This is a genomic window from Colwellia echini, assembly GCF_002843355.2.
Classification (GTDB): domain Bacteria; phylum Pseudomonadota; class Gammaproteobacteria; order Enterobacterales; family Alteromonadaceae; genus Colwellia; species Colwellia echini.
In genome coordinates this window covers 181,873-230,662 of sequence record NZ_PJAI02000005.1, presented here as the reverse complement: position 1 = coordinate 230,662, position 48,790 = coordinate 181,873, and the positions used below count along the sequence as shown (strand labels likewise).

The 48,790-nt window shown below is 37.1% G+C and carries 31 protein-coding genes (1 of these 31 cut by a window edge); 25 read left to right on the top strand and 6 right to left on the bottom strand.

The window, feature by feature from the left end; all coding sequences use genetic code 11:
• Together CWS31_RS17740 and CWS31_RS06865 are read right to left on the bottom strand one after the other, a co-directional pair.
• Window positions 1-1,297 (bottom strand): hypothetical protein (locus CWS31_RS17740; protein WP_211355805.1); only part of this gene is annotated, 1,297 nt, incomplete at its 3' end.
• A gap of 544 nt (window positions 1,298-1,841) precedes the next feature.
• Window positions 1,842-4,214 carry a VCBS domain-containing protein gene (locus CWS31_RS06865; RefSeq protein ID WP_148747734.1) on the bottom strand — a complete coding sequence of 791 codons (2,373 nt, stop codon included), beginning with the start codon at window positions 4,212-4,214 and terminating at the stop codon, window positions 1,842-1,844.
• A gap of 848 nt (window positions 4,215-5,062) precedes the next feature.
• Here CWS31_RS06865 and CWS31_RS06860 point away from each other — a divergent pair.
• From CWS31_RS06860 to CWS31_RS17560, 7 genes are all read left to right on the top strand, one after another.
• Window positions 5,063-5,722 (top strand): ANTAR domain-containing response regulator, encoded by a 660-nt coding sequence (locus tag CWS31_RS06860; RefSeq protein ID WP_101344380.1) that lies wholly within the window; start codon window positions 5,063-5,065, stop codon window positions 5,720-5,722.
• A gap of 534 nt (window positions 5,723-6,256) precedes the next feature.
• Window positions 6,257-7,642: a CmpA/NrtA family ABC transporter substrate-binding protein gene (locus tag CWS31_RS06855; RefSeq protein WP_101344379.1), complete on the top strand. Its 1,386-nt coding sequence runs from the start codon at window positions 6,257-6,259 to the stop codon at window positions 7,640-7,642.
• A gap of 196 nt (window positions 7,643-7,838) precedes the next feature.
• Complete coding sequence (locus CWS31_RS06850; protein ID WP_246143407.1) at window positions 7,839-8,744, top strand: ABC transporter permease; 906 nt, start codon at window positions 7,839-7,841, stop codon at window positions 8,742-8,744.
• A gap of 76 nt (window positions 8,745-8,820) precedes the next feature.
• On the top strand, window positions 8,821-9,633 hold the full coding sequence (locus CWS31_RS06845; protein WP_425457515.1) for an ABC transporter ATP-binding protein: 813 nt from the start codon (window positions 8,821-8,823) through the stop codon (window positions 9,631-9,633).
• Between the two features lie 283 nt (window positions 9,634-9,916).
• Window positions 9,917-11,215 (top strand): alginate export family protein, encoded by a 1,299-nt coding sequence (locus CWS31_RS06840; protein WP_101344376.1) that lies wholly within the window; start codon window positions 9,917-9,919, stop codon window positions 11,213-11,215.
• A gap of 386 nt (window positions 11,216-11,601) precedes the next feature.
• Entirely contained in the window at window positions 11,602-12,534 is a 933-nt protein-coding gene (locus CWS31_RS06835) for a universal stress protein (protein WP_101344375.1), read from the top strand.
• 377 nt (window positions 12,535-12,911) lie between these two features.
• Entirely contained in the window at window positions 12,912-13,079 is a 168-nt protein-coding gene (locus CWS31_RS17560; RefSeq protein ID WP_170252801.1) for a hypothetical protein, read from the top strand.
• Window positions 13,080-13,329: 250 nt separating this feature from the next.
• On the opposite strand, the gene CWS31_RS17555 is transcribed toward CWS31_RS17560, so the two are convergent.
• Both CWS31_RS17555 and CWS31_RS06830 read right to left on the bottom strand, forming a co-directional pair.
• Entirely contained in the window at window positions 13,330-13,506 is a 177-nt protein-coding gene (locus tag CWS31_RS17555) for a hypothetical protein (RefSeq protein ID WP_170252799.1), read from the bottom strand.
• A gap of 85 nt (window positions 13,507-13,591) precedes the next feature.
• On the bottom strand, window positions 13,592-14,134 hold the full coding sequence (locus CWS31_RS06830; RefSeq protein WP_101344374.1) for a M48 family metallopeptidase: 543 nt from the start codon (window positions 14,132-14,134) through the stop codon (window positions 13,592-13,594).
• A gap of 187 nt (window positions 14,135-14,321) precedes the next feature.
• Between CWS31_RS06830 and CWS31_RS06825 the strand changes: the two genes are divergently transcribed.
• The 3 genes from CWS31_RS06825 to CWS31_RS06815 all read left to right on the top strand — a co-directional run bounded on the left by CWS31_RS06825 (window position 14,322) and on the right by CWS31_RS06815 (window position 16,120).
• Window positions 14,322-14,582, top strand: a complete 261-nt coding sequence (locus tag CWS31_RS06825) for a DUF2999 family protein (RefSeq protein WP_101344373.1) — start codon at window positions 14,322-14,324, stop codon at window positions 14,580-14,582.
• Window positions 14,582-14,950: a HopJ type III effector protein gene (locus CWS31_RS06820; RefSeq protein WP_101344372.1), complete on the top strand. Its 369-nt coding sequence runs from the start codon at window positions 14,582-14,584 to the stop codon at window positions 14,948-14,950. The genes CWS31_RS06825 and CWS31_RS06820 overlap by 1 nt, the downstream gene beginning before the upstream one ends.
• A 180-nt stretch (window positions 14,951-15,130) precedes the next feature.
• Window positions 15,131-16,120 (top strand): zinc-binding dehydrogenase, encoded by a 990-nt coding sequence (locus CWS31_RS06815; RefSeq protein WP_170252797.1) that lies wholly within the window; start codon window positions 15,131-15,133, stop codon window positions 16,118-16,120.
• Window positions 16,121-16,156: 36 nt separating this feature from the next.
• On the opposite strand, the gene CWS31_RS06810 is transcribed toward CWS31_RS06815, so the two are convergent.
• Window positions 16,157-17,134, bottom strand: a complete 978-nt coding sequence (locus tag CWS31_RS06810) for a DUF808 domain-containing protein (RefSeq protein WP_101344370.1) — start codon at window positions 17,132-17,134, stop codon at window positions 16,157-16,159.
• A gap of 256 nt (window positions 17,135-17,390) precedes the next feature.
• Between CWS31_RS06810 and tal the strand changes: the two genes are divergently transcribed.
• A complete protein-coding gene (gene tal / locus CWS31_RS06805) occupies window positions 17,391-18,344 on the top strand; it encodes a transaldolase (protein ID WP_101344369.1) in 954 nt (317 codons plus the stop codon).
• 249 nt (window positions 18,345-18,593) lie between these two features.
• Here tal and CWS31_RS06800 read toward each other — a convergent pair whose 3' ends face one another.
• Entirely contained in the window at window positions 18,594-20,321 is a 1,728-nt protein-coding gene (locus CWS31_RS06800) for an alpha-amylase family glycosyl hydrolase (RefSeq protein ID WP_101344368.1), read from the bottom strand.
• Between the two features lie 222 nt (window positions 20,322-20,543).
• Here CWS31_RS06800 and CWS31_RS06795 point away from each other — a divergent pair, with 222 nt between their 5' ends.
• The 14 genes from CWS31_RS06795 to CWS31_RS06730 form a co-directional block, all read left to right on the top strand.
• Window positions 20,544-23,237 carry an alpha-amylase family glycosyl hydrolase gene (locus CWS31_RS06795; protein WP_101344367.1) on the top strand — a complete coding sequence of 898 codons (2,694 nt, stop codon included), beginning with the start codon at window positions 20,544-20,546 and terminating at the stop codon, window positions 23,235-23,237.
• Between the two features lie 422 nt (window positions 23,238-23,659).
• On the top strand, window positions 23,660-26,044 hold the full coding sequence (locus tag CWS31_RS06790) for a cyclic nucleotide-binding domain-containing protein (RefSeq protein ID WP_101344366.1): 2,385 nt from the start codon (window positions 23,660-23,662) through the stop codon (window positions 26,042-26,044).
• A gap of 1 nt (window position 26,045) precedes the next feature.
• Window positions 26,046-26,909, top strand: a complete 864-nt coding sequence (locus CWS31_RS06785) for a hypothetical protein (protein ID WP_101344365.1) — start codon at window positions 26,046-26,048, stop codon at window positions 26,907-26,909.
• Window positions 26,910-26,921: 12 nt separating this feature from the next.
• Complete coding sequence (locus CWS31_RS06780; RefSeq protein ID WP_101344364.1) at window positions 26,922-28,859, top strand: cytochrome c3 family protein; 1,938 nt, start codon at window positions 26,922-26,924, stop codon at window positions 28,857-28,859.
• Complete coding sequence (locus CWS31_RS06775; RefSeq protein ID WP_101344363.1) at window positions 28,849-31,059, top strand: heme-binding protein; 2,211 nt, start codon at window positions 28,849-28,851, stop codon at window positions 31,057-31,059. The genes CWS31_RS06780 and CWS31_RS06775 overlap by 11 nt, the downstream gene beginning before the upstream one ends.
• Window positions 31,049-33,016, top strand: coding sequence for a hypothetical protein (locus CWS31_RS06770; protein WP_101344362.1), 1,968 nt, complete (start codon window positions 31,049-31,051; stop codon window positions 33,014-33,016). The genes CWS31_RS06775 and CWS31_RS06770 overlap by 11 nt, the downstream gene beginning before the upstream one ends.
• A 56-nt stretch (window positions 33,017-33,072) precedes the next feature.
• Window positions 33,073-36,999, top strand: coding sequence for an LVIVD repeat-containing protein (locus CWS31_RS06765; RefSeq protein ID WP_211355804.1), 3,927 nt, complete (start codon window positions 33,073-33,075; stop codon window positions 36,997-36,999).
• A 4-nt stretch (window positions 37,000-37,003) separates the two neighbouring features.
• Window positions 37,004-38,500 carry a multiheme c-type cytochrome gene (locus CWS31_RS06760; protein WP_170252795.1) on the top strand — a complete coding sequence of 499 codons (1,497 nt, stop codon included), beginning with the start codon at window positions 37,004-37,006 and terminating at the stop codon, window positions 38,498-38,500.
• 132 nt (window positions 38,501-38,632) lie between these two features.
• Window positions 38,633-39,961 (top strand): tetratricopeptide repeat protein, encoded by a 1,329-nt coding sequence (locus CWS31_RS06755; RefSeq protein WP_101344360.1) that lies wholly within the window; start codon window positions 38,633-38,635, stop codon window positions 39,959-39,961.
• Complete coding sequence (locus tag CWS31_RS06750) at window positions 39,961-41,190, top strand: FecR family protein (RefSeq protein ID WP_170252793.1); 1,230 nt, start codon at window positions 39,961-39,963, stop codon at window positions 41,188-41,190. The genes CWS31_RS06755 and CWS31_RS06750 overlap by 1 nt, the downstream gene beginning before the upstream one ends.
• 14 nt (window positions 41,191-41,204) lie before the next feature.
• The gene (locus CWS31_RS06745) at window positions 41,205-45,248 is read left to right on the top strand and encodes an Ig-like domain-containing protein (protein WP_170252791.1); all 4,044 of its coding nucleotides are present in this window, start codon (window positions 41,205-41,207) and stop codon (window positions 45,246-45,248) included.
• Between the two features lie 117 nt (window positions 45,249-45,365).
• Window positions 45,366-46,190 carry an MBL fold metallo-hydrolase gene (locus tag CWS31_RS06740; RefSeq protein WP_101344357.1) on the top strand — a complete coding sequence of 275 codons (825 nt, stop codon included), beginning with the start codon at window positions 45,366-45,368 and terminating at the stop codon, window positions 46,188-46,190.
• An 85-nt stretch (window positions 46,191-46,275) separates the two neighbouring features.
• Window positions 46,276-48,495, top strand: a complete 2,220-nt coding sequence (locus tag CWS31_RS06735; RefSeq protein WP_101344356.1) for a CHASE2 domain-containing protein — start codon at window positions 46,276-46,278, stop codon at window positions 48,493-48,495.
• A gap of 115 nt (window positions 48,496-48,610) precedes the next feature.
• On the top strand, window positions 48,611-48,790 hold the beginning of the coding sequence (locus tag CWS31_RS06730; RefSeq protein ID WP_101344355.1) for a mechanosensitive ion channel family protein. Its footprint extends 1,347 nt past the window's final position; the window shows 180 of its 1,527 coding nt (coding positions 1-180); it begins with the start codon at window positions 48,611-48,613; its stop codon lies off the right edge, out of view.

Here is a 48,790-nt window from a genome sequence, read left to right as displayed (position 1 = left end):
CAGTATCACCACCGCCAGTATCACCACCGCCAGTATCACCACCGCCAGTATCACCACCGCCAGTATCACCACCGCCAGTATCACCACCGCCAGTATCACCACCGCCAGTATCACCACCGCCAGTATCACCGCCGCCAGTATCACCGCCGCCAGTATCACCACCGCCAGTATCACCGCCGCCAGTATCACCGCCGCCAGTATCACCACCGCCAGTATCACCGCCGCCAGTATCACCGCCGCCAGTATCACCACCGCCAGTATCACCGCCGCCAGTATCACCGCCGCCAGTATCACCACCGCCAGTATCACCGCCGCCAGTATCACCGCCGCCAGTATCACCACCGCCAACTACTGTACCTTCTAATTCGTCTTTAGCAGATTGACTCGCTGAGTCTATTTGTTCTTGAGTTACTGTTTCGGTCGATTTGATCAGATTACTATAAGCATTTGCAATAGTTTCTGAAATGCTACTTAGGTCCGTAGCTAGGTTATCGACATTGCCTTCAGCGATTGATTCGCTATTTTCTTCAACAAAGGCTTTAACTGCTGTTATTATATCTGCGGTCATAGATTCAATAACGCTGCGGTTAGTGTTTCCTGCCTCTTGAGCTTCTTTTACTGCTTTATTAATCTTCTCAGTTACTACACTCGCAACAAGTAGGTCTTCAGAGCTAATTTGTCCTGTAACTGTTTTAGGAAGTACACTATTACTCACTAATAAACTAGCCACTTCTGCTAGCGCCTGATTATCAGTTGCTAGATAATCAGCAGTAATTTGTTCTATTGTAAGTCCTAATGATGTAGCAACTTTTAGTTTTGCTGCTTCTATGTCTTGTGCTGTAACACTACCTGTAGCATTTGCGGCAGCAGTCATGGAAATAAGTGTTGTAAGTGGTGTTGCAATATTTTCACCGGGTAATGAAACTAACTGAAAAGCTGTTTCAAATGGAACTCCATCAGGATTCTCTTCTGTTATTGTATCTTCATCGACAGCACCTGCTGGAATATCTACAACAATTACCGCATTTGCAGGGTCTATATTTAAGTCAGTGGTAACAATAATACCTCGACCACCTTCGCTGGTAATAACAGACGGCTCCCCATCGTCTTTTAAACCGTTTAGATTGATATCAACAAATGCGGTAGCTCCACGAATATAACCATCAATAACGGTAACGTCGATTGAGCTTGCTGTATCTTTAGGTGTGTTGTCTTTGGGAGCTGGTGTTGATGTTGTGCCATCACCACATGCACTGAGCGATAATGCTAGTGCAATAGTAATTAGATTCTTATTCATTATTATAATCCTAATCGTTGTAATTTATTATTATATTTGTATTACCAATTTTGGGGTTGGTAATCTGGCGTTGATTACGTGTTTCATATCGAACACTTTTTAACACCTTACCTTTTATAGAACAACTTGAGTGGTATTACAACAACTTTGAAAATATCTATTGATTTTGTAATTAATTGGTAACATATGTTTACGATATTGGTTTACCATTGTTTGTTGGGGTTCTGATTTGATATTTGTGTTCATAATTAGAAAGAGTCTAAAGTGTCGACTAAGTTAAATGTTATAAAGAGTTAACCGCAATGCAGGGAGTAGATTTATTATTCTGCTATTTTTGACAATAGAGTACTTTTTAGTGATGTACTCTGATCATAGACAAACACAACGTGATACTAAGAGGTATTACAATCAGCTACTTACCTTTATCATTTAATTGGTTATGAGTTAAGGTGATTGTAAATAAGCGGATTTAGAGTTTATAGATATAAAAAAAGGAACCCTAAGGTTCCTTTTTAGATTTTACTAAATAAATAATATTTTTAGTTTAATCGACATCCACAGGTCTAGTCGCAGCAACTACTTCATTACTGTTACTATTGTATGTATCAGCCGCACTAGTGTCTTCTACGTCATTAGTATCATCATCAGCTGCATTGCCAAATGGATCTAGAGACTGACCTGCTGTATAAGTTTCAAAATTATCAGTAAATACTTCTGAAGTTCCAGCTGCATCATCATAAATTTTAATGTCATCAATGAAGAAATTAGCTGTTTCAGTATTACTGGTATCACCTAACTTAAATACAAAGTTTTCGATAGGGTAAGTACCCGCCGTATTTGTCGGAGCATATGTTTCAACTGGATTATCACCTATTTTTACAGTGATTTCAGTCGTTGTCCATGATAACTCTACAGGTATCCATACATCTGCACTATAATCAACAGCAGTCATTACACTATCACGACTTTTTATATTAGACGAACCTATATTCAAGTCAACAACAGCATTACCTGTTGATGTACTCTCACCGTATATACCTATATAAGCTGATTTATTTTTACCCGCTTCAATCAATATTGATGCTGTTAATTTACCTTCTGATAATGCGGTTCCGTGTTTATATCTTAATTCACCTGCATCAAATGTTTGAGTATCTGATATTTTTGCAGCTTGTAAGTTTTCAGATACTGAATCACCACCACCATCAGAGCCACCCTCGATAGTTGGGTCGTCAATGACTACCACTTCATTACTGTTACTATTGTATGTATCAGCTGCACTAGTGTCTTCTACATCATTAGTATCATCATCAGCTGTATTGCCAAATGGATCTAGAGACTGCCCTGATGTATAAGTTTCAAAATTATCAGAAAATACTTCTGAGGTACCAGCTGCATCATCATAAATTTTAATGTCATCAACTAAGAAATTAGCTGTTTCAGTATTACTGGTATCACCTAATTTAAATACAAAGTTTTCGATAGGGTAAGTACCCGCCGTATTTGTCGGAGCATATGTTTCAACTGGATTATCACCTATTTTTACAGTGATTTCAGTCGTTGTCCATGATAACTCTACAGGTATCCATACATCTGCACTATAATCAACAGCAGTCATTACACTATCACGACTTTTTATATTAGACGAACCTATATTCAAGTCAACAACAGCATTACCTGTTGATGTACTCTCACCGTATATACCTATATAAGCTGATTTATTTTTACCCGCTTCAATCAATATTGATGCTGTTAATTTACCTTCTGATAATGCGGTTCCGTGTTTATATCTTAATTCACCTGCATCAAATGTTTGAGTATCTGAGATTTGTAATACTTTATTTCCACCAGTATCACCACCACCAGTATCGCCACCGCCAGTATCGCCACCGCCAGTATCGCCACCGCCAGTATCGCCACCACCAGTATCGCCACCACCAGTATCGCCACCACCAGTATCGCCACCACCAGTATTATCCGCAACTTCTGCACCAGTAATAGTAATGGTAAGTGTAGTTTCTTCACCGTCTGTAGATTCAACAGTTAAAGTATCTGTACGTGTTTCACCTTCTGGTATATCTGTAACAGCTGAAATGTCAGCTAAAGTATATATCCAGATACCCGCTGCATCGATGCTGAATGTACCAAAACCACCTGTACCTGTAGCATCAGTTTGAGCTACAAAAGTATCGCCATCAAGATCTGATATAAGTAGTGAGCCGCCAATTGATTCATCATCACTGTCTATTGCGCCAGTGTCAGAGCCAAAAAACGTTGCAGCTATGTTTGTTGCAATACTTACTTCTTCGCTTGTACAACCTTTAACGATTGCTTCATCTAAACTATTCCAGCCGCTAAGAGCGCTGTTTCCGTAACCTGTAACTCGTATATATTGGGCTACAGATTCTTCTAATTCAATAAGTTCAAACTTACCATTTTCATTACCATCTTCACTCGTTGTTTCAGCTAATACTTCAGTCCAAGTATTATTATCAAGAGAGGTTGAAACAGAGTATGAAGTAGTACGTTCGTCAGACTTATTCCATGATAAAAGTAATTCACTAACTAATGAAACTTCAGTTAACTTAATAGTAAGAGATTCACCGTTGCGGCTTTCGCTACCCGCTAAAAAGTTACCATCTTCATCTGCAACAGCCGTTTCCAGAGGAAGAGACTCTGCAGACCAACGAGTTGCTATATCACCATCAATAGCGTTGCTTGAGTTGTTAGCGTCTTGCTGTGCAGTTGCTATAGCACCAGAGAATACTAATTCCGACTTAACCGGACATAATACAACAGTACCGTGGTCCTCAATTATTTGTGCAGCTTTGTCTTGAATGCTTGTTTTATCTGTGTCGCTATCACATGCAGTTAAGCTTAATGCTATAGCAATCGAAATTAGGCTTTTGTTTATCATTTTAATATTCCTAGTCTTGTAATAATCGTTATGTTTTAACTATATGTCTTTATTGTGGAGGGATTCAATTGATCCCTACCTGTTTTTTGTCTCTATTTTGTAACACGCAACTTAGTTTATTTTAATGTTTATTTTAATATTTAGTAGAGTGTAAATTGCGATTGGTATTACCGTTTTAGTTTTTTTGGTAACATCAATAGGTACAGTTATAACAGAAGTAATTTAATTTATAAACCCATTTCTTAGGTGTTTTACATAAGCATTACAAATTTTTAGTGGCTTGATAGTACTGTAAGAGGTAGTACAAATGTCTTATTTTATTTATATTACATAACCTTACTTACCTGTTTTTTGTTATTGGTAATATAGCCTGTTTTTTAGAGCGAACTTTATTACATCTATATGTAAAAGAGTATGTGACTTCTAATTTCATTAAAAAAGTTAAAGCGTAATAACTTCCTTATACAACCAATGCTTTTAAATTTATTTTTATAAGTTTGCAAAAGGGGTCAAGTATTTCCTGTTTTATATCTCTTTTTTTAAATGTTTGTAACGTATAAAAAACTATCTTTTATCTACATGATTAATAGTGCTGTGCAGATCGTGGTATATGCGTGCGCTTGAATTTGAATACGTTCTATTAAGGTGCAACAAGTATTAACTTATTTTGGTTAATAACCACTTTTTGTTTTTGTTATTTTGTGAGTTGTTTCTTAAGGTTCTGAAATAAAAGGTAAAAAATTAAATGTTTTGATTCGGTAATATGGTTTTTTGTTTTTGGCGTAAATTTTGTATTACCTATGCCAACAAGTTGATTTTCAATATATAACACTTAGGTTGAAACCATAATGAGCCTTAATATTACTGCAGTAAAACAAACCATTGAAACAGCCAATAAACATATTACTGTGCTGTTAATTGAAGAACGACCACGCTCTAGCTCTATGCTGAAAAAGGCATTGCTAGACTTTGGCTACCAGGTGACTAAACATGCTTCTTTTGACGATAACATTATTGAGCAAATTGATTTATATAATCCGAGTGTACTTGTATTAGCAACTGATTTACCGAGTGCTGCTATGTTGAAAGAGTTAGCGGAGATAAGTCAATTACAGCCTTTACCTATTGTTATTTTTGCTGAATATGATTCGCCTAATGTTATTCAAAATGCAATCAAGTCGGGTGTTAGTGCTTATGTTGTGAATGAAATATTGCCGCAACGGTTGCAGAGTATTATTTCTGTTGCAAATGAGCGCTTTAAAGCCGTCCAGTCTTTACGGAATGAGCTTAAGGAAGCTAAAACTCAACTTGAAAGTAGGAAGTATATTGAGCGAGCTAAAGGGCTGATTATGGAACAAAAACGAATTAGTGAAAATGATGCGTATAAAAAATTGCGAAAAATGGCGATGGATCAAGGCTGCTCTTTGGCTATGGTCGCAAAAAATATCATCGATGTATGCCAGTTATTAAAACCCACTAATACTAATAAATTAGAGCAAGTTATATAGCGTATTAATCTTATTGATTGTGTTGTGCACTTGTGGTGCATTTCATTATTACTGTGCAATAGGCTTCTTTCGTTTTAAGTTTATATTCATTTAAAGTCATTAAAAACAATGAATTAAAAGTTGGCATTAAGTTTGCCTTACCCTTTATGTGTAATAAATAAGTTATTTTAAGGTTGTCTTTCTGTGTGCTATTTGTTATTCGGCGTACAGATTTAATAACATAATATTAACTATTACGGTTATTTAAAACGAAACAGTACAAAAACAATATTTTATCAACGGCGATAAATATATTGATCAAACCCTGGCAGCAAAGAAGCTGCAGGATATTTAAAAGGCTTAAGTCTTTTACATTAATTGAGCAACGGCGCTCACTAATTTTCAACTTTCTTTACAGATAAGAAGGATGAGGGTTGGTGGGCGTTTTTTTTGATTAACGTTTAACAAACGTTAAACCATTTTAATAATTATAAATATTTTAAAACAACAAATATAAAACAACATAAACATTATAAAACAAACAAGGAATTCATTATGAATTGGAAAAAACCACTAACATCTACTTTAAAAAGCTTATCACTAAGTGTCGCTCTTAGTTGTGCAGGTACTTACATCGCACACGCTGAAACGTTGGGTGAGCCAGAAAAAGAAGAGTTAAAGTTTGGTTTTATTAAGTTAACCGATATGGCGCCGATTGCCATTGCTTATGAAAACGGTTATTTCGAAGATGAAGGTTTATATGTAACGATTGAAGCACAAGCTAACTGGAAAGTATTATTAAACGGCGTTATTGATGGAACGCTTGATGGCGCACATATGCTAGCAGGGCAACCACTTGCAGCAACTATGGGGTACGGTACTAAAGCGCATATTATTACCCCATTCTCAATGGATCTTAATGGTAATGCTATTACTGTTTCTAATGATGTTTGGGCAAAAATGAAACCAAACATCCCTAAAATGGCTGACGGTAGACCCGTACACCCTATTAAAGCTGATTCATTAAAGCCTGTTATAAAATCATTCGCTGATGAAGGCAAGCCTTTTAAAATGGGTATGGTGTTTCCTGTTTCAACACATAATTATGAATTACGTTATTGGTTAGCTGCTGGTGGTATTCACCCCGGTTTTTATGCGCCGCACAAAGGTGATAATTCAGGACAAATTGACGCACAAGCGTTACTTTCTGTAACACCTCCACCGCAAATGCCTTCTACTATGGAAGCTGGTACCATCAATGGATATTGTGTAGGTGAACCATGGAACCAACAAGCTGTATTTAAAGGTATTGGTGTACCCGTTGTTACCGATTATGAAATATGGAAAAACAACCCTGAAAAAGTGTTTGGCATTAGTGCTGAATTTGCAGAAAAATATCCTAACACGACTATTCGATTAACCCGCGCTTTAATTCGTGCTGCTAAATGGTTAGATGAAAAGAGCAATGCAAATCGTCCTGCGGCAGTAAAAATATTATCGCAATCAAATTATGTAGGTGCCGATTACGATGTTATTGCTAACTCAATGACAGGTACTTTTGAATATGAAAAAGGTGATAAACGTGCAGTACCTGATTTCAATGTGTTCTTTAGATACAACGCAACCTATCCATACTACTCTGATGCTATCTGGTATTTAACGCAAATGCGTCGTTGGGGGCAAATCTCAGATGCAAAAAGTGATCAATGGTACAAAGATTTAGCCGCTAGTGTATATCGCCCTGATATCTATCAAAAAGCAGCGGAATCATTAATTGCTGATAAGTTAATTGCTGCTAACGAATTCCCTGATTTTAAAACAGAAACAGGATTTAAAGCGCCTCAACAACACTTTATCGACGATATCGTTTATGACGGAAATATGCCTAATGCTTACTTAGAAAAGTTTTCTTTAGGCCTTAAAAAAGATGACAAACTTTAACCCCTTAATGCCTAAAGTAAATTTAGTGAAAAAGTAGAAAACACCAATCCGTATAAGGTTGTTATGGATTATACGGATTGGTATCACAGATACGGAGCAGAACATGAGTTTAGCAACAGCAAGTTTGCGCAGATTAACTAACACAGAGCAGGGGAATAACATTTTTAAAAATACGTTAAGTAAAGTCACTAGTGCGATGTTACTACCCATTATTGGCATTTCAATTTTTTTATTTTTTTGGTCGCTAGCCGCATCAAGCATTGATACCTCTTTAGGTACTTTTCCTGGTCCTAAAGCTGTTGTAACACAATTTTCAGCGCTATATAGCGAACATGTTGCAGAGCGAGAAAAAGCAGATGCTTTTTATGATAGGCAAGTAAAACGTAATGAAGCCAAATTGGCTAAAAACCCTGATTATGACGCAAAGATTAGAGCCTATACAGGTAAAGAAACTTTCTTTGATCAAATTATTACTAGTTTAATTACGGTAACTTGTGGCTTTTTATTAGCGGCGGTTATTGCTATTCCTTTAGGTATTTGGATGGGGTTAAGTAAACGATTAAATTCGGCATTAAATCCTATGATCCAAATATTTAAACCCGTGTCACCTTTAGCTTGGTTACCATTAGTTACCATGGTTGTTAGTGCACTTTATATTTCTGACGACCCATTAGTTTCAAAATCGTTTTTAACGTCATTAATTACGGTAAGTTTATGTAGTTTGTGGCCAATGGTTATTAATACTGCAATTGGTGTTTCTTCAATAGATAGTGACTTGCTCAATGTAAGTAAAGTACTACGTTTACCTACTTTTACTCATATTAAAAAAATTGTATTACCCGCTTCAATTCCTATGATTTTTACTGGTATGCGTTTGTCGTTTGGTGTTGCTTGGATGGTACTTATCGCCGCTGAAATGCTCGCACAAAACCCTGGATTAGGTAAGTTTGTTTGGGATGAATTTCAAAATGGTAGTTCAGACTCGTTAGCTCGAATTATGTCAGCGGTTATCGTGATTGGTTTCATCGGTTTTTTATTAGACCAAATTATGTTGCAACTACAACGCAAAGTCTCTTGGGACAAATCAAGCGCAAATGTTTAAGGAACCAATTATGAATTCTTCAATTATTGAAAACAGTACACCAGAGCAATCATTTTTAAATATTAGCAAAATAGATATGGTTTTTCCTACGCCAACAGGTGGGTTTACTGCGCTAAAAGACGTAGATCTACAAATTGAAAAAGGTGAGTTTATCTCACTTATTGGTCACTCAGGTTGTGGTAAATCAACGGTTCTAAATATTGTTGCGGGTCTATATCAAGCAACTAAAGGCGGTATTTTATTACAAAACAAAGAGGTTAATGAACCAGGGCCAGAGCGTGCAGTAGTGTTTCAAAATCATTCATTATTACCTTGGTTAACCTCTTATCAAAATGTTGAGTTGGCGGTTAAGCAAGTTTTTAATAAAACTATGTCAAAAGGGGAAATGAAAGAGTGGATTGAATACAACTTAAAGCTTGTTCACATGGATCATGCTATGCATAAACGTCCTGATGAAATATCTGGCGGTATGAAGCAAAGAGTGGGTATTGCACGTGCTTTAGCTATGCAACCTGAAGTTTTATTAATGGATGAGCCATTTGGTGCACTTGATGCATTAACCCGAGCGCATATGCAAGACTCGTTAATGGAAATTCAAAATGAGTTGAATAATACCGTGATTATGATCACTCATGATGTAGATGAAGCTGTTTTATTGTCTGATCGAATTGTCATGATGACGAATGGCCCAGAGGCGACTATTGGTGAAATTCTTGATGTGAAATTAGAGCGTCCTCGTAGCCGATTATCGTTGGCGAAAGATGTGGAATATAACCGTCTTCGCTCTGAAGTGTTAACTTTTCTTTATGAGAAACAAAGAAAAGTTGAAAACATTAAAAGCACTATAACAGCACCGGCTTCAACACCTAAAAAGCGTGCTAACGCATAACTAACTAAAGGGAGGCGAATTTACAGGTTTTGAGAAACATTGTTGATACATTTTAAAATGAGAATTTAATGATAAAACAGTGATTTGAAACAACCTTTATTGCAAAAAATAGATTTAAAATTATCAAAACATAAAATACTAAAAATAAAATTTATTAAAAACTTAAAAACTTAAAAACTTAAAAACTTAAAAACTTAAAAACTTAAAAACTTAAAAACTTAAAAACTTAAAAACTTAAAAACTTAAACAACTTAAAACATAAATATAAAGGGAACATAACTCCATGACATTAAACAAAATAGCATTATGTCTAGCAATCGCTTTTACTGGTACAAATTCAACGATGGCTTTTGCTGAAGATGTTCAGGCAGCTACTGTGGTAATGGCTGAAGAAACTTCGTCTGACACGGTTATTATTGCTGAAGAAGTTCAGTTAGTTAAAACAAATAATACCATCGCTGAAGCCGTTTTAGCGGGTAAAGCTTCTATTGATTTAAACTTGCGTTATGAAGGTGTAGAACAAGAAAATGATTTGAAAAATGCGAATGCATTAACACTACGTACTCGTTTAAGTTATCAAACTGGCGTTATTGCAGGTTTTTCAAGTTTTGTCGAATTTGAAGACTCTCGTGTTGTTTTTGGCGTAGATGAATACAATAACACTTTAGGTAAGAATACTGATTATTCAACGGTAGCCGATCCTGAAACCACAGAATTTGATCAGTTTTTACTGCAATATAAATACAAAGATATCACCATTAAAACAGGTCGTATGGTTATGGTGTTTGATGATCAACGTTTTGTTGGTCATGTTGGCTGGCGTCAAGATAGACAAACGTTTGATGGTAGTACGTTTGAATACCAACCTATTGATGCATTAACATTAAACTACAACCATATTAATAAACGTAACCGTATTTTTGCTGAAGCACGAGATATTGAATCAGATGATAACCTTTTCCATGTAGCGTATAAAACATCAGTAGGTACAATTAAAGCTTATGCTTATTTACTCGAGGTTGATAATGATACTGAAAACGGTTTAGACACCTACGGTATTCGTTTTAGCGGTGGTACTACTGCGGGTGATCAAAAAATCACATATCAATTAGAATACGCGCAACAAGAGTCAAATAACTTAGGAGTTAAATATGATGCAGATTATATTTTAGCTGAAGTAGGAACTTCGTTCTCGGCCGTTGGTGTTAAGTTAGGTTTTGAACAACTTGGCTCAGATGGCGGAAATTATGGTTTCTCTACTCCATTAGCGACGTTACATAAATTTAACGGTTGGTCTGATCAATTCTTAAATACCCCTAATCAAGGTATCCAAGATTTATACGCAGGGATTAATGGTAAACTTTTCGAAGGTAAATGGGCGCTTATCTATCATAACTTCGGTGTTGATGTTGAATCAAATGGCGTTGACGACTTAGGCTCTGAAATTGATGCTGTATACACTAAGAATTTTGCTAAAAATTATACTGCGGGTATCAAGTTAGCAGCATACTCTGCTGGTGATCTTGCTTCAGGAAAAGTAGATACTAATAAAGTATGGATTTGGTTAAACGCTAAATTCTAAAAATACTGTTTTTTTCTTTATCGAGCCTGTAAGTTTAGATGATTAGCCGTTAAATTAATACTGAACAAGTTAACGACTATTCAACCGAGCAAATTAAAGAAAAGATTAATAGAAAGACTGATATGTAATGTATCAGTCTTTTTTTATGCACTAAAATAAGATATGTTTTCTGTAATCTACTGTTTAGTTTTGCTAAATAAAAATAAAAATAATTAAAAATGAATAGTAATTGTATTTATTAGGGTTAAATTTGATCCATTTGGTGATTTTTTAAGGTATGGTGAAACAAAAAAAGATTTGTTTAAGTTAATAGTGTTTTTATAGGAGTAATCATACTATTAGCTCGATGCATTCTAATACTAAGTGTTGATTCTTGGGAGAGAATTATGAAGTCAATTGAAAGTATTTTGGTGGTGATGGACTCGAATAGTGAGCACCACGCTGCCTTAGTGCAAGGGATTAAAATAGCAAAAAAAACCTCAGCAAGATTAGATCTATTTCTAGTTGTGTATAACCGTCAATTTGTAAGTCATTGGAATTTTAACCAAAGTCAATTAGATAGCTTAAAGAAAGAGTATTTAGTTTCGAAAGTTAATTGGTTAAAAGCTTTTGTTCCCGACATTGAAGCAATGGGGATTAATGTAACTATTGATGTTGTTTGGCATTCGGATATAAGTACTGCCATTTTAGCTGAAGTAGCAAGTAATGATACATCCATGGTTATTAAGTCAACCAAGAAAGATTCACTCATTAATAAAGTTTTTTTCACTCCAAACGATTGGCAGTTATTAGAGCATTGTTCGGTACCTTTATTACTCACTAAAAATATTAGTGATTATTCATATCAAAAAATCGTAGCTATGGTTAATCCTGACATAAATAATGAACCAAGCGATAGTTTAGATACTGATATTATTGACGCCGCATTAGCAATGGCTGATTTTTATGACGGCAAAGCTAATGTAGGGCATTGTTATGAGCCAATAGATAAAGAATTATGGCAAGGGCTTAGTTCTGTTAGTGTAGAGCAGGGCTTAGCAGTCGGCAATTTTAATGAATACAGTAAAGCAACAAAATTGCACCATAAAAAAGTTTTTGAAAAACTGCTAAGTCAATATAACTTTGAAACCGACAACATTCATTTAATACCTGGAAATCCAGAAGATGAAATACCTGTATTTTCCAAAGAAGCTAAGGTAGATTTATTTGTGATGGGTATGAATGACAACGGTAAGTTTATTGGTAATACTATTGAAGAAGTACTAGGTCATATTGATTGTGATGTGTTATCTATTAGATGTCGCGATAGAGAAGTTTAATGAATGTTAATACTTTAACAAATGTTTTAACTAATGCTAGATAGGCAATAGTTAAATACTTGAACTGGTTTTACGGGGATATTTAAAATATTTGAGCTGTTATTTAAAATAAATGTTTACTTTTTGAACTAAGCCCAGTATATTGCTGACACCAATTAGCCATCCTCATCTAATTGGTGTTAATCCCCAGTAATTTTTTCGTGTTTTGTCTTTCCCTTTCACAGTCAGTCATCACCTAATAAAAGCTATTAAGTTAAAGCTTTTTGCTGCATAAGTTCCCGAGTCATTTTCGGTTAGTTCTTTATAATATTTTCAATGATATATGTGCAGTCCGAGCTTTTGAATATTGCGTTTTACGCAGTTAAAGGAGTTATATTATGTCTTATACTTATCAAGGTAAGATTTACGCTATTGCAGCACCAGTAAAGTCAATTTCAATCAACAAGTTAAATGTTGTAGTTAAAGACCAATCGGGCTCACAATTGTTTAAATTTAATCAAGTAAATGAGTCTAAAGATTTTCTAGCTATGTTATACCAAGCTTAAAGAGCACTTGTAACAAGTAGAAAACTTAACGGTACTTACCGTAACGGTTAAACTAAAAAACCAGAATTTCTTACCTACATTAGGATAAGAAACTCTGGTTTTTTTGTTATTGGCGTTTTAAAAAAGTATCTTGTTATTGGAATTTTAAAAAGCCAACGCTACTTTTGCTAACATCACCAATTTATTAACATCACCAATTTATTAACATCACCAAGATAATTGCTTGGCGATTAATCAACACTAGATCAGGTTAATCAATTTTGTTAATGCTTACTTCAATAGTTTTACTATTACCCGCAAACCATTTTTGCACGTAAATAGAGCCTACAATAGGTGGCATGCCTTCTTTAGGGATTTCTTTATAACGAACACTATTTTTGTTCTCTTTTTCTAGTTCAAACTTAATTTTAGTTGTGGTATCAGACATCTTATTGATTTGTGTTTGGGGTTATAGCGGCTAATTTATATAAAATAACACTTACACACAAGTAGAGCTTTTGTGTATCCGTAAACTAGGCGTTATATATGTCACCAATCAGTTCAAGTTGAGTAAGATAAATACGTAAATCAAGTTCCAGTTGGTGATAATCAGGCAACATGCTTTGGCAAAGCTTGTAAAAGGCTTTGTTGTGCTCTTTTTCTTTTAAATGCGCTAATTCGTGCACTACTATCATGGCTAAAAAAGCTTCAGGGGCTTTTTTAAATTGGCTGCCAATACGTATTTCATGTTTACTCTTTAACTTATTACCTTGCACACGAGACACATAAGTATGTAAACCTAATGCGTTATTTATAATATGAATTTTATCGTCATACTTTATTTGACTTAATGGATCAGATTTTTTCAAATATTTATTTTTTAATAACATGACATAAGTTCTAAGGGCTTTGTCATTGTTAACGTCATGGGTAGTTGGGTACTTATTCAATAAGTATTTATCGAGAGTTTTATTATCAATCATTTGCTGAACTTGGCTTTTTATTTGTTCAGAATAAGCGGACAAGTATTTTAATTTTTGATTGCTTTGATCGGGCTTTTTAAAAGTAGAGGGCATAAGTACTTTTTTGGCTAAGTTAATGTTGTGATGAGCACAGACAAATGGAACAGGGAAGTGCGCATCTGCGCATCAATATAACTTCATTATACTTTTTCTGGTATAATTTGGTATTATAATCAGCGTTACTAGGAGCGATTGCCCCTAATACTAACTTTTTGTTTAAATAAATTAAATTGGAAAATTAATGAACCCTATTCTACAAATTTTAAAAGAATTAAATATCAGTGACGAAAAAATCAATGAGCTTTTCCAAGCATTAACTGAAAACCCTATGATGGCAATGGCATTTATCAGTCAGTTAAATATTCCAGCAGACAAGTTACAAGAGATTATGAGTATTGTTATGGCAGATCATGGCCTTATTGAAGAAGCAGTTAACGAATTAGGTTTAGACTATTCTAAAGTTGAAGAAGCTAAAGCAAAATTAACGTCGGGTAATGCGTAATGAGTTCGGTAACATCTACAACTAGCTTAACAGATTTTATCAATCTACTTGATTCAGATCCTGAGAGTGTTAGCTTTGAACAAGTTATGCAAGTGATTGTTGAGAATTATAAATACACCCCTGCAACTTTTACTAACGGTGATGCTGTTAATGAAGCAGGTACTAATGAAGGCTCTTGTAAAATATTTTATTTTGCTAAATTGAATGAATTAACCGAGCAGCAAACCTTAGCGTGTTTTGCTCAATATTATCGTGAAGATGTGCTTAACCACCCAGAAGGTAATGATCACGGTAATATCCGTAACTTCATGCAAACGGGTTGGGACAAAGTTGAGTTTAACTCTGTTGCGTTAACGCCACTATCGTAGGTAAGTTACTTCAATTATGTCAACTTAAGTATTACGTCAACTTAAGTGCATGAGTTTAAGGAATTAGTTTAAGTGCATTAATTTATGCACTTAAATATTCTCCTATATCGAGAAATAATTAAAAGCTTTTAGCCTCTCCTCACTTTAAAAATAACCGGCCACAAATATGGTGATACTTCTTTGAAATATATTCAAGTTGATAATCAACAAGCACTAATTTTTAGTCAAACAGACATACCTGAAATAGCGTCCGATGAATGCTTAATTAAAGTTAAAGCTATAGGAGTTAACCGTGCAGATTTATTACAACGTGCCGGTAAATATCCAGCGCCAGTAGGTGAGTCGACAATTCTTGGTTTAGAAGTTTCAGGTGAAATTAGTCAATGTGGTAAAGACGTTAGCAAAAATCATTTGGGTAAAAATTGGCAGCTTGGCGATAAAGTTTTTGGTTTAGTGGCTGGTGGTGGCTATGCTGAATATGTAAAAGTAAAAGCCGCTCAACTTTTTAGTTTACCTGCTAATTTTACCTTTGAGCAGGGCGCGGCCTGCGCCGAAGTATTTCTTACGGCTTATCAAAGTTTATTCAGCATTGCCAAATTAAAAAATAACAGTAATGTACTCATTCATGCTGGCGCAAGTGGTGTTGGCTGTGCGGCTATTCAACTTGCTAAAGCTAAAAATTGTCAAGTAACTGTGACTGTTGGTTCAGCGTTAAAAGCACAAACCTGTATAGAGTTAGGCGCAGAATCAGCGATTAATTACCATGAGACAGATTTTGTTAGTTGGTCTAAGGAAAATGTTGCCGAAGGTTTTGATGTTATTATTGATGTGATAAGTGGTGATTATGTCGCTAAAAATATCAATGTTGCTGCTCTTGATGGGCATGTTGTGATGTTAGCTATTTTAGGAGGCAGGTTTTGCGATAAACTTGATGTGGCTAAAATGCTAGCGAAACGTTTAACGTTATCCGCATCAACACTTCGTAATCGAAGCGATAGTTATAAAGCTGAACTCGTTGCCAGTTTTATTGCTTATTTTTATCAATATCTTGTTGAAGGTAAAATCAAACCTATTATTGATTCGATTTACCCTTGGCGAGATGTTGAGCAAGCGCACACTAAAATGGCAAACAATGAAAACATTGGTAAGCTCGTTTTAGTTGTGAGTTAAAAGTATTGAGTTAATAGTGATAGTTAAGCCGTAACTTTATTTAGGCGAATTTTTACTATTACCCTTAGTTGAATTGTTTGCGAGTACTTTAGTTACTCCCAAAGAAATAAAGACTAAAAGTGCACCTAAAATAAATCCAATAACAAGATCAATAAACATTGGTGTAATAGCAAGCCAAAAGCTGTTAAAAAATGGAATATTACCAGCCATTTGTGTTGCTGATTCAATCACATGGTGTAAAGAAGGTACGCCATGGGTAATTAAAGAGCCACCAACAAGCCACATAGCAATTGTGCCTGCAATAGCCAAAAACTTCATTAGCTTAGGTGCAAAAGCTATCATCGCATAACCTAAGGCTCGCTTTGCTTTTCCTAATATATTGACTGATTTATCTTTAATGAGTAAAAGACCGCCATCATCAATTTTTACAATACCGGCAACTAAACCATAAACACCTACTGTCATTAAAATTGCGATAAACACCAATACAGATATTTGAGTTGTTATAGGTTGCTCTGAAACCGTACCTAAAGCAATAATGATTATTTCTGCAGAGAGAATAAAGTCAGTGCGGATTGCACCTTTAATTTTATCTTTTTCATAAACGGCAATATCTACATTTTCATCTTGCAGTGCTTCAACATGTTTTTCATGCTCTAGTTTTTTCTCAGCTTTATGGGCAAAGGCATGCCAAACTTTTTCAAAACCTTCGTAACATAAATAAGCACCCCCAATCATTAACAGTGGCATGATCATAATTGGCAGAAAGTAACTCAACAAAAGGGCTATAGGTACTAATATTGCTTTGTTAAGCATAGAGCCTTTAAAAACAGCCCAAACAACAGGGAGCTCTCTATCTGCTTTTAAACTACCTGATAACTGCTCGGCGTTTACGGCTAAATCATCACCTAATACGCCAGCGGTTTTTTTAGCGGCAACTTTTGATAAAACAGCAATATCATCAAGTAACATTGCAATATCATCTAATAACGTAAGTAAGCTTGCACCAGCCATGAAAATCCTTTTTATTTTTGAGGTAACATTAAGTAAGTTTTAAACAGTTTTAATTTACAGGGATCTTAATCCGTTAACTAGAAAAATATAATAACATGTGATTTTCTTTAAATCCTTGTTTCAATTGTTCGTGTAAGTTGATACTTTTAGCACATCGTTTTATGTATACCAATTGAAACATGAAGTGCTCGCTTCGTGAGTTGAAATGGTACTATATATGTTAAACCTTTATTAAATAAATCATCAGAGAAATAACATGACAACACAGCTTCAAAAATTAAGTAAGTTAACTACAGTCGTAGCAGATACTGGTAATATCGCAGAAATTGAGAAGTTTTCACCGCAAGATGCTACAACAAATCCAAGTTTATTACTTAAAGCCGCCTCCATTCCTGAATATCAACCGTTAATTGACGAAGCCATTGCTTGGGCTAAAACACAGTCTAATGATATTGATCAGCAAGTTATTGATGCTGGCGACAAATTATCAGTGAATATTGGTTTAGAAATTTTAAAATCTGTACCCGGCCGTATTTCAACAGAAGTTGATGCACGTTTATCTTACGATCAAGAATCATCTTTAGTAAAAGCACGTAAATTAATTAAACTTTATAATGAAGCTGGTATCAGTAATGATCGCGTATTAATTAAATTAGCTTCTACATGGGAAGGTATTAGAGCTGCAGCTACTTTAGAAAAAGAAGGCATTAACTGTAACTTAACACTACTTTTTAGTTTTGCTCAAGCACGTGCTTGTGCTGAAGCTGGTGTTTACTTAATCTCACCGTTTGTTGGCCGTATTCTTGATTGGTACAAAAAAGCCGAAGGTAAAGACAGCTACTTACCATCTGAAGATCCAGGTGTTATTTCGGTTACTGAAATTTACAATTACTACAAGCAACATGGCTACAATACTGTTGTTATGGGCGCTAGTTTCCGTAACGTAGAAGAGATTCTTGAACTTGCGGGCTGTGACCGTTTAACAATTGGACCTGGCTTATTAGAGCAATTAGAAGCTTCAACCGCTGATGTACCAGTTAAACTAGCTTTTAGTGGTGATATTAAAGCACAGCCAGAATCGTTAACTGAAGCGCAGTTCCGCTGGGATCATAACCAAGATGCGATGGCAGTTGAAAAGCTTGCTGAAGGTATTCGTAATTTTGCAATCGATCAAGATAAGTTAGAAGTGACTTTACGTTCTAAACTGTAGTTTTAATATTTAGAATAAAAGGCGTTTAATCAATTAGGTTCAATCAATTAGGTCTAATGATTCAGGTTTATTTAATAAAAAGTTGATGATGTTGTTAGTTCAATATCATCAACTTTTTTGCTTTATAACTGGTACTAAAGAACACAGTAAAGATCACACTAAAACACTTGCTGTAGTGTGATCTTTAATCTTAGCTTGCCTTATCCTAAATAGCTTATTTATGTTCAGCAGTATGAGTGTTATAGCACTTTACTTCGTTGTATGTACTTTACTTTGTTGAAGTGCAAGCTGTTGTTGTAATTCAATATTATTAATAGGGCTATTAAGTAGTAGTACTTTAACGCCATGTGCTTTTACTGTTATATTTAACACTGAATTATTGTTATCAACAAGATATTCCTTGCCAGTTATAGCGTCTGTCCATAAGCCGGAGCTCAGCATTTTATCAACATTGAACTTAGCTTCTGTATTGCCTTTATTAAGTAGTACTAATGCGGTTTGGTTATCGTCATCATTTTGATAAACACGATAGAAGCTGGCTAAGTTTTTATTAAAGTCGAGATTGACCTGTAATCCTCGTTGTAGTGCCACAGAATTTTTACGAATATTTGCAATATTTGTTAACTCACGATGAATAATGTGGTTTTTAGCTTGTTCAATTTTTTGCTGACCTAAATAGTTTCGATTACCTTTATGCTCAGGCTCACCAGTCATAAAGTTGATCTCAGAGCCATAATAAACAACAGGTATACCGCGAGAGGTAAACAACCAATTATTAGCATCAATGAAACCTTCATCTGTCGCATTCATGCGCTCCATATCGTGATTATCGTAAAATGTCATTAATTCATAAGGGTTTTGATACATACCGTCGTCTAAATGCAAGTAAGACAATATATTACTGAAATTACTCTCTGGATTTTCAAATACTTCTGTAATTGCTTTTCTACCAGGAAAATCTAAAACACTAACGCCACCATTTTCAGGGCGAGTATGCTCAGCTATAAACTCGGCTTCATAGGAGTAACTTTCACCAAAAATAAAAATTTCAGGGTGGTGCACACGAATTCGGTCGAAAAGTTTTTTCCAGAACTGGTGTGGCATCTCTTTTATAGTATCAACTCTTAGAGAGTGTGCTCCTTGTGATATCCATTTAAGGTAAGCACCTTCAAAATAATCTAACACAGCTTCATTGTTTTCATTTATATCAGATAGTTGAGCAAGACCTGTATGAGTATTGTAAAAGGCATGCAGTGGTTTATTTGGGGCAAGTTTTTCAGGATGAATATTTTGATGATCAGCAATCAGCTTACCGTCTTGATTATAGATTTCGCCAAATTTGGGTTGATCTTCAATCATGGTATAAGAAGGGGAGCCATGATTTGCTACAATATCTAACACGAAGTTTAAATCATGTTGTTGTTTTAATTGCTTGGTTAAATCGGCAAAAGTTAATCCTTTTGATGGTAGATGCTCATCAACTTCGTAAAAATTACTCGCCCAATAACCGTGATATCCTGTTTTGCCACCGTCTTTATAATATTCACCAAAAGCAACTTTATCACCGCCATTAAAGGCTTGATCCGGATTATCATAAATTGGTGTTAACCAAACTGAAGTGAATCCCATATTTTTAATGTAATCAGCGTTATTTAATACGCCTTTAAAATCACCACCTAAATAGCCAACATTAGCTTGTTGTCCATCAGGACCATTAAGCGGAATATCAAAGGTAGGGTATTTACCGCCTTGTTTTTCTTGATTGTTAGTTTTATCACCGTCAACGAATCTGTCGGTTAAGATGAAATATACTGATTCAGCAGCATAAGGGTTAAGTGTTCCATAAAAATCCGTGTTCTGATTGCTAGGTGATTTTTCTAGTATTTGTGATTGATTTAAGGAAGATGTATATCCCAATGTAGAAAAAGTTAACACAGCACTAACCGATGTTAATGCGATTGTTCGATAAATATTCATGGGTACATGATCCTGTTAAATAGCAATGCCGTAAGTGGTTTAGCCATGTTGAATGTTTAACTTCTCATAAAGGAATTTATTTTTCTCTTTATAAGTGTTTAATAATAAAGGCCTATCCTAAAGACTTAATGATAACTAAGACAAGCATGTGCATACGTATTCACCTGATCTTGTCTATCAAATCATATAACGATATGTAAATAATAAGTCACTTACTTAGAGATGAATATTTACACTATGTTACTTAATAAAACTCGTTTGATAGCACTGGCGCTAATAACAACAGCTCCTTTATTGGGTTGTGAACAGCAAAATACTGAAGTAGAAATTACCACACTAATCCAAAAAAATAATGACAGCTTAAGCAGTCAAAATACGGCAGTTAATAACTTAGAAGAAGGGGAGTTACATGTACCTTCACCACAATGGCAAGATCAAATAATCTACCTTTTGATGATTGATCGCTTCAATGATGGCAATAAAGAAAACAGTGACCAAGGCGCAGGCGTGTATGAGCTTGGGGCAAAAGACAAATATAACGGCGGTGATTTACAAGGAGTAATTGATAAGCTTGACTATATTCAGCAATTGGGTGCAACGGCGGTGTGGACTACGCCACAAGTAGCCAATCAATGGTGGGATCCAATCGCTGAGTTTTGGGGATATCATGGTTATTGGGCGAGAGATTTTACAAGAGTAGATGAACATTATGGAGACCTTGAAGATTATCAGCGTTTAGCGAGAAAGCTGCATTCTAAAAATATGTACCTGATCCAAGATGTTGTCGTAAATCATACGGGAAACTTTTTCTATTATGACGGTGATTATGATGAGAATAATGTCACCAAAAACTTTAAAGAAAATATCGGGTCACTGCCTTCAATCAAAGCAAGTCAATTCCCTTTAAATTTGAGTGATGTTAATAACCCCGAACATAAGTTGAGTAATGTTTTTAATTGGACACCAACGATACAGGATGTAACGAGTGAGATACAAGAAACGACCTATCAAACGTCGGGTCTTGATGATATGAATACTCGAAACCCTTTAGTTAGAGAATTATTAAAAGACTCATTTGGTAATTGGATTAAAAATGCAGGCGTTGATGCGTTTAGAGTTGATACCGCAAAGTATGTTGAAAAAGAATTTTACGAAGACTTTTTACACAGTGAAAATGGTATTTTAAATACCGCGAAATCGACAGGAAGAGATAATTTTTTAACTTTTGGTGAAGTGTTTGAAACGTCGCTGCCTAATTCTGACAGTGCTGAGCAGAAAATTGCTAAGTATTTAGGTACAGCAGAAAATCCACGTTTAGCTGCGCCGATTGGCTTTCCCATTTATAGTGATATGAAACAGGTTTTTGCAGGCGGCCGTCCAACTTCCTATTTAGCCTATCGCGTTGCCGCGGCTATGAAATGGTATAAAGATCCCTACACAGCCGTTAATTTTATCGATAATCATGATGTTGAGCGTTTTCTCGCTAATGGCACCATGTCCGGTTTAAAACAAGCTTATGCTTTTATGATGTCTATCCCTGGTATACCGACAATATACCAAGGTGACGAGCAAGCACATAAATCAAGCCGTCAAGCAATGTTTGCCGGTGGTTATGGCTCAGAGCAAGATCAATTTAATCAACAGTCTGAGATGTATCGCTTTATACAAAAACTGACAAAGCTTAGATCACAAGATAAAGTTTTTAGTCGCGGTAGTATTGAGTTTTTTCAAGTCAATGAATCTACGCCTGGTATACTCGCTTACAAAAGAGAATATCGAGGTAAGGAAGCATACGTTATTTTTAATACGGCAGACGAAACTGCGTTACTAAGCCGATTGCCAACAAGCTTCTCGAGAAGTAATGAGCCAAGTATTTTACTTGCTGAGAATGTTGCAGATACATTATTTATCGCCTCAGATGGAAATCTGACGATGTTAATGCCAGCACGCTCGATACTCATTTTTTCAGGTCAAAGCCACACAGCAAGTCAGGAAAAAGACCAAACTCACTTAATTTCACAATCAATAAAAGTAAATCCAATACCTAACGAGTTTACCGATGTAAAATCGGCCGATATTAGTGGCACAGTGACTCAAGCTAATGCTGATCTATTAAGAATTATTGATGGCAATATTGAACATGCAACTAAATTTTTTGCTGACAGTAAAGGAAATTGGACTACTGAACTACCACTTGACGGACTCGGTCGGCATCAACACTCGATAGAAATATATTGGCCAGAACAACAATATGTATCAGAGAAATTTACTTATTGGATGACTTCGACTTTAGTTTCTGCATCAGCATATAGTAAAGATGACCTTGGTGATGATAAAGGCATTAGCGGCACTTATACAAAACCTGAATATCAAATCGATAACTGTTATTTAGATATTGAATCAGCCCAAGTTAAAGCTGGTGGTAGCATTTTAGAGTTAAGGTTAACAATGTGCGATACCTCAAATACTTGGGCGCCACCGAATCAATTCGATCATTTAGCGCTAACCATTTATTTTGATAACGCAAAAAAATCTGGCAATAGCGCATTACCATTAGTAAATACAAATATGCCAAATAATGCAGAGTGGGATTTAGTGCATTCGACCTTTGGCTGGGGAAATTATGTTTTTGGTACTGAGCAAGCTACAGCGGCGCAAGAAGGGATTATGTTAAATTACACGCCCAAAATAGAAGTGAACCACGAAGCGGATGAAATTAAAATAACATATGAAGGTAAACGACTCGGTATAACTGATTGGAGTAATAGCGCTATCTACATCACCACATGGGATAAAGATGAAGGTGGTGATTATCGTGAGCTTAAGAGTGCGCCATCGAAATGGCATTTTAGCAATGAAAATACAGACTCGCCGCGTATTGCAGATGATGTTTTTATCATCCTAAAAGCGTTATAAAGCAGTAGGTGGTATTTACAATAAATACCACCTACTGTTATTTTTAAAAGTCCCAATCCCAATCCCTTAATTTCCTAATATTTTATATTACGGGTATCAGTAATGATGTACTTCGTTAATCCCTAGTGTTGTAGGGAATAAAACCTTACAAGCCTGAAGTGTTTTCAATCAAAACGCCGTTTGATATCGTTTTGCCTTATAAAATTTACAGTGTAAAAACCCTTGTTAACTTAATAAATCGGTTATTAGGCATATGTCCAATTTTAATAGTTTAATTTTACGTCTATTTTTAAAATATTTTAATGAATGTATGTGACTAAGTTACATTATTTACATATACTTACATTTGTTCGTATTTTTAAATATATTCGTTATTAACGATAAATTCAGTATTTCTCCAAGCAACTTCAAGGCGCTTCAAATTGACTCAACAATATAAGATTGTCGTAATTGGTGCAGGGCCTGGCGGAATTAGCGCCGCAGCTCATGCCGCCGAGCTAGATATTTCACATGTATTATTGGAAGCTAGCCCTAAAATAGCGAATACCATCCAAAAATATCAAAAAGGTAAACATGTTATGGCTGAGCCTAGCATTTTACCTTTGCGTAGCCCCGTTGCATTTGATGCCGGTAAAAGAGAAGCCATTCTTGAAGAATGGGAAAAAGGCTTAGCAGCAAAAGGCGCCAATATTCAATACAATGCCGCGGTATCGGGAATTGAAGGTCAAGAGGGCGATTTTAGCATTACTTTAGTTAATGGTGATGTGATAAAAGCTGAGTTTATTATCTTAGGCATAGGCGTTCAGGGAAATCCAAGAAAATTAGGTGTTGAAGGTGATGATGCCGAGTTTGTTCAATATACCCTCGACAACCCTGATGACCATAAAAATGAGTCAATTGTAGTTGTTGGTGCAGGTGATGCGGCTATTGAAAATGCCGTAGTATTAGCGCAAAACAATACCGTTTACATTGTTAACCGACGCGACGAATTTGCTCGTGCCAAAGAAGGTAATTTAAACTTAATTACCGCTGCTATAGATAAAGAAGAGGTTGAGTGTTTTTACAATACTAACCCACATCGTGTTGACCTTACTCCAGGTCAAGATAAACCCGGCACCTTTACCTTAAAAACCGCTTCTGGCGAAGTTACTATTCCTGTTGACCGTATTATTGCGCGATTAGGTGCTATTCCGCCACGCGCTCTGGTTGAGTCCTTCGGTATTGAATTTCCAAATAGTGATGCTAACTCTATTCCTGTGTTGTCGAGTCAGTATGAATCGAATGTAAAAGGCATGTATGTTATCGGCGCTTTAGGTGGTTATCCGCTAATTAAACAAGCGATGAACCAAGGTTATGAAGTCGTTGAATACATTCTGGGTAATGATATCAACCCTGCCGATCACCCGTTATTAGAAGCTAAACTTGCCGCATTGCCATTTGATATGGAAGTTGATGAAATTCTTAGCATGATGCAACAACAAATACCTGTTTTTGCGCCATTGTCAGCGTTAGTTTTTCGAGAATTAATGCTCGACAGTACAGTACATGTTTTTGAGCCTAAAGCTGAAATATTTCAAAAAAATGATTATACCAATTCTTTCTACACCATCTTGCAAGGCAACGTGTCGATTGAAATTGGCCCTAAACCCATTATTAGTGGGCAGGGCAACTTCTTTGGCGAAATGAGTTTAATCTCAGGTCGTCGGCGCTCAGCAACAATACTGGCAGGTGATGACTGTATTGTGATTGAAACGCCGCGTCGAACCATGATCAAGTTGATTAACTCCGTTGAAGCGGTAAAACGTGTATTAGATGAAACCTTTATTATGCGTACTATTCAAGGTAAGTTTGCGCCAAACCTGCCGATTGAAATATTACAACCTATTGTTTCAAAAGCACAACTACATCAATACTCGCCCAATGAAGTGTTATTTAAAGAAGGCGATGAAGCGGATTGTTTACATGTGATCCGAAGTGGCTCTGTTACTGTGTCAAAACGGGTCGGTGACAAAGACATTCCGATGACCTACGTTGCCGCCAATAACGTTGTTGGTGAAATGGGCATATTAGGTAATACCACTCGCTCAGCAACTATTACTGCTACGGTTAAAACTGAAACTATTTCAATAGACAGTGATTCATTTAATGATTTATTAGCGCAGTCGCCTACCTTGCGCGAAACCATGGAATTAGAGGTTCAAAAGCGCCATTTACAAAATACCCAACTTGAAAATGATAAAGATACCGGTGATATATTATCGTTTTTAATGCAGCAAGGTTTAGGTGAAGCAACCGATGTTTTACTGATTAACGAAGATGCTTGTGTTGGTTGTGATAATTGTGAAACCGCGTGTGCTGCAACGCATGAAGGGACTTCTCGATTAAATCGCAAAGCAGGGCCTACTTTTGCACATGTACATGTGCCAACCTCGTGTCGACATTGTGAAGACCCAAGTTGTATGACTGATTGCCCACCTGATGCCATTAAACGTGGCGGTTTAGGCGGTGAAGTTTATATTAACGATAGCTGTATTGGCTGTGGTAACTGTGAACGAAATTGTCCTTATGGCGTTATTCAAATGGCATATCCAAAAGAGAAAAACAGTAACTTTTGGAGCAAAATGTTTTTTAACGTGGGTGAAAAGCCAGGAGATAACCAGGTAAAAGCTGGCGATAACATAAAAAAAGCAGTGAAGTGCGATATGTGTAAAGACGTTGAAGGTGGCGCCGCTTGTGTAAGAGCGTGTCCTACGGGGGCTGCTAATCGTATCAGCCCTGAAAATTTCATTGAAGTGGTTAATTTATAATATGGATAATTTTATTTCTTATCTTAATTATCGTTATTTAAAAATAGCGCTTTGGACAACGGTTATTTTCTCAATTATTTATGTTTTTCATGATCCTGCTCAGCCTAAAAATGGCGGTACTTGGTTTGGTTATACCATAGGTACAGTGTCGGCGTTATTAATAGTATTTTTAATGTACTTTGGCCGACGCAAGCGAGATTACGCTTCAAACTTTGGCACAGTGAAAGGTTGGTTATCAGCCCATGTTTATTTAGGTAGTGCTTTACTGGTGTTAGCAACATTACATACCGGTTTTCAGTTTGGCATGAATGTACATACTTTCGCATACATACTAATGTGTTTTGCTATTTTTAGTGGATTTTACGGTGCGTGGGCTTATGTTTATTTACCGGTTAAAAAAAGAGAAAACTTAAACTCTATTTCAACAGAAGAGTATTTTCAATCCATTGAAGATTTTGATCGTCAAATTACTTCACTCGCTAAAGGTTTGCCTGAAAAATTAAGCTTAATGATCAATAGTGCACTCGAGCGTACTGAGCTTGGCGGTACTTTATTTAATCAACTTAGCATTAAAGATAAATCAAACTTGGTTGTTGATGACAAAATTTTAGCCAATGAAAATCAATCGACTTGCATTGAGTTACTGGTGATTGAATTAGCTAAAGTGACCGAGCAAGCAAGGTCAAAACAACTTAAAAAAATTATCGACTTGTTTGGTAGCAGACAACGGGCGTTAAAAGTATTGCGCCAAGACATTAAACATAATTCAAAATTACAGTTTTGGTTATACATCCATGTCCCTGTTTCATTTGCCTTACTGGCAGCGTTAATCACACATATTGTCTCAGTATTTATCTATTGGTAATAAGGAATTAACATGAAATTACTCATTAGATATATAAATAAGCAGGGACAAGGAGAAGTTTCTGAGCAAGTAGTACATAACAATAATGTGTTAAGTATTGGTCGTGGTACCAATCAAAATATCTTGTTGTCCGATCCTAAAGTAGCGTTAAATCATGCCAAAATAACTATCCAAGACAATGCCGGAAAAGTCAGCGCTTCCTTGGGTAAATATGTTATTAAAAATAATGAAGTGGTAAAAAAATGCACTTTAATTGTTGGCGAAGAAATTGAAATATCAGGCCATAAAATTGCCTTACTACCGACAGAATCTAATTACGATTTAGTGGTTTTGGTCAGTGTTAATGTTATTGAACAAGCTGCGTTACAAAAACGCTATCAGTTAAATTTCAATGATATCAACATGAGTAAGCGCAGCTGGAGTTGGACACTGTTTTTGTCGATAACTCTATTATGCTTAGTATTACCAGTTATCGGACTTATCAGTCCGTCATGGATGGATACTTTGCGACAAAGCCCATTGCCAAGTGATAGTCAGTGGTCAGCCGGAGATTTAATTAAACCGCACAAGTTTATGGGGGATGATTGCGCCCAATGTCATACCGAATTATTTGTACCAACAAGTAATGAAACCTGCCAATCATGTCATAGCACAGTTGGTCGACACGTTAGTGATATCGCATTATCGGCATCGGTGAATGAAGAAACTCAATGTGCCAGTTGTCATAAAGAGCATAATCCACAACAAACGTTGGCTGATTACTCGCAGCAAATGTGTGTTGATTGTCATGTCGACTCAATAGAAATTTTGATGGTTAATGGTGATCAAAATACCCAGTCTGCGCATGCGAAACTTGATCGAGCGACTGACTTTGAACATGATCACCCAGCTTTTAATGTCAGCGTGTTAACCGCAGTAACTGATAATGAAAAGAGCATCAAAAACATTATTGATTGGCAACCGAAACGTATTGCATTAACAGATAATAAAAGTAGCGAAGAGTCTAATCTTAAATTTTCACATCAATTACATATGGACCCAGCGGGGATTAAATCAGCCACGGGTGATGTAACTCTTGTTTGTGCTGATTGTCATGTTGCTGAAAGTAATGGCCGTGAAATGCAGCCAATTACGATGGAGAAAAATTGCCAAAGTTGTCATGCTTTAACATTTGACGTTGATGATCCTATGCGTGTAGTACCGCATGGCTCGCCTGATGAAGTACTGTTAATGATGCGAGAATATTATGCATTTCGTTATATTTACAAGAATTTAAATAAAGATGCTACGCAAGCGGATATTGTTAAAGCGGGAGATTTATTTACGGTAAGAGACGCGAGAAGACCGGGTAGAGATAAAGGTTTACGTAAAGATTTTGAACATTCATTGAATGAAAATACTATAGCCTCTATTGAAAAATTGACTAAAGACACTATCAGAACTGATGCCTTAGTTTGGGCTGAAAGCCGAGCTTACGTGGCGGCAACTGATATTTTTGAACGCCAAGCCTGTGATGTTTGTCATGTGGTAACTAAAGATAGTAATGCTGAACTACCTTGGCAGGTTCAACCCGTTAAATTAACAAGACAGTGGTTACCTGCAGCTAAATTCCCCCATGATGCGCACCAAACTAATGAATGTGAAACGTGTCATGCAGCGTCATCATCAGAGCTGAGTAATGATATTTTAATGCCGGATATCGAAAATTGTCAGCAATGTCATGGTAGTGAAAACAGTAAAAATTTAATCCCTAATACATGTATTGATTGTCATAATTTTCATGACACCCAAACTCATACTCTAGGTAGTGCTAGCAAAGTAGGTGCGAGTAATGGCGTAGGTCACTTTTTACAACATAACTCGTTAAACCACTCAAAAAGTCCTTTTACTTATCAGCCAGTAGCAACAAGTACAGAAGGTAAAGTGGAGGCTATCAAAGATGAAGAGTAATATTTTTTCTCCAGTATTGTCTAAGGTCTTGCCTAAGTCGACTTTATTCTTTTTTGTCGCTTTTTTAACGTTAATAATAAGTGGTTGCGGTGAGGGCACTGATAACACAGCTGAAGTTTCAGCAGTGGATAACACACCAATTGCAAACAGTAATGGCGATAGTACTGCAAATGGTTGTATCGGCTTTTGCGCATCCTCAACTTCATTGTTAACGCAAGCCGATGTTGAACAAGTTATTAGCCAAGCCGTTGCCGAGGCACAAGCGCTGCAAGCGAAAGCGACAATAGCCGTAACTGATCGCATGGGTAATGTACTTGGCGTATACAGAATGACGGGCTCTGAACAGTTTATTACCATAAGCTCTACAGCTAATACTTCATTTCCAACTGTTGTTGGTGGTTTAGAGGGCGTAAATATTATTCCCGATACCATGGCGGCTATCTCTAAAGCGATTACTGGTAGTTATATCTCTTCAGAAGGTAATGCTTTTACAACTCGCACGGCTAGTCAAATTATCCAAGAAAACTTTAATCCAGGCGAAAATAATGCGCCATCAGGTCCTTTATTTGGCGTGCAATTTAGTCAACTGGCTTGTAATGATTTTAATTTACGCTTTAACTCATTAGATACCCCAAGCGCAGGCCCATTAAGAGCACCGTTAGGCTTGGCTGCAGACCCAGGTGGATTTCCTTTATATAAAGCAGGTACACCTGTTGGCGCTATCGGAGTTATTTCAGACGGTATTTACGGTTTAGATAAAGTGATCAGTAATTTTGATCTTGATAGCGACGAGCTAATTGCTTTAGCGGGTACATTTGGTTTTGCCGCACCACTTGAAAGGCGTGCCGATGTGATCACTATTGTTGGCAAAACCGCTCGCTTTAGTGATGCTTTGATAAACGATTTACAAACCACAGATTTAACTTCTGTTCCTACTTTTACTGATATTAATAATGTGGTCGGTAGCCTTGTTGCTGTTCCTGGTTATTATGACGGTGGTGAAGCTGATATGACTAGTGCAGGTGATATTAATCGCACGGTATTAGCCGGTGTTGCTTTTGGTCAACCGGGCTCGGGCATTATTCCTGCTGATTCCAACTTATTTAAAGACAGTAACGGTAATAGTATTGATGCGTTTATTTTTGCTGATAGTAATGATAATAATCGTTTTCCTGCAACGGCGGCAAGTGATCAACCTGGCGGTTTAGCAAGTAATCAATTAAGCCAAGTTGAAGTACAAGAATTACTTAATCAAGCGATTAGCCTTGCTAATAAAACTCGCGCACAAATACGTCAGCCAAATGGCTCACAAGCTCGAGTTTCAGTATCAGTTGTTGACACCAACGGCGTTATATTAGGCATGGCAAGAACTCGAGACGCACCCATTTTTGGCTCAGATGTCTCGTTGCAAAAAGCAAGAACCGCAGCTTTTTTCTCAGGTACAGGTAAGTTAACTAATGCCCCTGCCGATTTATTACGTGCTTTGCCACCACCATTATATTTAGCAGCACTGCCAGAGCCTATTGATTTATCTGGAGGGATCCCCTTACTAACAAGTCCACTGATTGATCTGAGCGACTATGTATCAAGTTTACAAACGTTTATAGGGCTACCTCAAGCATTAGAAACTACAGGTGAGTTTACTGCATTCTCAGATCGCGCGGGTGGTAACTTATCAAGACCTAACTTCCCTGATGGTCCTATCGCAGGTCCTCCTGGCCCATTAAGTAAACCAGCAGGGCAATGGAGCGTATTCAGTGTTGGCCTACAGTCAGATTTAATATATAACTCATTAATTCAACATGTTGCTTTTGTACTTGGCGCAGTACCAGATGTTGGCACTAACTGTACTGGCAATACTGGTTTTTCAACAACTGCAGCTTTTACTAACCCGAATAAAATTGCTGGTTTAGCGAATGGAATTCAAATATTCCCAGGTAGTGTACCCATTTATCGAGGCGACACGTTAATAGGTGGTATTGGAGTATCGGGTGATGGCGTTGATCAAGATGATATGATTTCATTTTTGGCGGTACATCAAGCAGGTTTAGCGCTGGCAACTAATTTAAGTAATGCACCACAAGCGATACGCGCCGATAAAATAGACCTACCAAATCAATCAATAATTTTACGTTATGTGAATTGCCCACAAGCCCCGTTTATAAACTCTGATGAAGCGGACGTTTGTGATGGTATTTAAATCCGCAGCTACTTTTTTAGCACTCAACATAGCAATTAACATGGTATTCAACCTAGCTATGCCGACTGCTTTTGCAGAGCAAATTGAAGAGAAAACTGCAGAGCCAGTTGAAAGTGTAGTCGGAGCGACAGTTGCAGAGGCAGTTGGAGTGACTGGCTCAGACACAGTAGCAAAGACAACTGAAAAGCAAACAAATGATAAAGCCGCGGTGCAAAGTCAAGCGAGTAAAACGGGTATTGTGCCAGCACATTTATTGTGTGGTGACGGTATTGTAAAAGCAGCACGGCAACGTCCAGGTCGCGCTGTGGATGAGTACCAATTAACACCCTGTAATGATGATGAAAGGATCAGCCCTTGGACTGAAACCATTGCGCTAGGCCCTGTTGTAGAAGACAGGTGGGGTATAGTTGAGTCGCTAGGGCTTGAAACTAATTTGTGGGACCCTTACAACGGACAAAATCCACTTAAAGGTGATATACCGGTTTGGGGAAAAGATTGGTTTTATAACATAATTGCCATTTCTGACACCGTTATTGAAAATAGAAACTTTCCAATACCTGTAGGTAACGCTACCACAAGTAAACCCAATAGCTTAGATACCATAGCCAATGGTAATGGTAGTGTGTTTAGTCAAAGTTTTGTGGTTGAGCAAGTGGTATACAAAGGCGATACCGTCTTTCGACCGCCAGATTATGAGTTTAGGTTAACGGCTGTTTTTAATTTCAACCAAGTTGAATTTGATGAGCGCGGCATACTCAACATAGACCCAAGTGTTGGCAGTGATAATGGTACTAAACGTACCGATAAGTTTGTTGGCATTCAAGCTGCGTTTTTCGATAAACACTTACGTAATGTTTCGCATCGTTTTGATTTTGACAGTATACGTATCGGAATTCAGCCATTTTCATCGGATTTTCGTGGCTTTTTATTTCAAGACTCGCAACTAGGTATTCGCTTATTTGGTAATCGTAGTAATAACGTTTTTCAATATAATATTGCTTGGTTTAGGCGCTTAGAAAAAGATACTAACAGTGGTTTAAATGATGTCACTAAACCGCTTAGAAATGATGATGTATTTACTGCTAATTTATATTGGCAAGATTTTCCCGTGAAAGGTTTTGTTTCACAAGCGAGTGTTACCTACAACCGTAATCGTGAAAAAGGTCAAATTGAGTATGACACCAATGGATTTATTACTCGTCCAGCCTCATTGTTTGAAGAGCGATTTTCACGTGATTATGATGTTACTTACTTAGGTTACAGTGGCGATGGTCATTTTGGACGCGTTAATGTAACTGGCTCGGCTTATTATGCTTTAGGCGAACAAACCGATGCACGTTATCGTGATGCAACAGACGAAGTTAATGCCTATTTTCTAGCAACAGAGTTGTCGTTAGATGTTGATTGGTTTAGACCTAAACTGTCTTTGTTATTAGCCTCTGGCGATGACGATCCTTATGACGGTGTTGCTAAAGGTTTTGATGCTATTTTTGAAAACCCGCAATTTGCTGGCGCTGACACCAGTTTTTTTATTCGTCAAACCGTACCTTTAATTGGTGGGGGCGGCGTGGCGTTATCAGGGCGTAACGGTATTTTACCGTCATTACGTTCAAGTAAAGAGCAAGGGCAATCAAACTTTATTAATCCAGGTTTACGCTTAATTGGACTTGGTTTTGATGCCGATATTTTACCTGAATTAAAAGTCTCTATGAATCTGAATCAATTATGGTTTGACGATATCAGTGTATTAGAAACTTTAAGACAACAGGGTAATATTGATAAAAACTTAGGACAAGATTTATCTGCAGCACTTATTTGGCGACCGTTTCAATCGCAAAATGTAGTGGTTAGATTCTCTGCCGCAGCCCTTATTTCTGGATCAGGTTTTGACCAGTTATATGGAAGCGATTACGGAACGCCTTACTCTATTTTGACCAACATTATTCTGGCTTATTAATTACGTTATGGCTGCCCATAAATGTATGAGTTGTATTAATACTATGAACTTTCACTATGAACTGTAAAATTAACATGATAACAAACAGTAAAAATCTACTAAGTCGAATCACGACTAATATTGCCGCATGGGCAGTGTTATGTGTTTTGTTTTTCAGCGCATTGAGCTCATTCACCGTTGTAGCCGCAGGAATATACAATAAAGTTGCGGTGAATTATAGCTACACGCCTCCTGCACCTAAAAACCAAACACCTGAGCAAGCATTGCAAAAAAGTACCGGGTGTTTAACCTGTCATACCGACACTGACAGTATGACCATGCATGAAAGTCCGGGGGTTATTTTAGGTTGTACTGATTGTCACGGCGGAAATTCAGCGGTTATTAAACCTTTTGATGCCAAGAAGGATGATGCAATTTATACTGAGAGTTTCAATAAAGCTCATGTATTACCGAGTTATCCTGCGGATTGGAATTTCCCTGCCAGTGCTAATCCACAAAATAGTTACACCTTATTAAACCGTGAATCTCCTGAATATGTGCGTTTTGTAAACCCATCTGATTTAAGAGTTGCTGAAGAGTCGTGTGGGGCTTGTCATATGCCAACCGTTCAAGCCGCAAAACGTAGCATAATGGCAACAGGCGCCATGTTATATGGCGCAGCATCTTATGCGAATAATATTCTGCCTTATAAAAACTATATTTTAGGTGAAGCATATACTCGAGAAGGTGAAGCTACAGCGATCGCAGGTCCGCCATTAGCCGACTTTGAAAAAGCTACAAAAGATCATGGTGTATTACCCATTCTTTACCCATTACCCAAATGGCAAAACGTACCATCAGGCGATATTTTTCGTGTATTTGAACGTGGTGGACGTAATATTATCAATCAGTTTCCTGAAACGGCTATTCCAAATTCTTTAGGCCAGTTACAGCGTTTAGAAGAGCCAGGCAGACCTGACATAAAACAATCTAACCGTGGCAATGGCACCGGCGGTCGTATTTCTGTACCTTTACTTAATACTCATAAAACACGTTTAAACGATCCATTAATGTGGTTTTTAGGCACTAATGACAACCCAGGTGATTTTAGAACCTCTGGTTGTGGGTCGTGTCATGTTGTTTATGCTAACGATCGAGAGCCTCGCCACTCGGGGCCATATGCAGAATTTGGTCATACTGGGCAAACCCAAACGGTTGACCCGACTATTGCTAAACAAGAAGACGGTCATCCGATAAAACACGTATTTTCTCGTGCCATTCCTACTTCGCAATGTATGTCGTGTCATATGCATCAGCCAAATATGTTTATGAATACCTTTTTAGGTTACACCATGTGGGATTATGAAGCCGATGCACCGGCGATGTTCCCTAAAAAGCAAAAATATCCTACCGACGAAGAAAAATTTAAGTCGATGCAAACCAACCCAGAAGGTGCCGCGGTTCGTGGTTTATGGTCTGAGCAAGACTTCTTACGCGATGTGTGGACCAAAAATGATGAAATGAATGATACCCAGTTTGCTGATTATCATGGTCATGGTTGGAACTTTAGAGCGGTATTTAAAAAAGATAGAAAAGGTAATTTACTCGATAAAGAAAACGAAGTTATTGATCCCAAAGATCCGCAAAAATTCGATAAAAGTGTACATATGTCCTCGGTGCATTTAGATGTAGGCATGCATTGTGTCGATTGTCATTTCTCGCAAGACAACCACGGTAATGGGCATGTATATGGCGAAGTTGCGGGCGCAGTAGAAATAGACTGTGTTGATTGTCACGGCACAGTTAAAGATTATCCATCATTAAAAACCTCAGGACCTGCAGCGCCACCGGGCGGTACTGATTTATCATTAATTCGTAATCCTGATGGTAAAAAACGTTTTGAATGGAAGAGTGATGGTTTATATCAGCGCAGTTTATTATGGCCTGATTTAGAATGGAAATTGAGTTTATTAAAAGATGTTGTAGACCCTAAGAATAAAGAATTTAATGCTAAAGCCGCACGCTCAAAAATGATGGCGAAAGATACTACTAATCAACATTGGGGAACTGATGTTGAAGCCGATAACTTAGCGCACAGTAATGATGAAATGGAATGTTATACCTGTCATCAGTCTTGGACGACAAGTTGTGGCGGTTGTCATTTACCAATAGAAGCAAACTGGAAAACAGAAAGTAAGCATTACGAAGGGGGCGAGTCACGTAACTATGCAAGTTATAACCCGCAAGTAGTACGCGATCAAATATTCATGTTAGGCCGAAGAGGTGATATTAATGGCGGAAAAATAGCGCCAATTAGATCAACCTCAGGGCTTGTTTTATCTTCAACTAATTCAAGCCGTGAAAAAATATACGTACAACAACCGCCAATATCTGCCAGTGGTTATAGCTCACAGGCGATGAATCCACACTTTGCGCATACGGTGCGTAAAGAAGAAACTCGCGTATGTAGTGATTGTCACTTATCGAAAGACAGCGACAATAACGCTATTTTCACCCAAACGTTAGGGCTTGGTACTGACTTTATCGACTTTATTGGTTACCACGCTTATGTTGGTGGTAGTGAAAGTGTTGAAGCGGTACAAGTAACCGAATGGGAAGAGCCGCAAGCGGTTATCGGCAGTTATTTACAAAAATATGTTTACCCTGATTTTTATCAACAGCATATTGAAAATGAAATGGAGATAGATATTGGTTACAGCCATAGCTCTGGGCAAGTTAATTGTATGCAGCTTCGAGGTGAATACTTATATGCTGCAGCAGGCGAAAAAGGCATGGTAGTTTATGATGTCGCCTCAATTGCCAATAAAGGGGTAAGTCAGCGTATTATTACCTCACCTGCGTCATCGTTAGGGCAAGATACTACCGTTGAAAGCACCAATGCCACTTGTGTGTCATTAGTTACTACGCAGCCTGTAGCGCCCGAGCGTAACCAAGGTGAATTAATGCGCGTTGCTAACCAAGAAAAACCAACCCATCCTATTTACACTTATGCCTTAATTACAGATGCAGAAGAAGGCTTAATTTTAACTAATATTGATACCTTAGCTGATGGTGAGCCGCGTAATAACTTTTTAACTCGCGCACTCACATGGAATGAAAATGATGTTCTTAAAGGCGCTAAGCATATTACGGTTGGCGGCAGATACGTTTATATTATTGCCGATGCAGGTTTAGTGGTGCTTGATTTAGATAACCCATTAAAACCTAAATACTTAACGACAGTTGCTTTAAATAAAGGGCACTCAGTAGCACAGCAATTTAGATATTTATTTGTGACCGATGCTGATGGCTTAAAAACAATTGATATCACTGAGCCAGAAAACGCTTTTGTGGTGACTGATAATACTATTAAGCTTGAGCAAGCTAATCGCGTATTTGTTTCACGAACTTTTGCCTACGTTGCCGCAGGAAAAGATGGCTTGGCGATTGTTGATATTACTAAACCTGAATCGATGAAAACATATCAGGTATTTAATGCCAACGGTAAGTTAACAGATGCACAAGATGTAGTTATTGCTTCTACTAACGCCTCACTATTTGCTTATATTGCCGACGGTGCAGCAGGGCTTAAGGTAGTGCAATTGACTTCGCCAGAGTCGCAACCGCGTTTTTATGGCTTTAGTCCTGATCCTAAACCTGTATTAATTGCGTGGTATCCAACAAGTTCAAGCGCTTTATCGTTATCGCGTGGTTTAGAGCGTGATCGAGCCGTTGATGAAACGGGTGGTCAAGTCTCTGTATTTAGTCGTTTAGGCTCTGGCCCTTTAACTGAAGCTGACATGAAAGGTTTGTATCTTGATAAAAACAATAAGCCGTGGTTTGTTGAAGATACGATTGAAGAAGTTGGCAAGGAAATTCATTTTGGCGTTGAAACCCCGAAATTGGTTGTGCCTGAAATACTCGCTAATAAATTAGCAAAACAGCTTGCCGAAATTAAAGCGATTAAAGCAGTTGCTGAGCCTTCAACAGATGCAAAGGAGTAATAAATTGAAACGATTATTTATTATCAAGAATGTAACTATTAATAATTTTATTAGCAAGAAAGTAACTCTCAATAAAGTTAAGGCCAGCCGCATATTTTCAATCAGTAAACTCGCTATTGGCGTATTTGCTATTTGCACTATTTTAACAGTCAACGCTAGTGAGTTAACTGCAACTGACATAAGTTCAAACTTACCAGCATCGAATGAAGTAGCTTCAAATGAAATAGCGCTAGATGAAGTGATACACACTGAAAAAATGCCAAGTCATTTACCGCAAAAAGATGAGAAAATGCATATGGGTGTTGCCAGTTGTGCGGCTAGCATGTGTCATGGCTCTGTATCGGCAACAGAGGGCAGTAATATTCTGCAGAATGAATATATTATTTGGAGCCGCGAAGATCCGCATTCCCAAGCCTATAAAACTTTATTAACTCAAGAATCGCAAGATATTGCCGATAAACTAGGATTAGGCAAGGCAACAACTGCAGGTGTTTGTTTAGATTGCCATAGTGATAATGTGCCTACAGAATATCAAAGTAAGAGTTTTCAAATAAGTGATGGGGTAGGGTGTGAATCTTGTCATGGTGGCGCTGAAAATTATTTAAGTAGCCACACTGACTCAACACAAAGTCATGCAGAAAATATAGCACATGGTTTATATCCTACAGATGAGCCGCAACAACGGGCGAAACTTTGTTTGTCATGTCATTTGGGTAACGAGGATAAACAAGCAACTCACGATATTATGGGTGCAGGACACCCTCGACTAGCTTTTGAATTAGATACTTTTGGTATTTTACAGCCATTACATTATGTTGTAGATGAGGATTATAAAAGTAAAAAATGGTCGGGAGATAGTTATATAACCTGGATTTATGGTCAGCTTGAAGCAAATAAAGAAACACTTAATATTCTTGAGAATAAAATAGTGCATAACAAAGGTTTATTTCCAGAGCTATCACTATTCGATTGTTATGCTTGCCATCATCCCATGTCAGATTTGAAATGGACAGAAACGAAAGGCAAAGGCAGTAAACCAGGCACGGTCAGATTAAATGATGGTAATTTTAAAATGCTATTGGCCATTGCCGCTAGTACTGGTTTTTTTACATCAGTGCAAGAAAACCTAAATACATTGCGTAATAATTTACATAATAATGTACTCTTGCCTATAGTTGTTAATAAGCTATTTGCTGATATTCAAGCGATAGAAAAAGTCATTAGCAAGCAAAGCCTTTCAGAGCGGAAGTTATCAGCGGCATTGATATTAACCGAAATATTGAAAACCGGTAGTAATGATGAGTTTTCTGATTACATTGCAGCAGAGCAAGCTGTTATGGCAATTGACTTGCTTATTGTATATATAGGAGACAAGGCAATATATCAGCAAGATATAGTCGATTTGTTTACAATAGTTAACAATGATGAGCAATATAATTCCACACTCTTTGCTACTAAGTTATTAGAAATTATGAATAAAATGAAAATAAATCATCAGTAACCAATTATGACCAAGAAATGATGACCAAGAAATGTGATTAAGAAATGATGAGTAAGTAAATTTCGAAGCGAAGTAAAAGTAACTAATGTAGCTACTTCGCTATTAAAAAATGGTTTTGGATGATTCAAATAAATGATTAAACATGTCATAAAATTAACAGTTGTGGGAGTTGCTTTGTCATGTAACTCAACGGCATTTGCCAACGATGAAGCCGACTTAGCTAAACTAAAAGCGTATATTTTAGCTAAAGAGTATAGCCAAGCCTATGATTTTTCTAAATCAGTAGAGTTTGAATTAGCTGGCGATATTACCTATGACTTTTTGTCTGGTGTTGCTGCATTTGGTGCAAAGCGTTATCAAACAGCCGTGTTTTCATTCGAGCGAGTACTGATAAGTGATCCTACTTCATTTGATGCGCGCTATTATTTAGCGTTAAGTTACCAGAGAATTGATAACTTACATGCGGCCGTTTCAGAATTTGAAACGCTGTCAAAAACGTCTTCAATAACTGCTGAGCAAACTGAGAAAGTTGAATATCACATAAAATCGATCAATCAACAGCTACTTGAGCGAACTCGATTGTGGACAAATACCATTACATTCGGTCTAGCTTCAGATAGTAATATAAACAGTGGTAGCAGTTTGGATGATATTACGTTACCTGATGGGACAGTAATACCGTTATTTGACGCTTCTAAAGAGATTGCTGATGGCAGCGTTCTGTTGCAATACAGTGGTAATTATCAGTACACCTTAAGCCAAAATCAAACGGTTATGTTTGATGTTTCAGCTAGGTCAAAGCGATTTTTTGATCACAGCGAATATAACCGAGAACTGGTTAACCTCTCGGTTTCATATCAACATGAGTTATTAAATGAAGCTTCGTGGTATGTTGGTTTAAGTACAACACCATTGTGGTTTGCCAATGACTTATATCGTACTGAAAATGCACTGTCGGTTGGTTGGCAGCAACCAATTGATAATAACAGTCAGTACGGGTTAAACGCTGTGGTTAGCCAAGTTGATCATGCTACTTATGACCAGCTGAACTTTAATCGTTATATATGGAATGCTTTTTATCGATTTTTCACTGATTATCAATATACCTTTATGCTCAAAGGCTATCATGATGACAATACCAATGGCTTAACTCACAATAATAAAACCGCTATTGCTGGCTCATATACAGTTGGTTACCCCATTACAGCAAACCTAAGCGGTAGCACAATGGTCATGTTTGAAAAACAAACGTATGAAGAGCCAAACCCTTTATTTAATGAACTCGGTGATTCATCTTCAGTGATACTTTCAACTGATTTACTTTATAGCGGCTTTCAAGATCAAGCGATATTACTGCAGCTAAACTTTCAAGATAAATCACTTGAAAGTGAATTGTTAGCGATGAAAATATTTGAATACGATCGACTTGAACTGAACCTCACATGGAACTACACATTCTAATGAACATATCCCATAAATTTAAAGTCACTTTAAGTATCTTACCTCTTGTCTTTTGTACCTTACCGTCATTAGCTGAAACCTCGAGTGCGGTCGATGCAGAAGCAGTAGCAGGTAAAACTATGATCGCCTCCGGAGATGTTGAAGCACTTTCGAATGCGAATGATGAAAAGCGTAAATTAAAACGCAGATCTGAAGTGTTTAACAGCGACGTGGTAATGACAGGTGAGTCGAGTAAAACACAATTACGCATGGTTGATGGCAGTATGATCGCCTTAAAGGAAAACACCGAGTTGATTATTTTAGAATATCAATTCAATAATGGTACTGAAAAAAACTCAGCAGTACTTAACCTTGTTACGGGTGGATTACGTTCTATCACCGGAGCAATTAAAGCCGACGAAGGTCAGTATCAACTGAAAACTCCAGTAGGCAGTATTGGTATTCGTGGAACGCATTATCAAGTCGAAGTATTAAATGACATGATGTGGATTGCTGTATGGGATGGCGCAATCGACTTACTTATCGATGTAGGCTCACAATCAGGAGATACTTTGTCATTGGGCACAGATGAAAATTATTCCTATGCCAGTATTGATATGAATGGTCATATTACTACCTATATTGAACCGCCATTAATTTTTAAGCAGGGGATGAGTACTAAAGAGATGGATATAGTGGAAACATCAGGGCCTGATAACTTAAATGTAGGGGCATCGCCAACTGTTATTTCTCAACCATTAACACGTTCAGAGTTAAATACGGCGTTAATATTGAACAATTTGAATGAGAACAATATGGCGTTTTTAAGTTCAGATGAATTTAATTCTCGTAAGCTTACCAATGTTTACGATTTAGTTACCGCCAAAGAAGGTTCAATAAAATACTCAAATGCGGCTGCTATCTCGACGTATGAGCTGTCTAATTTTGCCGCAGAAATGACCATTAATTTTGATACCGGACAGATAGGCGATGGCCACATGTCATTCAACGATGCTAGAAGCTCGGAGCAATGGAACGCTTTATTCAACGGTAATATGAACATTAGAAATGACAAAGTATCGTTGGAAGTCGATGTTACTTTTGCTAGTCATGGCGACAAACTAGCAGACGGAGATATCTCAGCAGGCTTTGTCGAATCACTCGGTTTAGATGGTGTTGTCGGTCAATTTGAATTACATGAGCAAAATGACGACGTAAGTGTTAATGGCTCATACTTGGTGAAACCATAATGATAGGTAGTAATATGAAGTTCAACATAAAAGCGATTGCTACTCATAGTCTTTTTTTACTGACTTTTATCGGTGTTACCGCGTGTGGTGGTGACAAGCAAGTTAGCTTGCCAGAAGCTTTGATAAATGAAAAAATAGTCTCAGATAATGTTTCGATAACAGAGCAAGAAACGCTAACGGTTAGTGCAAAATCTTTACAACAAGTTAGTTTTAATTACACCACCAAAGCTAATGTGGGTACAACAAAAAGTGCAACGGGCACTATTGATTTACCAGATCAAAATTCAACCGTTAGTGGTAACCTTACTTTAGCGCTTGATATTGTTGATTTAGCCGGTATTAGCCAAGTGACTCTAGACTTCTCAAATGGCAACAGCAATATCCTTTCATTACAAGTTTGTGGCGGCGCTGCACAAAGCTGTGATATTACTTCTCAAGCGAATAACTCTGAGTATCGTTTGTTTGTAAATGGTATTAATCCACTTGATTATCAATGGAAAACAGGTGCTAATATTATTAATGTTTGGGTTGATAACAAGTTAGGTGATCGCAGTATCGCTGCAACGTTAAACCTTAACTGGCAACCTATTGCACTTAGCCAGATAAACGCACAATTTAGCAATATTGTTGTTAATCAAGTAACAGGTAAAGCGACAGGTGATTTAGAGATCACTTGGGATAGACTTGCTAGCCATTTATTTTATAACGTATTTATTGCCAGTGAAAATGGTGTCAACAGCCAAAACTTCTCAACACTTGCAGACGGTCAAGCAAGATTACTATTAATCGATAATAAAGTGGTATTTACAGGGCTTGATGCCAATAAAGAGTATTTTTATACCGTTAGTGGTGTTGATGATAGTGGTGAAAGTGCTTTTGCTGGTCACCAAAGTGTGATCGATTTATCAAGAGGAGCCCCCATTGTAAGTGACGATATTGTCAGTTTAAATCAAGGGGAAACAAGCATCATAAATGTTGTTGAAAATGATACAACATCTAGCGGTCAGTTAGCGATAATAAGCTTTACGCAACCAACAAACGGTATTGTAACTGATAATGGCGATGGTACTTTGTCTTATCAGCATGATGGCTCAGCAGTTACAACAGACCAATTTACGTATAAAGTAAATAACGGCACGTTTGATTCGGCAACGGCAACGGTTAATATTACTATTACATTAGTGAATACTCCTGCTCCTACTCCTGACCCGGTTGTAAACGAAAAACCAGTATTAACAGCAACTCCTTTAATTCAATCAATCCCTGAAAACTCAGCTGTAGATACGCCAATTTCAACTATTTCTGCAGTGGACCCCGAAGGTGATGCACAAGTTTGGAGCATATCAGCAGGTAATGGTGATGGTGTTTTTGGCATAGACAATACAGGCGCTGTGACCGTTGTTGACACTACAGAATTAAATTTCGAATTAACTACACAGTATATTTTAACGGTTAAAGCAGAAGATGCAGCCGCACCGTTAATTTTTGAAACTATAGATATCACTGTAAATATTACGGATATTCTAGAAAACCAACAATTAATACCTGATGCAACATTTAATACCAATGGGGTAAAGTCTTTTAATACTTATTCCTATGCCGGTGATGACTCTATTGTAAATACTGTGCGTCAAGCTGATGGTAAATTAGTGATGATAGTTAATACCACTGTATCTGGTGGGCAAAGCTTAGATGAAAATATATCAGCCATTAGGTTAAACACTGATGGCTCTGTTGATAGTAGTTATGGTGATAATGGTAGACGAACCTTTGCCTTTGCTGATTCACAAGTTGCTAGCAAAGCGATAGTTGACGCCTCTGATAACATTTATATTGTTGGCACTGACTATGGCGGAGTAGCGACTGCCATGGTTATAAAAATTGATGCAAGTGGTAATTTAGATACTAGCTTTAATATCGATGGAAAAGTTGAGTTTACTAATCCAGATAACACCTCGGGTGTTGATATTTATAATCATTCTAATGGTTACTTATATATTGCCACTTCTGGTGAAAGTTCAAGTATCCCATACAATGTACTTAAAGTTTTTCGAATTGATGTTACAGGTACTATAGCTTCTTTAAATTCAGATAGCGGCTTCGCAGAATTTGAATTATTTACTGATCATAACTTTGATGTAGTTGGCATTAGTGAGATATCTACTGGTGAACTTGTTGTCTTTGGTACTGATGATGATCCTGTGTTAGTTGAAGGCAACTTCGGTATTGCCGTATTAAATCAATCTGATTTAACTCAGCCAAGCATAGTGGCCACTTCATTTGACACTAAGACAATTATTGACGGCTCAGGTACTACTGCTGAATTTATGAAAAGCTACTTAAGCTTGACTGCTGATAGCTATATTGTTGCAGGTGAATCAAAATATATAAATGGTGTTAGTTTTTCTCCTGAAGCCGCAATGCTTAAAATTAATGTGACTAATACTGCGATAACACTTGATACTGGGTTTGCTAGTTCAGGAGCTTTTGTTGCAGACCTTGATGGTGATTCTACAGCCCCTTCTTCTATTGAATCGCTTGTTGTGGATAGTGCAAATAATATATCTTTTGTCGCCAACTCTGTTGATCTTAACCTTGGTGATGCTACTTACCTTACTGGACAAGTTGACAGTACAGGGATAATAACCCCAGGGTTTAATACGCAAACTATCTTATCTAACGCTACTTTTGAACAAGCGAGTGATTTAATTATTGATACTACGACTAATAATTTATATGTAGCGAGTAATGATGCATCGTTAAGTTATAACAACGTTGCTTTTCAACAATTTTTAAATGATGGCTCTCCAGTTGCAAATTCAACTCAGCTGTTAAACTTTACCTCAAGTAATGAAACGTTAACTGGCGTGAATTTATTACAATCAGCAGCTAACGCAGGTGATATTTGGATCAGTAGTGAAGCACCAAAAGATGATTTTTCAGGTGTAGCTATTCAGGTTAGTGTATTAGATAGTGCTGGCGAGCTTGATAAATCAAAAACTAAAAACATAGGTGGAGGACAAATGGAGTTATCTACCTATGGACCATCATTAGAGTTAAGTGACGGTAGTATTATTTACACCATTCATGGGGTCGAGGCATCTGAACTTTATGTTTATAAAGTATCTGGTGGTGATTTTACTAGTGATGCAGCTTTTGTTCCTGGTATTGGCTTCGCTGCGGTTCAATTGCCCTTTACGAATGGAAGTTTCAACGAAGTAACCTTAGATACAGTAAACAATCAGATAGTCATCTCAGGCACTAATATGGATGCTAGCTCTGCATTTGTTATCAAAGTCAATGTTACAGACGGCAGCTTGTATACAGGTGGAAGTTTCGTTAATGGATTTGCTACTATTAATATCGCCTCTGAGATTACGCTAAGTTTTGATCAAGTTATACCACAAACTGATGGCACGTTAATTGGTTTAGGTAATATTGATAATGCAGGCTTCTCGCAACCATTTTTAGTTAAACTAACGCCCAACGGAGCCCTCGATACCAGTTTTAACACTACGGGCTATAAAATATTTAACTTAAGCTTGCCAAATAATGTACTAGTTGCCAATGGTTTACGCCAACTTGCAGATAGTTCATATATTTTTAGTGTCAATAATTTCACATCAAGTCACTCCCATCTCGTTAAAACAGATAGCTCAGGTGTGCTCGATCCATTATTTGCAAGCGCAGGTGTGTTAAATATTTCTTTAGGTAGCAATTTTACCATCATTAATGATATGGCACTTGATAGTGACGACAATCTTTATGCGGTAGGAACGGCTTTAAATACCACTAATGATAACTTAGTGCTTAAAGTAGATACTCAAAGTGGTGTGTTATCACCTACCTTTAATGCCTACTCAACCCCAGGTTATTGGATGTTTGATGAAGGTGGCGAGGAGGTAATTGACAGAGTGCTATTTGACTTATTAAATGATCGTTTGTTATTGGGTAGTACTGTCGATAGCTCTGTTGAATATAACGATCCTGTTTTAGGTCTAAGTTTTGTTAGAGATCTTAGAGTGAGTGCTTTTATGTTAACTCAACTCGATAACTAACCTTATAAATTAGGTTTGCACATAACGTTTTTAGAGTTGATTAGAATTAATTACAGTTGATTAAAGTTAGTTAAAGGTAGTTAGAGTTAATTAGTATTCATCAGGTTGAGATTTATTATGAAAGTTAGTTTTTTTGGTACGCGAGGCTCTTGTCCAACGCCAGGTAAAGATACAATTAAATATGGAGGCAATACTGCCTGTGTATTAGTTGAAGCTAATGACGGTAGAAAAATTATCTTAGATGCAGGAACCGGCATTCGAGTGTTAGGTGATGAGTTAATTAAAACTAATGATGATATCTACCTACTTATTTCTCATAATCATTATGATCATATTCAAGGTTTTCCTTTTTTTAAACCTGTGTACCAAAAAGGAAGAAATATAAATATTTACCCTTCAGTAACTGAGCCTAATCAGCCTGAAGCCGTTGTTGAGCAAATGCGTGGTAGTTACTCACCTATTTGCTCAGAAACACTGGTATCGAATATTATGTTTCAAACATCTCTGTGGTCAGAATCACCTATTGACATAAATGGTTTTCAAGTAAGTAGAAAACCTATCAATCATCCTAATGGTGGCATGGCTTTTTTAATATCATGTGATGATAAAACCGTGGCTTATGTTACTGATAATGAGATTAACTCACCTACGCAATTAACAAATAAAGCGCAATGGTTAAGTTTTCTTGAGAACATTGATTTATTAATACATGACGGTCAGTACATTGAAGATGATTTACCGTTAAAACTTGGTTGGGGACACTCACTTGTGTCTGAGAGCCTTAACTTAGCGATTGAAGCTAACGTTAAAAACCTCGCTATTTATAGTCATGATCCAGAAAGAACCGATGCTCAATTAGATCAGTTACAAAATGAGATAGACACCATAAAATCTAACGTTAATGCTTTTCTCAGTAGAGAAGGCCAATCAATCACACTGTGAAAATCCTTAATTAATATGACGAATCTTACTCGCTTTAAAGATACCTTTATAAAAAATCCTCTAATCTCTTGTGGCTTGAACGACTGTGTTTGAATACTTTAAGCGAAATCGCTACGCCTTGATATCAGGGGCTTTAATCAGTCTTTTTGTTATATTTTTACAATTTTCATCAAGCCTTGCTGTTAAACAGTTATTAGAACGTTTTGATGGGATGTTTTATGATCTGCGCTTACAAGCGACATTAGAAGATAGACAACGAACTGATCAACCAATTCTGATTATAGATATTGACGAAAAAAGTTTAGCGGCAGAAGGGCGCTGGCCTTGGTCAAGAATAAAAATTGGCGAGCTTGTTAATCAACTTGCTAATGCTGGCGTAGCGGTTGTGGTATTCGATGTCTTGTTTTCTGAACCAGAAAGAAACCCCGTTGATGAAATTTCTAAACATTTAGAAGCCAATAATCAAGAAATCCCGCCGTATTTAACTAATTTAAAAAGCTCGTTAGATGCCGATACTATCTTTTCACAAAGCCTTGATTCAACTGACGTTGTTCTAGGAGTATTATTTCAAAACGAAAATCAAACATCTAAAGGAGAATTACCTCTCACCGTTATAAGTGGCACAGAAGATGTAGACTTCAAAAAATTAATACGTCTTTCATTTCCGCACTATGAAAGTAATATTCATATTTTGCAATCACAAACCACAGGAAGTGGTTTTATCAATTCTACGCCTGACAAAGATGGCTTTATTCGAAAAGCCGCGTTAGTTGCAGAGCACAACGGCAAGTTCTATCCATCGATAGCTCTCGAAGCTGCTAGGTTATTAACCTTCAGTGAAACTATTGAAATAAATGTGGTCGATATTGGTAATAATATTAAACAAATTTCAGGGGTTAGGTGGGGCAATGAACTAATTCCAACTGATGCAGCGGGTAGGGTGTTAATTCCATATCGCGGTAAACGTAAAAGTTTTCCTTATATTTCGGCAACCGATGTTTTGCATAACAATGTTGCTGATGGCTTGTTAGAAGGTGCTGTTGTGTTTGTTGGCACAAGTGCGGTAGGTTTAGCTGACTTACGGGCAACACCGGTTGAAGTTAATTACCCTGGGGTAGAAGTACATGCTAATGTTTTTGAAGGATTAATACACCCTGAAATATTACCTATTCAGCCCGATTGGTGGGAAGCGGCAGTAGGTATTATTCTTATTGTTTTAGCAATATTCTGTGTGTGTGTATTTCCGGTTATAGGTCCATTAGCACTTACGTTAACCGCATCGGTACTGATATTTTTAACGACGTGGTTTAATTTTTGGTTATGGCAAGTACATCAAATTAGTTTAATGCTAACCACAAGTTTATTGCTTATTTTATTACTTGGTATATTTAATTTAGGTTTAGGTTTTTTCAAAGAAAACAATCAACGCAAGATGATTAAAGGTATATTTGATCAATACGTACCACCTGCACATATTGATAAAATGTTATCTGATCCCAACTCGGTAAATCTTGATGGTGAGCGTAAAGAAATGACGGTATTGTTTTCTGATATTCGAAGCTTTACCAGTATTTCAGAATCATTAACCGCATCTGAACTTAAAAACTTACTGAATAAGTACTTTAACCCTATTACTAAAAGTATTTTTGATCATAAAGGCACCATAGATAAATATGTGGGTGATATGGTAATGGCATTTTGGGGCGCGCCACTTAGTGATCCAGATCACGCAGAAAATGCCTTGAACGCAGCATTAGACATGCAAGTGATTACCGCTAAATTACGTGAAGAATTTAAAGAAATAGGCTTGCCGGAAATTCATGTGGGTATTGGTTTAAATACTGGTGATATGAGCGTTGGCGACATGGGCTCTGAATATCGTCGTGCTTATACTGTATTGGGTGATGCAGTGAACTTAGGTGCACGCTTAGAAGGTTTAACTAAGTTTTATGGTGTGGAATGTTTAGTAAGTGAAAGCACTATGTTGCTTTGTCCTAACCATCAATTTAGGTTTATTGATTGCGTGAAAGTGAAAGGTAAAAATGAGCCAATAACTATTTTTGAACCACTAACTGAGCAGCAATTACAATTACCTACGTTTGCCGAAGAGACAGAGGCTTATAAAAGCGCTTATCAACATTACCTTGCTCAAAACTGGCAGCAAGCAAAAGATGATTTTACTGCGTTATTAACCCATTATAGCGAACGTAAAATTTACCAAGTGTATTTATCGCGCATTGCTATTTTAGAGCAAGAAACCATGAGCCCAGATTGGGATGGAGTTTATACCCATATGGAAAAATAGCAGCTACAGTTAAGAGAATGACTTCATTATATTATTTGTGTATTTGTATTTTGATATGATGTTTTCCATTTTCCTTAACTTCACTCGGCTATAAAATTGAAATAGGAGAAATACAGTGGCGTTAACTTCATGGCTAACCGCAAGCATAATGCTCGTCAGTTTTCTTATTATCGCGGCTTTATGCAAAGCATTCGAGCCAAATAATAATGATCAAATAAAGCGTGTTGGCTTTTTTCTTATACTATATCTAATTGCGGTTAGTTTATTCCATGCTGCCCAAGTATTTCAATGGTCA

Excerpts from the sequence above, each read along its gene's own strand:
- CWS31_RS06865 (WP_148747734.1), bottom strand. The coding sequence starts at position 4,214 with ATGATAAACAAAAGCCTAATTTCGATTGCTATAGCATTAAGCTTAACT.
- CWS31_RS06860 (WP_101344380.1), top strand. The coding sequence starts at position 5,063 with ATGAGCCTTAATATTACTGCAGTAAAACAAACCATTGAAACAGCCAAT.
- CWS31_RS06855 (WP_101344379.1), top strand. The coding sequence starts at position 6,257 with ATGAATTGGAAAAAACCACTAACATCTACTTTAAAAAGCTTATCACTA.
- CWS31_RS06850 (WP_246143407.1), top strand. The coding sequence starts at position 7,839 with ATGTTACTACCCATTATTGGCATTTCAATTTTTTTATTTTTTTGGTCG.
- CWS31_RS06845 (WP_425457515.1), top strand. The coding sequence starts at position 8,821 with ATGGTTTTTCCTACGCCAACAGGTGGGTTTACTGCGCTAAAAGACGTA.
- CWS31_RS06840 (WP_101344376.1), top strand. The coding sequence starts at position 9,917 with ATGACATTAAACAAAATAGCATTATGTCTAGCAATCGCTTTTACTGGT.
- CWS31_RS06835 (WP_101344375.1), top strand. The coding sequence starts at position 11,602 with ATGAAGTCAATTGAAAGTATTTTGGTGGTGATGGACTCGAATAGTGAG.
- CWS31_RS17560 (WP_170252801.1), top strand. The coding sequence starts at position 12,912 with ATGTCTTATACTTATCAAGGTAAGATTTACGCTATTGCAGCACCAGTA.
- CWS31_RS17555 (WP_170252799.1), bottom strand. The coding sequence starts at position 13,506 with ATGTCTGATACCACAACTAAAATTAAGTTTGAACTAGAAAAAGAGAAC.
- CWS31_RS06830 (WP_101344374.1), bottom strand. The coding sequence starts at position 14,134 with ATGCCCTCTACTTTTAAAAAGCCCGATCAAAGCAATCAAAAATTAAAA.
- CWS31_RS06825 (WP_101344373.1), top strand. The coding sequence starts at position 14,322 with ATGAACCCTATTCTACAAATTTTAAAAGAATTAAATATCAGTGACGAA.
- CWS31_RS06820 (WP_101344372.1), top strand. The coding sequence starts at position 14,582 with ATGAGTTCGGTAACATCTACAACTAGCTTAACAGATTTTATCAATCTA.
- CWS31_RS06810 (WP_101344370.1), bottom strand. The coding sequence starts at position 17,134 with ATGGCTGGTGCAAGCTTACTTACGTTATTAGATGATATTGCAATGTTA.
- tal (WP_101344369.1), top strand. The coding sequence starts at position 17,391 with ATGACAACACAGCTTCAAAAATTAAGTAAGTTAACTACAGTCGTAGCA.
- CWS31_RS06800 (WP_101344368.1), bottom strand. The coding sequence starts at position 20,321 with ATGAATATTTATCGAACAATCGCATTAACATCGGTTAGTGCTGTGTTA.
- CWS31_RS06795 (WP_101344367.1), top strand. The coding sequence starts at position 20,544 with ATGAATATTTACACTATGTTACTTAATAAAACTCGTTTGATAGCACTG.
- CWS31_RS06785 (WP_101344365.1), top strand. The coding sequence starts at position 26,046 with ATGGATAATTTTATTTCTTATCTTAATTATCGTTATTTAAAAATAGCG.
- CWS31_RS06780 (WP_101344364.1), top strand. The coding sequence starts at position 26,922 with ATGAAATTACTCATTAGATATATAAATAAGCAGGGACAAGGAGAAGTT.
- CWS31_RS06775 (WP_101344363.1), top strand. The coding sequence starts at position 28,849 with ATGAAGAGTAATATTTTTTCTCCAGTATTGTCTAAGGTCTTGCCTAAG.
- CWS31_RS06770 (WP_101344362.1), top strand. The coding sequence starts at position 31,049 with ATGGTATTTAAATCCGCAGCTACTTTTTTAGCACTCAACATAGCAATT.
- CWS31_RS06765 (WP_211355804.1), top strand. The coding sequence starts at position 33,073 with ATGAACTGTAAAATTAACATGATAACAAACAGTAAAAATCTACTAAGT.
- CWS31_RS06755 (WP_101344360.1), top strand. The coding sequence starts at position 38,633 with ATGATTAAACATGTCATAAAATTAACAGTTGTGGGAGTTGCTTTGTCA.
- CWS31_RS06750 (WP_170252793.1), top strand. The coding sequence starts at position 39,961 with ATGAACATATCCCATAAATTTAAAGTCACTTTAAGTATCTTACCTCTT.
- CWS31_RS06745 (WP_170252791.1), top strand. The coding sequence starts at position 41,205 with ATGAAGTTCAACATAAAAGCGATTGCTACTCATAGTCTTTTTTTACTG.
- CWS31_RS06740 (WP_101344357.1), top strand. The coding sequence starts at position 45,366 with ATGAAAGTTAGTTTTTTTGGTACGCGAGGCTCTTGTCCAACGCCAGGT.